The 46,939-nt window shown below is 63.8% G+C and carries 38 protein-coding genes and 2 tRNA genes; 15 read left to right on the forward strand and 25 right to left on the reverse strand.

Features of this window, described 5'->3' with window-relative positions; all coding sequences use genetic code 11:
• Window positions 1–170: 170 nt before the first annotated feature.
• The 3 genes from ENJ37_03425 to ENJ37_03435 all read left to right on the forward strand — a co-directional run bounded on the left by ENJ37_03425 (window position 171) and on the right by ENJ37_03435 (window position 1,793).
• Window positions 171–884 carry a GAF domain-containing protein gene (locus tag ENJ37_03425; GenBank protein HHL39538.1) on the forward strand — a complete coding sequence of 238 codons (714 nt, stop codon included), beginning with the start codon at window positions 171–173 and terminating at the stop codon, window positions 882–884.
• A gap of 91 nt (window positions 885–975) precedes the next feature.
• Complete coding sequence (locus ENJ37_03430; protein ID HHL39539.1) at window positions 976–1,590, forward strand: hypothetical protein; 615 nt, start codon at window positions 976–978, stop codon at window positions 1,588–1,590.
• Between the two features lie 112 nt (window positions 1,591–1,702).
• Window positions 1,703–1,793: transfer RNA gene (locus ENJ37_03435), tRNA-Ser, on the forward strand.
• Between the two features lie 159 nt (window positions 1,794–1,952).
• Here the strand turns inward: ENJ37_03435 and ENJ37_03440 are convergent.
• The 4 genes from ENJ37_03440 to ENJ37_03455 form a co-directional block, all read right to left on the reverse strand.
• Window positions 1,953–2,951: a metal-dependent hydrolase gene (locus tag ENJ37_03440; protein ID HHL39540.1), complete on the reverse strand. Its 999-nt coding sequence runs from the start codon at window positions 2,949–2,951 to the stop codon at window positions 1,953–1,955.
• A 67-nt stretch (window positions 2,952–3,018) separates the two neighbouring features.
• Window positions 3,019–5,655 carry a tetratricopeptide repeat protein gene (locus ENJ37_03445; GenBank protein ID HHL39541.1) on the reverse strand — a complete coding sequence of 879 codons (2,637 nt, stop codon included), beginning with the start codon at window positions 5,653–5,655 and terminating at the stop codon, window positions 3,019–3,021.
• A 99-nt stretch (window positions 5,656–5,754) separates the two neighbouring features.
• Window positions 5,755–6,378 carry a hypothetical protein gene (locus ENJ37_03450; protein HHL39542.1) on the reverse strand — a complete coding sequence of 208 codons (624 nt, stop codon included), beginning with the start codon at window positions 6,376–6,378 and terminating at the stop codon, window positions 5,755–5,757.
• A gap of 5 nt (window positions 6,379–6,383) precedes the next feature.
• Window positions 6,384–7,184, reverse strand: a complete 801-nt coding sequence (locus ENJ37_03455) for a glutamate racemase (protein HHL39543.1) — start codon at window positions 7,182–7,184, stop codon at window positions 6,384–6,386.
• A 63-nt stretch (window positions 7,185–7,247) separates the two neighbouring features.
• On the opposite strand from ENJ37_03455, the gene ENJ37_03460 reads away from it, so the two are divergent.
• The 5 genes from ENJ37_03460 (at window position 7,248) to ENJ37_03480 (ending at window position 13,611) form a co-directional block, all read left to right on the forward strand.
• On the forward strand, window positions 7,248–7,763 hold the full coding sequence (locus ENJ37_03460) for a hemerythrin domain-containing protein (GenBank protein ID HHL39544.1): 516 nt from the start codon (window positions 7,248–7,250) through the stop codon (window positions 7,761–7,763).
• A gap of 7 nt (window positions 7,764–7,770) precedes the next feature.
• Complete coding sequence (polX, locus tag ENJ37_03465; GenBank protein HHL39545.1) at window positions 7,771–9,504, forward strand: DNA polymerase/3'-5' exonuclease PolX; 1,734 nt, start codon at window positions 7,771–7,773, stop codon at window positions 9,502–9,504.
• 7 nt (window positions 9,505–9,511) lie between these two features.
• Window positions 9,512–11,242, forward strand: a complete 1,731-nt coding sequence (locus ENJ37_03470) for a putative manganese-dependent inorganic diphosphatase (protein HHL39546.1) — start codon at window positions 9,512–9,514, stop codon at window positions 11,240–11,242.
• A 492-nt stretch (window positions 11,243–11,734) separates the two neighbouring features.
• Complete coding sequence (locus tag ENJ37_03475; protein ID HHL39547.1) at window positions 11,735–13,102, forward strand: HD domain-containing protein; 1,368 nt, start codon at window positions 11,735–11,737, stop codon at window positions 13,100–13,102.
• Window positions 13,103–13,104: 2 nt separating this feature from the next.
• Window positions 13,105–13,611 (forward strand): hypothetical protein, encoded by a 507-nt coding sequence (locus ENJ37_03480; GenBank protein ID HHL39548.1) that lies wholly within the window; start codon window positions 13,105–13,107, stop codon window positions 13,609–13,611.
• A 530-nt stretch (window positions 13,612–14,141) separates the two neighbouring features.
• On the opposite strand, the gene ENJ37_03485 is transcribed toward ENJ37_03480, so the two are convergent.
• The 19 genes from ENJ37_03485 to ENJ37_03575 form a co-directional block, all read right to left on the reverse strand.
• Window positions 14,142–15,767 (reverse strand): diguanylate cyclase, encoded by a 1,626-nt coding sequence (locus tag ENJ37_03485; GenBank protein HHL39549.1) that lies wholly within the window; start codon window positions 15,765–15,767, stop codon window positions 14,142–14,144.
• 309 nt (window positions 15,768–16,076) lie between these two features.
• Window positions 16,077–17,408 (reverse strand): hypothetical protein, encoded by a 1,332-nt coding sequence (locus tag ENJ37_03490; GenBank protein HHL39550.1) that lies wholly within the window; start codon window positions 17,406–17,408, stop codon window positions 16,077–16,079.
• A 432-nt stretch (window positions 17,409–17,840) separates the two neighbouring features.
• A complete protein-coding gene (locus ENJ37_03495; GenBank protein ID HHL39551.1) occupies window positions 17,841–19,820 on the reverse strand; it encodes a hypothetical protein in 1,980 nt (659 codons plus the stop codon).
• 425 nt (window positions 19,821–20,245) lie between these two features.
• Window positions 20,246–21,874 carry a transglutaminase domain-containing protein gene (locus ENJ37_03500; protein HHL39552.1) on the reverse strand — a complete coding sequence of 543 codons (1,629 nt, stop codon included), beginning with the start codon at window positions 21,872–21,874 and terminating at the stop codon, window positions 20,246–20,248.
• A 387-nt stretch (window positions 21,875–22,261) separates the two neighbouring features.
• Entirely contained in the window at window positions 22,262–24,382 is a 2,121-nt protein-coding gene (locus tag ENJ37_03505; GenBank protein ID HHL39553.1) for an adenylate/guanylate cyclase domain-containing protein, read from the reverse strand.
• Window positions 24,379–25,437, reverse strand: coding sequence for a tetratricopeptide repeat protein (locus ENJ37_03510; protein HHL39554.1), 1,059 nt, complete (start codon window positions 25,435–25,437; stop codon window positions 24,379–24,381). Before ENJ37_03510 ends, ENJ37_03505 begins: the two co-directional genes overlap by 4 nt.
• On the reverse strand, window positions 25,434–26,084 hold the full coding sequence (locus ENJ37_03515; protein HHL39555.1) for a hypothetical protein: 651 nt from the start codon (window positions 26,082–26,084) through the stop codon (window positions 25,434–25,436). The genes ENJ37_03510 and ENJ37_03515 overlap by 4 nt, the downstream gene beginning before the upstream one ends.
• Before the next feature lie 63 nt (window positions 26,085–26,147).
• On the reverse strand, window positions 26,148–27,542 hold the full coding sequence (locus tag ENJ37_03520; protein ID HHL39556.1) for an amidophosphoribosyltransferase: 1,395 nt from the start codon (window positions 27,540–27,542) through the stop codon (window positions 26,148–26,150).
• 67 nt (window positions 27,543–27,609) lie between these two features.
• A complete protein-coding gene (gene purL / locus ENJ37_03525; protein ID HHL39557.1) occupies window positions 27,610–29,814 on the reverse strand; it encodes a phosphoribosylformylglycinamidine synthase subunit PurL in 2,205 nt (734 codons plus the stop codon).
• Between the two features lie 151 nt (window positions 29,815–29,965).
• Entirely contained in the window at window positions 29,966–30,424 is a 459-nt protein-coding gene (locus ENJ37_03530) for an NUDIX hydrolase (protein ID HHL39558.1), read from the reverse strand.
• Between the two features lie 401 nt (window positions 30,425–30,825).
• Window positions 30,826–31,749: a radical SAM protein gene (locus ENJ37_03535; protein HHL39559.1), complete on the reverse strand. Its 924-nt coding sequence runs from the start codon at window positions 31,747–31,749 to the stop codon at window positions 30,826–30,828.
• A 37-nt stretch (window positions 31,750–31,786) separates the two neighbouring features.
• A complete protein-coding gene (locus tag ENJ37_03540) occupies window positions 31,787–32,134 on the reverse strand; it encodes a TraR/DksA family transcriptional regulator (GenBank protein ID HHL39560.1) in 348 nt (115 codons plus the stop codon).
• An 84-nt stretch (window positions 32,135–32,218) separates the two neighbouring features.
• Window positions 32,219–32,788, reverse strand: a complete 570-nt coding sequence (locus ENJ37_03545) for an epoxyqueuosine reductase QueH (protein ID HHL39561.1) — start codon at window positions 32,786–32,788, stop codon at window positions 32,219–32,221.
• A gap of 43 nt (window positions 32,789–32,831) precedes the next feature.
• Window positions 32,832–33,857 carry a Holliday junction branch migration DNA helicase RuvB gene (gene ruvB / locus ENJ37_03550; protein ID HHL39562.1) on the reverse strand — a complete coding sequence of 342 codons (1,026 nt, stop codon included), beginning with the start codon at window positions 33,855–33,857 and terminating at the stop codon, window positions 32,832–32,834.
• Window positions 33,858–33,886: 29 nt separating this feature from the next.
• Window positions 33,887–34,480: a Holliday junction branch migration protein RuvA gene (gene ruvA, locus ENJ37_03555; protein HHL39563.1), complete on the reverse strand. Its 594-nt coding sequence runs from the start codon at window positions 34,478–34,480 to the stop codon at window positions 33,887–33,889.
• 18 nt (window positions 34,481–34,498) lie between these two features.
• On the reverse strand, window positions 34,499–35,026 hold the full coding sequence (gene ruvC, locus ENJ37_03560) for a crossover junction endodeoxyribonuclease RuvC (GenBank protein HHL39564.1): 528 nt from the start codon (window positions 35,024–35,026) through the stop codon (window positions 34,499–34,501).
• A 405-nt stretch (window positions 35,027–35,431) separates the two neighbouring features.
• The gene (locus ENJ37_03565; GenBank protein HHL39565.1) at window positions 35,432–36,184 is read right to left on the reverse strand and encodes a YebC/PmpR family DNA-binding transcriptional regulator; all 753 of its coding nucleotides are present in this window, start codon (window positions 36,182–36,184) and stop codon (window positions 35,432–35,434) included.
• Window positions 36,185–36,496: 312 nt separating this feature from the next.
• Entirely contained in the window at window positions 36,497–37,861 is a 1,365-nt protein-coding gene (locus ENJ37_03570; GenBank protein HHL39566.1) for a sigma-54-dependent Fis family transcriptional regulator, read from the reverse strand.
• A 420-nt stretch (window positions 37,862–38,281) separates the two neighbouring features.
• Window positions 38,282–38,355: transfer RNA gene (locus ENJ37_03575), tRNA-Gln, on the reverse strand.
• A 469-nt stretch (window positions 38,356–38,824) separates the two neighbouring features.
• Here ENJ37_03575 and lipA point away from each other — a divergent pair.
• From lipA to ENJ37_03600, 5 genes are all read left to right on the forward strand, one after another.
• Window positions 38,825–39,706 (forward strand): lipoyl synthase, encoded by an 882-nt coding sequence (gene lipA, locus ENJ37_03580; GenBank protein ID HHL39567.1) that lies wholly within the window; start codon window positions 38,825–38,827, stop codon window positions 39,704–39,706.
• A 53-nt stretch (window positions 39,707–39,759) separates the two neighbouring features.
• Entirely contained in the window at window positions 39,760–40,938 is a 1,179-nt protein-coding gene (locus ENJ37_03585; protein ID HHL39568.1) for an alanine transaminase, read from the forward strand.
• Window positions 40,939–41,028: 90 nt separating this feature from the next.
• Entirely contained in the window at window positions 41,029–42,348 is a 1,320-nt protein-coding gene (locus ENJ37_03590; GenBank protein ID HHL39569.1) for a homoserine dehydrogenase, read from the forward strand.
• Window positions 42,335–43,405, forward strand: coding sequence for a threonine synthase (locus ENJ37_03595; GenBank protein HHL39570.1), 1,071 nt, complete (start codon window positions 42,335–42,337; stop codon window positions 43,403–43,405). The genes ENJ37_03590 and ENJ37_03595 overlap by 14 nt, the downstream gene beginning before the upstream one ends.
• 223 nt (window positions 43,406–43,628) lie before the next feature.
• On the forward strand, window positions 43,629–44,837 hold the full coding sequence (locus ENJ37_03600; GenBank protein ID HHL39571.1) for a cofactor-independent phosphoglycerate mutase: 1,209 nt from the start codon (window positions 43,629–43,631) through the stop codon (window positions 44,835–44,837).
• Between the two features lie 86 nt (window positions 44,838–44,923).
• Here the strand turns inward: ENJ37_03600 and ENJ37_03605 are convergent, their stop codons facing one another.
• Window positions 44,924–45,442 (reverse strand): thermonuclease, encoded by a 519-nt coding sequence (locus ENJ37_03605; protein HHL39572.1) that lies wholly within the window; start codon window positions 45,440–45,442, stop codon window positions 44,924–44,926.
• Between the two features lie 4 nt (window positions 45,443–45,446).
• Window positions 45,447–46,100, reverse strand: a complete 654-nt coding sequence (locus ENJ37_03610; protein HHL39573.1) for a methyl-accepting chemotaxis protein — start codon at window positions 46,098–46,100, stop codon at window positions 45,447–45,449.
• A 117-nt stretch (window positions 46,101–46,217) separates the two neighbouring features.
• Between ENJ37_03610 and ENJ37_03615 the strand changes: the two genes are divergently transcribed.
• Window positions 46,218–46,418, forward strand: coding sequence for a hypothetical protein (locus tag ENJ37_03615; protein HHL39574.1), 201 nt, complete (start codon window positions 46,218–46,220; stop codon window positions 46,416–46,418).
• The gene (locus tag ENJ37_03620) at window positions 46,415–46,756 is read left to right on the forward strand and encodes a hypothetical protein (GenBank protein ID HHL39575.1); all 342 of its coding nucleotides are present in this window, start codon (window positions 46,415–46,417) and stop codon (window positions 46,754–46,756) included. Before ENJ37_03615 ends, ENJ37_03620 begins: the two co-directional genes overlap by 4 nt.
• The last annotated feature ends 183 nt before the right edge of the window (window positions 46,757–46,939 follow it).

The following is a 46,939-nucleotide window of genomic DNA, read 5'->3' on the forward strand; positions in this document are numbered from 1 at the left end:
ACCCCCTTCAAAGACTTTTAATTCCCTGCGGTTCATCCCGATTTTGCTTGCAAAATCGGGATGAACCGCAGGGCGTTAAAAGTTTTTGGAGGGAGTCTGAGGGAACCTTTTTACAAAAAGGTTCCCTCAGTGCAATAAATCAGAGTTTCCCTAACACGATGAGGTAACCGATGGATTCCATTATCAGGTGCAGACAGTGCGGCAGCCAGATGGAGCACGAGCGTATCGACGACTTCAAGGTCAAGTTCTACTGCAAGTGCGGCTTCTCCGAGTTCAGGCCCGCCCCGGGAACGAGCAAGGTCGTGAACCCCCACTACTCCAGGGACAGCCTCCTGCCGCTCAAGTTCGACCACATGGGCAGATTCGTCGTCGAGGTGGAGCGGGCCGACCGCGAACAGCTCGAGCTCATCACCATAGACGAGATAAGCATGCTCGCCTCGTCGGACTACGACCTCGACGAGGTGCTGAAGAAAGTGGCCGAGAAGACGGCCCGCAGGCTCGGCATGGACATCTGCTCCATATACCTCTGGGACGGCGAACACCTCGTGCTCCGCGGCACCTACGGCCTCGCCCAAGAGGCGGTGGGCAAGGCGAGGCTAAAACCGGGAGAGGGCATAACCGGCACGGCCGTGCTCGAAAAGAAACCCCAGCTCGTGGCCGACGTCTCCAGGGACCCCCGCTACCACTACTTCCCGGAGACCAGGGAGGAGCAGTACAGGATCAAGACCATGTACAGCTACCCCATATTCTCGGGCGACGAGCCCTACGGCGTGCTCAACGTCCAGACCGTCGAGACGAGAAGGCTCAAAGACGACGAGCTCGGCTTCGTGGCCATCGTGGCCAACCTCATCCTCGGCGCCGTCAAGATGAGAAAGAAGGGTTGAGGCGCGGCGACGCCTTTTCCCTTTTCTCCGCCGCCCCCGGATGGTATAATCACTGGAATTCGTATTCAACGAGGAGGAAAGGACCGCAGTCATGAGATTCAGATACCTTGTCGCAGCAGCAATCACCATCGCGCTCGCCGCCTCGGCCTGCACGAGCGAGAAGGCCAGGGAGGCCGCCGTCGAAGAGGAGACCGTCTCCGGCACGGCGTCCATGGAGGGCCTGCCCGAGGGGCATCCCTCCATAGACACGAGCGTCGACCCCGGCGCCGCTTCGTTCATGAAGCAGGCCGGAAAGGACGGCAGCGTCTCCCACTCGGGGCTGAGGACCCAGAAGCAAGTGCGGGTATCGGACGAGATAAAGGCCAAGTGGAAGGAAGTGACGCTCGAGGTCTTCGACACGAGCGACAGCACCAAGGCGGTGAGCAAGTTCCGCATCGGCTCGAAGACCAAGATCGACGGCGGCGAGCTCGTCGTCGAGGCCTTCGTCCCCGACTACTCCATCTACGACGACCACATAGGGTCCAAGTCGGCGGAGCTCGTAAACCCGGCCGTGCTCGTCGAGCTCTTCGAGGACGGAAAGAGCGTGGCCAAGGGGTGGGTCTTCAACAAGTACCCGGAATTCAACTCCTTCAAGCACGATAAACTGCGCATCTCGCTCGTAGCTCCCGGCGGCGAACGCCAGCAGCGGCAGGAAGCTTCCGAATAGTCGCCGGGGAGGGCGGGGCCTTGCGGTCCCCGCCCTCCTCCCCCTTCAGAAAGACACTCCCGCGGCAAAACTTCTATTGCCTTCCGGCGCCGAACGTGTTATGCTCTCCGGCGGAGAGATGCCCGAGTGGACGAAGGGGGCTGACTCGAAATCAGTTGTGCCGTTACGCGGCACCGGGGGTTCGAATCCCCCTCTCTCCGCCACCTCCGCAGATGGGGGCCGTCCGACTGTAAAAGGCCGGGCGGCCTTTTTTGTGGATACAGGTCGGATACCCCTCTCTCAGCCACTATCCCGTACATGGGGCCGTCCGGTTCAAAAGGCCGGGCGGCCTTTCTTGTCGATGCAAGGCGGCTACCCCTCTCTCAGTCTTCCCCTTCCGCTTTGAGGGTGTGGAAGGTGAGAACCACGTCCCGCAGTTCGCGCCGCCCGTCGAGCCGCAGTCGCAGCAGAAAGGGTCTGCGGCCCTCGACGAGGTTGAAGCGCAGGTCGTAGTACTCCACCTCGTAGCCCTCCCCCCTGCGGAAGGCGCGCACGATGGGATGGCGCGCGAAGCGGAGGTAGACCCCCGCCACGTCGAGAGAGCGGACCCCGGCCATGAGGCTGCGGAACTCCCCCTCGTCCATGCCGCTGAAACCCTCTTTTCCGAACCTCTCGACCGCCGCCGTCCCCCGCGCCTCGTCCACCTTGACCTGCAGGAACTCGTCGCCGCCGTCGAAGAAGACCGACCACCTGAAGGGGGAGAGCGGCATGGGCACGGCGTCGAGAAGCTCGGCCTCCACGCCCCGGTCGTCGAGTGCCGCCGCCGCTGCGGCCATGGCCGCCTCCTTCACCGAGTGGACAAAGACGAGGTAAGAGACGGCGAGCGCTACGAAGAGGGCGGCGGCGCGAGGGCCGGCCCGCCGGCCCGCCCAGATGCCCGCGACGATTACGGCCGTAAGGATGGGATCGATTATGAAGACCAGGTCGAGGGCGTAGCGCCGCCCGCTAAGGGGATAGAGCAGTTCGGTGCCGTAAGAGGTGATTACGTCGAGGGCCATGTGGGTGTAGTAGCCCGTGAAGGCGAGCGCCGTGACGGAGGCCAGCGAGGGGACGGCCGCGGAGCCGGGAGGGAGCCTTGCAAGGAGGAAGCGGGCGGTCAGGGCGTACAGCGGCACGACGACGAGGCTTCCGGCAAGGGAGTGGGTGAAGCCGCGGTGGTACTTGAGGTAGGCCAGCGGCCCGGCGAAACGCAACGTCAGGTAGTCGATGTCGGGAAGCTCGGCGGCCACGGCCGTTACGATGAGAGCCGCCCGTCCCGCCCGCGCGCCGAGGGCCGTCCTCGACCAGAGGACGCCCGAAAGGATATGGGTCACCGGATCCATGACTCAACCCGGCCGCCGGCGCAAGCGTTCCCCGGGGCCGCCGCGCCGCAGGGCCGCCCATACCGCTTCAAGGCTCGGCGCCCGACAGTCTCGCCGCCCGGTCGGAGAGAGAGGGGTCGCGCCCGCCCTCTATCACTATGCCGAGCAGCTTGCATCCTTCGTCGCCGCCCTCTTCGCAGTCGGTGATGATATCTTCCAGTATGGCAAGCAGTGTCTTGCACCGCCCCTCCTCTCCCGAGGCGCAGGCCGAGGCCATCTCTCCCATGACGATGCCGAAGTAGAGGCAGCCCCGCCCCTCGCCCATGACACAGGCCTTGATGTAGTCGTCGTTGGCCCTCTCCATGGCTCCCTGCCTGTAGTAGGCGTCGCCCCTGCCCAGGTAGGCCGCGGCGCTGGACGGATCGAGGGTGATGGCCTTGGTGAAGTCGCCGATGGCCATGTCGTAGCGGCCGCTGGCGTAGAAGGCGATGCCGCTGTTGAGGTAGGCGGCTGCGTAGCCCGGCACCAGGCCGATGGCCGTGTTGTAGTCGTCGATGGCGGCCTCGGTGCGTCCGCTCTTGAAGCGGGCGTAGCCGCGGTGGTTGTATGCGGCGGCCAGCCTCTCGGCCGCCGAGAGGGCCTCTTCGAGCGGCACGGAGCCGGCGTGCCCGGCGGAGGGCATGTCGAGACCGTCGTCGAGACGCCGCAGGTCGAAGCCGGCGGTGTCGTCGGGGGCCGAATATAGTGCTATGGCCCGGTCGAAATCGGCGACCGCCCGGTCGTAGAGGCCCTTGAGGCTCAGGGCAAGCCCCCTGCCGAAGTGGTAGTCCGGGTTGTCCGCGTCCAGTTCCAGGGCCGCCTCGAAGTCCGCCGCGGCGTCGTCGTAGCGGCCCAGGGCGGTGTGGACCTGGCCGAGCCTTGCAAGGGCCCTGGCGTTGCGCGGGTCGAGTTCGACGGCCCTGCGCAGGTCGTCCACGGCCTTCTCCATCTCCCCCTTTTTCTGGAGGAGCACGCCACGGTAGTAGTAGGCGTCGGCGGAGGCTGCGTCCAGTTCGATGGCCCGGTCGAAGTCGGCGAGGGCGTCGTCGTAGCGGCCCAGGCGGGTGTAGGCGTCGCCGCGCGAGCCGTAGGCCGGGGCGAAGCCGGGGTCGGCGGCGATGGCGCGGTCGAAATCCGAGACGGCCCGTTCGTACTGGCCCCTGAGGCTGAAGATGACGCCGCGGCCGTGGAAGGATAGGGCGTCTGTCCCGTCCAGCTCGATGGCCCTGTTGTAATCGAGCAGCGCCCGGTCGTAGAAACCGCCGGCCGCCAGGGCCGATCCCCGCAGCGCATAGCCCGATGCGTCGTCGGGCGCGATGAAGACCACGTCTGTAAAGTCCTCGACCGCGTCGTCGTAGCGGCCCATGCGCATATAGGCCACCCCCCGTGCGCGGAAGGCGCCGCCGTCAGCCCCCTCACCCAGCTCTATGGCGGTGGTCAGGTCCGCAACGGCCCGCTCGTACCGTTCGGTCTCGAGGAAGAGGAGCCCCCGGCCCAGGTAGCTTTCGGCCCTCCCGCCGTCGAGCTCCACGGCCCGGTCATAGCCCTCCAGCGCCCGCTCGTACTCCCCCGCGGCCCGAAGGGCGTCGGCCAGGCCCGCATGGGCCTCGGCCAGCGTCGGCGCGAGCTCCACGGCGCGCTCGAGGGCCTCGAGCGCCTCGTCCACGCGCCCCAGGCCGAGAAGCGCCCTGCCCCGGCCAGACCAGGCCGCCCCGGACCCGCCGTCGAGCTCTATGGCCCGGTCGAAGTCCTCGAGGGCGCGCGCGGCGTCGCCGAGGGCAAGGCGGACCCGCCCTCTCAGCTCGCGGCAGCGGCTGTCCCCGCCGTCGAGCTCCACGGCCCGGTCGAGGTCATCGAGGGCGTAGTCGGGCTCGCCCGCGCCCAGGTGCGCCGCGCCGCGCAGGACGAGGGCCGCCGCAAGGTCCCCGTCGAGCTCGATGGCCGCGGTGAGGTCGTCTGCGGCCTGGTAGTAGTCGGCGCCGTCGATGAGGGTGGCGGCCCGCCCCACGTATGGCCAGGCCCAGCGGGGGTCGAGCTCGATGGCCGTGCCGTAAGCCGCCATCGCCTCGTCGCCGCGGCCGGAGAGGGCCGCCACCAGGGCCTTCTCGAGCCAGAGCGCCGCCTGCAGGCGCCTTCTCGCCGTCTCGACGGCCTCTATCATCTCGCGCCGGCGCCCGGCGTCGTCCTCGGCCTCGAGCCGCCCGTCGAGCCCGTCGGCGGCCCTGTCGAGCTCTTCGAAGGCGGAGACCACGGCGCCGTACTCCTCGGCGCGGTAGCCCCGGGCCGCCGCCCTCGCCGCAGCGAGGAAGACGTCCCTGTGAAGACGGACCTTGAGGACGACGGTGAAGGCGAAGTTGTCGTCGATGATCTCGCGCCTCTTCTCGTCGACCCTGAAGTCGAGGGCCGCCAGGGCGGCGGCCTCGGCCTCGGCGTCGGTGAGCGCAATGCCGGACGCAGCGGCAAGACGCCCCAGTTCCGGGGCGGCGCGCCTTACGGCCTCGATGCGCGCCTTCCACATGGCCCGGCTCTCGGCCTCCGAGAGCGTCTCGCCGGCTCCGAGAAGGTGGGAGCTCGTGACGAGCCGCTCGAAGGCGGCGCTGCGCTGCGGCGTGAGAACGACGAGCAAAAAAGCCGCGGCGGCGGCCGCCACGGCCGCCGCCCCAGGTTTGTCGACCCCCAAGATCATCGTCTCTTCCTCCGGGACCGTCTCATACCACCCGCAGCCGCCCGCAACCGCCCGCGAGCAGGGCCACGGCCCCCGATGGCGCCACGGCACACCGGTCGCCTATCTCGCCTTGACCAGGGCCCTCGACGGACCGAGCGGCGAGCTTATCTCCACCCCTCCCCTGAGCGTGCCCATCACCTTGCCGTCCACCAGTATCTGCACGCGCCTTATGCGCGGGAAGTTGAGCGTCACGGTGTTCACTATGGAATAGACTGTCATCCTCTCGTCTGCGGCCCCTTCGCCGCGCTCACCCACGACATGGAAGCTCAGGTCCACGTAGGCCGTGCCGTCCTTTATCCTCAGCTCAAGCAGCCTCGTGCCCGGGGGCACCGTCCTCGCAAGGCCCGGTGTCCCCGGTCCCTCGAGCAGCAGGGAGAGGGCCTCTTCGACCTGGAAGAAGAGCGGTCCGTCCTCGATCTCCACCCTCTCGGGCGCAAGCATGGGCCCGTCGCGGCGGGCGAAGAAGAGATCGACCGTCTTTTTCCCGGCCCGGTCCGAAGGGGCGGGCCCAGGCCGCCTGCCCGCGGCCGCCCGCTCCGGCGCCGTGGCCCCACGCTCAGAGACCGGCCTTTCCGTCCGCGCCCCCTCCTCCATCTCGCCGACGGCGACGAAGATCGCAAGGCAGACGGCGAAGGCGGCGAACGCCGCCGCGACGGTCGTCCATGGAGACCCCCCTGCCGCCACGGCCCTCAGCCTCCGAGCCTTACGAGCTCGGCCCGATGGAGGCCGTCGCCGAAAAAGCGCCTGCCCACCGCAGCGAAGCGCCCCGGAGAGTCGGTGACGAAGAAGCGGCGCTCGGGCTCTCCCCCCCCGCACACAAGCCCCTTCTCCACGAGCAGGCGCTCCACCTCAAGGGCCGTCGCCTCGGCCGAATCGACGAGCCTCACTTCCGGTCCAGCAACCCGCCCTATGGTCTCCTTGAGGAGCGGATAGTGGGTACAGCCCAGCACGAGCGTGTCTATGCCGGCCTCCACGAGGGCGGAGAGGTAGAGCCGCGCCGTGAGCTCGGCCACCTCGTTGCACGTCCATCCCTCCTCGGCGAGAGGGACGAAGAGCGGGCAAGCCCTGCTCACCACCTCGGCGTCGGGCCTGCGGCGCTTTATGGCCGCCTCGTATGAACCGCTTCGCACGGTCCCCTCCGTGCCGATCACCCCTATGCGTCCCCTTCGCGTAAGCCCCACGGCGCGGGCCGCCCCGGGCTCTATGACCCCTATGACGGGCACGTCGAGCATCTCCGAGAGCTCGCCCAGGGCGTAGGCCGAGGCCGTGTTGCAGGCCGCCACCACCACCTTCACGTCGCAGCCGGCGAGAAAGCGGGCGTTCTCCAGCGAGTAGCGTATGATCGTCTCCGCCGACTTGGTGCCGTAGGGAACCCTCGCCGTATCGCCGAGATAGACGGTGCTCTCTCCGGGCAGCCTCCGGGCTATGGCCCTCAACACGGTGAGCCCCCCTATGCCCGAGTCGAAGATGCCTATGGGATCGGTTTTCATAAGTTATCAAACCAGTTTAGGTAATGGAACTTTTGTTGTCAACGAAAAATCTTTTGCTATAATATGGGTGAAACCTGTCCGGCGGAAGACTCTCCCAGCCGCTTGACAACGAGACAAAGACGGACGATTGACAAGGTAATGGACAAGGCTATGTTCCTGAAGGAACTGATGGAGGAACACACGGAGATAAGGCGGCTTCTGAGGGACCTGGAGACCGCCGTAACCGACTCCGACTCAATGGACTGCCGTCTCGTCTCGTCCATGCTCGCCGATCTCGAGGGGAAGCTTCTCGACCACGTGGCGCGCGAGGACAGGCGTTTTTATCCGGAGCTGCGCACCGGCGCCCTCGAGGCGGGCCAGACCGCACTTCTGCCGGCCCTCGATCTCTTCATCAATTCCATGGGGAAGCTTTCGGCCAGGGCCAGGGAGTTCTTCGATAACTACGGGTCGGCCGTCAGGATCGCAGCCGACCAGGAAGGCTTCAAAAAGGGGTTCATGGGACTCAAGCGCGACATGCTGGAGAGGATAAAGAGCGAGGAGGGGAGCATCTACGCCATCTACAGGTCCTACTACAGTTGAGAGTCCCATGGAGAACGCCGAGATCGCGGCCGTCCTGGCCGACATCGCAGACCTCCTCGAAATAAAGGGCGAGAACGCCTTCCGCGTCCGCTCCTACCGTAACGCCGCACTGGCCATCGACTCCCTGCCGGTCAAGGTCTCCACCATAGTCGCCGCCGGAGCGCGCCGTCTCGAAGAGATACCGGGCGTGGGCAGGGGCATAGCCGAGAAGATAGTGGAGCTCGTCACCACCGGCGGGCTCGCCTACCTCGATGCCCTCGAAAGGGAGATACCGAGGGGACTTATCGAGGTGCTGCGCGTCCAGGGCATGGGACCGAAGAAGACGGCCCTCGTCTTCCGGGAGCTGGGGGTGCGCGGACTGGACGACCTCGAGGCCGCGGCCAGGGCCGGCAAGCTCCGCGCACTGGCCGGCATGGGGGAGAAGACGGAGCAGAAGGTCCTGCGATCCATCGCCCAGCTGCGCCGCATGAGCGGGCGCCACAGGCTCGCTGTCGTAATGGCCGTGGCCTCCGAGCTCGTCGCCTACCTGCGCGGCTGCGAGGGCGTGGGGCGGGTCGAGGCGGCGGGAAGCCTGCGGCGCTTGCGCGACACGGTCGGCGACCTCGACGTGCTGGTCTCGGCGCGCCACGGCGAGCCCCTGATGGAGAGGTTCGTAGCGTGGGAGGCGGTGCGCGAGGTGCTCGCAAAGGGCGCCACCAGGACGTCGGTCATCCTCAGAAACGGACTGCAGGTGGACGTGAGGGTCGTGGACGACGGCTCCTTCGGCGCGGCGCTCCAGTACTTCACGGGCTCCAAGGCCCATAACGTGGCGCTCAGGGAGCGGGCCGTACGCATGGGGCTCAAGATCAGCGAGTACGGGGTCTTCGACGCCGGCGACGGACGCAGGATAGCCGGCGCCGACGAGGCGGGGGTCTACGGCGCCGTGGGCCTTCCGTGGATACCGCCGGAGCTGCGCGAGAACCTCGGCGAGATAGAGGCCGCAGAAAAGGGGGAGCTCCCGGCGCCGCTCGAGGTCGGCGACATCGCCGGCGATCTCCACTGCCACACGACGGCGAGCGACGGTTCGGCAACCATCGAGGAGATGGCCGGCGCGGCCATGGATCTCGGCTACGAGTACCTGGCCGTGACCGACCACTCGCAGGCCGTCTCCATAGCCCACGGCCTCGATGAAAAGAGGCTCGCAAGACACATGGAGGCCGTCGACGACGTCAACGCCGCCCTCTCCCGCCGCGGCTCTTCCTTCAAGCTCCTCAAGGGCGCCGAGGTCGATATCCGGGCCGACGGCTCGCTCGACTACGGCCCCGCGGCACTCAAGGGACTCGACTGCGTGGTGGCCGCCGTACATTCGGCCTTCAACATGCCGGGCCGCGAGATGACGGCGCGGATAGTAAGGGCCCTCTCAACGGGTCTCGTCCACATCCTCGCCCATCCGACGGGAAGGCTTCTCACAATGCGCGAACCCTACGATCTCGACATGGAAGAGATAACGGCGAGCTGCAGGAAGTACGACGTGGCCCTCGAACTCAACTGCTCGCCCGAAAGGCTCGACCTCTCGGACACGCACCTGCGGCTGGCGCGCTCCAGGGGCGTGCCGGTGGTCATCTCCACCGACGCCCACGCGCCGCAGCACCTCTCCAACATCACCCTGGGAGTCCGCTATGCGCGGCGGGGATGGATCGAGAAAAAACACGTGCTTAACTCAAGAAACCTCAAGCAGTTAATGAAGTTTCTCAGGCGGTGAACGCCTCATGGCGGCCGTCCGGCGCAGGCATGGCGACGGACGCCGGGGCGAAGCTCTTTCGCAGAGGAGGTATCTTTTTCAGTCTATGGAAGGCTCTGCAACCACCTACGTTATAGGTCACAAGAACCCGGACACCGATTCGATAGTCTCGGCCATTGCCCTGGCCGAGCTCAAGCGGGCCACGGGGATGGAGAACGTCCATGCCGCCAGGGCGGGCGACATAAATCCTCAGACGGCCTTCGTGCTCGAGTACTTCGGCGTCGAGCCGCCGCGCTACCTGACCGACGTCTACGTGAAGGCGGGCGATATAATGAACACCGACGTCGTGTCGGTCTGCGAAGGGGCGCCCGTGCTCAAGGTAATGGACCTGATGAGGAGCGAGGGTGTGAGGTTCGTTCCCGTGCTCGACGGGGCGCGAAGGCCGGTGGGCGCGCTGACGCTTCTGGAGCTTGCCCGCCACTACACATCGAAGTTCGAGGTCGAGGGCTCGCGCCTTGTGACGACGTCTCTCTCCAACGTGGTCGAGGCGCTGGGGGCAAGGCCGCTTCTCGACTTCCTGGGCCGCGACGAGGTGGTCTTCTCCGTCTACGTGGGCGCCATGTCGCGCCGCTCCTTCCGGCGGGTGCTCGAGGGCACGGAGCCGTCGAGGTGCATGATAATCGTCGGGGACCGTGAAGGCATACAGATGGAGTCCATCGAGCGCGGGGTGGGCGCCCTCATCGTCACCGGCGGGCTCGCCGTCGGCGAGCGGGTGGTCGAGGCGGCCGAGGCCGCCGGGGTGAGCCTGGTGGTCTCGCCCTACGACACGGCCACCACGGCTCTGCTTGTGCGGCTCAGCACGCCGGCCTCGAGGATATGCTCCTCGCCCATGGAGACGGCGAGACCGGACGAGCTCGCCCGTGATCTGCGCTTCAGGCTTGCCAGGAGAAGCGGCATAGTCGTGCTCGACGACGAAGGGGCCCTTGCCGGAGTCGTAACCAAGAGCTCTCTTCTGCGCCCATCGCCCACGAGGCTCATACTGGTGGATCACAACGAGCTCTCCCAGGCGGTGGACGGCGCGGACCCGTCGAACATCGTGGAGGTCGTCGACCATCACAGGATCGGAAACTTCAACACCTCCCAGGCCATAACCTTCATATGCGAGCCCGTGGGCTCGACCTCCACGCTGGTGGCCGAGCTGTACAGGCGCAAAGGCGTAGAGATAGGGAAGGAGACGGCGGGTCTTCTGCTCGGCGGGGTCATGAGCGACACGGTCATGCTCCGCTCGCCGACGACGACGGAGCGCGACCGCCGGATAACGGAGTGGCTCGAGGAAGAGTCCGGCCTCGCCCACGAGAAGTTCGGGGCCGAGATATTCGCCGCCACGTCGAGCATAAAGAAGCGGGGAACCCGGGCCGTGGTCAGGGGGGACCACAAGGTCTTCGAGGCCGCGGGGCGACGCTTCGGCATAGGACAGGTGGAGACCATAGGGTTCGGCGAGTTCCACGACGAGCGACAGAGACTGAGAGAAGAGCTCGAAAGGGTGCGAAAGGAGAAGGAGCTTTCCCTCTCGGCCCTGCTCGTAACCGACATCGTCCAGGGGACGTCGCTGCTGCTCGCCGTGGGCGACAAGGACGTGATCTACAACCTCGACTACCCGAGGCTCGACGACGACCTCTTCGAGCTCAAGGGCATCATCTCCCGCAAGAAGCAGGTGGTGCCCCACATCATAGGCGTATTCTCGGGCAACACGGCTTGAGGATAGGGATGAATCAAGGGAAGGAAACATGAGTGAATGAATCGGGAGAGAGGAGGCGGCCGCCCTTGACTATCAATTCCAATGACATGTGCTTACCCTCTTCCAGGCTCTGGGCTGGTGCGTGCCTAAACAGCCCGACAGAGCGAGTGTTCCCGTAGATACTTAGCGGAGAAGACATAAGGCTGTCGGTGAGAGAGTAGCTGACTGCTTCGAAGGTTTTTGCTTTGACATGCCAGAGTCGACGGTATATATTAACCCAGGTTTCTGTGTGGGAGCGGATGGAATGAGAAAGACCAAGCCGAAAGAGCGCAAAATATACGCGGTGCTACCTTATGACGTGCACCAAAAGCTACGAATGAAACGTGCCACTCAATGATGTCACTACCCAAGAATACGTGGCAAGATTGATCAAATTGATCAAGGCGGGTGTCGAAGACCTTGCATTGCCGGAAAAAACCTCGGCCAACAAAGTTGAAATAGAGCAGGCTAAGCATGAGTGATACAGGAAATCAAGCAACCAGCTTTTGGCCTAAAGTTATCCGCGACCCCATTCATAACGTGATAACTTTTGAAAATACAGAAACCGATCAATTGTTGTTTCGTCTTGTTAACTGTCGTGAATTTCAGCGCCTTCGCAGAATTAAACAATTGGGTCTGAGCGAACTGGTCTTCCCAGGGGCAAATCACAGTCGCTTTGCTCATTCGATTGGAGTGATGCACACAGCCAGACTATTCTTGAATCAAATTGGCAATGCCGGGTTTACTCTCACTAACGATCAGAAGACCGTTGTCTTAGTATCCGCACTTCTTCATGACATTGGACATGGACCATTCTCCCATGCGTTCGAGAAAATCACGAGAGACAAGCATGAGCGAAGAACCGAGGAAATCATCGAAGACGATTCCACAGAAATCAACAAAGTATTGAAAGAATTCGATGGCGATTTACCGACACGTGTTGCTGCGTTTTTTCAAGAGGATCCGACAGGCGAGAACGTCGGAGACATCCCTCCGTTTTTTGTTCACGTTGTAAGTAGCCAGTTCGATGCCGACCGGTGCGACTATCTTCTTCGTGATAGTCATGCTACTGGTGCAGATTATGGTAAACTCGATCTTAGATGGTTAGTTGACCATTTATATGTTGATGAGACTCATAATCGCATATACTTGGGAAGAAAAGCATTCTATGCCACAGAGCAATATATCTTTGCGCGGTACCACATGTACCAAGCAGTATACTTTCACAAAGCGACACGTTCAGCCGAGGTTATGCTTCGGCTTCTCTTTAGGCGTTACAAAGAGTTGCTTGACGCAGAGGATACACTGGACAAAAAATCCAAGATCGTCGAGGGAGCATCCCCAGCATTGATTAAGGCTTTTTCTGGAGGGTTGTCTTTATACGATTATTTGTTACTGGATGACCACACCATTACGGAGTTTCTTAAATGTTGCGAGGTCTGTAGGGATCCTATCATTAAGCGCCTATCAAGCGGTCTCCTTCACCGTCATCTCTATAAGTGCGTTGATGCCACTGGTATTAGCCGCGATAACCCGGATAAGGTTGCTGAATTCCGCGAGCAAGCTAAAGAGATAGTCCAAAAATACATTGATGCGGTGGACTATGGTCTTGCTTCAGATACTCCTGCGGATACTCCTTATAAAGTTTATGATCCGAGTGATGACAATCCTGCAACACAGATTTTTGTTGAAGATGCGCTCGGACAAATAAAATTGATTAACCATTTGTCAGATCAAGTCAATGCACTGCGAAAAAAGATAACCCAGCTTCGTTATTATTTTCCTGAAAAAGCGAGGACAGAAATACTTGAGCTAACGAAGTCCTGGAAAGGAGGTCACTAAACATGAACCCTGAACGGTTTAGGCTGCTGGCAGCCGTCATCGCTGCACATCCCGGGAGGCAGGTCATTGGTAGAACTCGTCTTCAAAAGACGATTAAGCTTTTGCAGAGGATAGGGCTCCCGACTGACTATGACTATATGCTGCATTTTTATGGCCCATATAGTGACGGCCTTCAGGCAGAAATAGGATTGCTTGAACATCTGGGGCTTGTGGAAGAGAAATCGTGTCTTTCGGCGGACGATAGACCTTACTATGTTATCAAGTCAAAGCCAGAGGCTGCTTTGAAAGAAGTAGAAGAGAAATTTGGAGACGCAATTAAGCTGATGGCCCAAGCTGACCCTGTAGTTTTAGAACTGGCCGCAACGTATGATGCTTTCCGTGAAGCTGGGATGACACACGAACAGGCATTAGCGAACATCCGCCGAAAGAAAGGCGCCAAATGCGAAAATAAGAACGAAGAAAAGGCTCTCGAATTGCTTGAAAAACTGTTACCGAAAAAAGCGGCTTAAGGCCCAAACCAGCCGAGGGGCTAACTGTCCGGTAGGTGCTTGACTTTTACACCCCTAACGGGGTATCCGCTTAGGCTGCATTCTCGGCCTCCCTCACCTCCCTTCTTGTTCTTCGGCAGCCCATCGACGAAGGCCTTGTGCGGCGTTATGCCGTTCATGTTCCCACCCTGTTGGGGAACACTCGTTGTTATGAAATCCGTCAGCAGTTCCTGAAAGAGCGTCCAAAACAAAGCGGCTTACCGGAACCCTCCCTCCCTCCCTCCCCGTGGCAAACAGGGGCTTCCCTGACACACCCCATTCCCGGAAAGAGGACGGGGCGGTGACGGGCCGCGACGCCGGTGGCCGCTTTGAAGACCGACGACTCCGCGCCGTCCAACAAGCTCATTGTTTCTTGCCTGCTTGTTCCCTCAAAAAGCAGCCACGGAAGACGGGGCCGCCGGCCGCTTCGTGCCGCTGCGACGCACACAGGCCCGACAAGATTTACAGTTTTTTCTTTGCTTACTTTCTTTTTTCCCAAAAAAGAAAGTAAGTCAGGAGCAGATGCGGTTGCGGCCGGCTTTCTTGGCGTCGTAAAGGCACATATCGGCCTGTTTTATGAGCTCCATGGGACTGCGGCCGTCGTCGGGGAAGGTGGCGACACCGCCGCTCACGGTTATGCGGCGGTTGGGCATGCGGTAGGAGGCGATCTCCTTGAGCAGGCGGTTGGCGAAGGCCACGGCGCCTTTCTTCTCCATGTCGTCGATTATGATGCAGAACTCCTCGCCTCCGAAGCGGCCTACCGTGTCGGTGCTGCGCACCGTCCTGTTGAGGAGACGGGCGAGGGCCTTGAGGACCTTGTTGCCCTCGAGGTGGCCGTAGGTGTCGTTGTAGGACTTGAAGTGGTCGATGTCGAGCATGATGATCGAAAAGGAGCGTTCGTTGCGGGAGCATTTCTTCGTCTCCTTGTTGATCTCGTCCATGATGTAGCGGTGATTGTAGAGCCCGGTGAGGCCGTCGGTTATGCTGAGGCGCCGCATCTCCTCGATGGACTTTACGCGCTCGATGGTGAGGGCCGCGTAGATGGTGAGGAGGGTGAAGAGCGAGATGACCTCGGCCTTGAAGTCGCGGACCACGAAGTCGTTGACGTAGATGATGCCCACTATGCGTCCCTCGATGGTGAGCGGAGCGGCAAGGAGCGAGCGCACCCCCTCCTCGAGGAGCACGGGGTTTAAAGCGGGGAACTCGCGCAGGTCTTTTATGATGGTGGGTGAGGTCTGGGTCAGTATCTTGTCGGTAAGCCCTCCGCGTCTTATGTCCCAGCGGTCGACCTTCTGGAACTCGGCGCTGAAGCCCTTGGACACGACCATCACCATGTTCTCGTTGCGCTCGTCGAAGAGGGCGAGCGAGCCGGCCGGGGTGGCCGTGAGGCGGGTGGCGTAGTCGATTATGGCGTAGCCCACGTCGTTAAGGCTGTCTATGTTCTCGATGACGAGGCCGAGATGGTACAGGCTCTCGTGGTCCTTGAGCATGCGCTGGCGCTCTTCCATCCTGCGCTGGCGCTCGTCGACGAGCTGCCAGAGGAGCCGGGCCGAGACACCGCCCATGAGCTCCGTGTCGGGCCGCTTCATCTTCTTGATGAACTCCCTCACGGAGCTCGAGCCCGTGACGTTCACGATTATGTCGACGTCGGTGGTGACGGCCTCGGCGAGGTCGTGATAGACGGGGATGCCCAGTTTCCTGGCGATGGGGATACCGCGTGCCATGGGGTTCTCGTCGACGACCCACGAAATCTTTATGGTCGAGTCTTCCTTGAAGATTTCGAGGATGGCGGACCCGCCCTTGCCGCAGCCGACGATGCCGAGCTTCACGGTGTCGGGCTTGCCGTCCTGCTGGACATCGCTGTCCCGGCCGTCGATGAGGCCGTAGTAGAGGCCCTTCTCGACGAGCCCGCTTCTGGTGGATGTTCCCATCTTCTCCTTGAGCCCCCTGATGAGCCTTGCGACCCGATAGGGCGTTTCACCCATGAGACGGGATATCTCGCGGTTGGTCACGCCCGCGTGTATGTACTTGAGTATCTCGTATTCCTGGAGCGAAAGGTGCGGCCTGTTATGTTCGTTCACCGATGAACTCCGAGAGGTAGTGAGGGACGGCCTGACTGCGATGACGGGACGTCCCATGCATATCAATGATCTTATCGGCAGAACCGGCAAGGGGCTTTAAGGAGCCCGGAGATCGAGGGATGGAGCGAGGGATGCGGGGCCTTGTCCGGCCGCTGTGGGAAAGGCGCGATGAGTTTGGTCGTGATGGGTCCCGGAACGGCCCTGGGGATCTCTTTCTGTTTCAGCTCGCTCCGGCCTGTGCGGCCCTGTTCCGGACGCACGGCGTTCGGACGCCCCCGGAGAGACCGTCGCATCGAAGAGGACAAGCGCAGGTACACAGCGGCCCTGTCCGCCTGAGGCGGGCAGGGCCTTCTGCTCGCTAACGCATCACCTGTTGTGGCAGAGCTGACAACCCTGGTTGGAGGCGATGGAATTGCCAGACTGGCCGGGCGTGCCGCCGGGCCATGGCTCGCTTATGTAGTCCCACCTGAGGTTGTCGTAGTAGGGTCCTCCGTGTGCGAAGTGGCACGAGAGGCAGAAGACCTTGTGTCCGTCCGTAAAGTCGTCCATGCCGGAGAATGCCGCGCCCGTCGTATCGGTCGGCAGATAGTAGGCATTGGCCGAGTAGTACTTGCTCGCCGTCACGGGCAGGGCCTTGCCGGCCTGGATGACGGCCTGGTTGTAGTTGCTCCTGTCGAGCATGGACACGTGGCAGCCGTTTGCGCAGTTTGCGGCCGCTCCGCGGGGGATCATGGAGTTGACGGCGTGACGCCTGAGGTCGACGTTGGTGCTCCTGTCGAGGTTGGTGGGGCTTATGGCCTCGTGCCAGTTGTCGTGGCACTGGGCGCACCACCTCGACATGGTGGCCGCCTCCAGGCCGCCGGTGCCGTTGCTGCTGTCGTCGCCGCCTCCGTAGACGTTGCTGTTGGCGCTGTCGGTTACGGGGTCGCCGGTGAGGGTGCCCCTGTAGACGGGCCATATGACCTGGTTGTCGTTATCCGTCTCGTTGCCGCCGAAGTAGGAGCCGTTGACGCCGCCCACGTAGCTTTTGTGCTTGTAGAACTCCTTGGAGGTGCCGTTGTAGAACTTGACCCCGCCCTTCTGACCAGCGCCGATGGCCGTCACCCTGAGGTTCCTGAAGAAGTTTATGGTGGAGGACTGGTCGTTGTCGACGCCGTGGGGGTCGTGGCAGTTGGTGCAGGAGAACTCGGCTATCGTCTGGTCGCCGCCCGGGGGCAGGACGTTGGTCATGCCCAGCGAGTGGCCGTACCCGAGGGCCTCCTGGTCGCCGGTACCGGGCGAAAGAGCCCAGGTGTTATCGAGTTCGGGATAGAAATTGCCTCCGGCGCCTATCTTGTTGAAGGGGTCGGTGTCCCACGCCCAGGTGGAGGCGCTTGAGAAGACCTTGGGGGCCACCACGTTGCGGGGGGCGTGCGCGTTCGACGCCTGGGCGCCGTTGTTGGCGTGACACTGGAGACAGAGCTTGTGTATGTCCTTGCGCGTGGTGACGGCGCCGCGCAGGAGTATGAGACTTCCGTCGGGGTTTCCGCCTATGGCCGAGTTGCCCTGACTGTTGTGCATGGTATGGCAGGTGCCGCAGGTGAGTCCGCCGGCACCCTTGTGCACCGCAAAGGACGGAACCGGAGATATGGCAATGAAAATAATGAGGAAGAAAAGAAAGTGGAACGCCGTCGTCTTTCGGGCCATACGCTTCTCCATGATTTCGTTATTTACAGCCCGCGGGCCCGTTTCGAGCCGCCCGGACCGCAAAGACCGCCACCCACGAATCACCACTGTCTCGGCTCTGTCCGGCCCCCCACAGATGTCAGTCCGCCGGGCCGCCACCCCTTGCGGCGCCCATGCAACGTTACCGCCGCCGTGAGGCCAAGTCCGCAACGGACCGAACCTTTCTCATCTCTTTCCCATCATAGCCGCCCATGCCGCCGTTCAGGCAACGGACAGGTTAATTTATTTTAATTTATTTGTCATCTCCTGTCAAGGGTGTTGTGTGAAATTCAGGTGAAAAATCTTCTTATGAAAGGCGGGAAAGGACGGCGGGCCGTTGTCCCGGCGGCCTCCGAGAAGACCGCCGGGACTTGTGGGAGGGGGCCGCAGCAGGGGGGATGATTCCCCCGACAAGTATAGAGGGGCTCACAGGAGGTCCATGATAGCGGCTATCCTCTCTTCTATGGGGGCGGTGTCGAGGCCCTTCTTCTCGTATACTATCTGGGCGTCGGAGAGCCTCTCGATGGCCTCCTTCAGGTCTCCGGCCTTCTCGTGGCGCTCCGCCTCGGCGAGGTAACGGACCTCGGGGCTTGCGAGAAGCTCCTTCAGCTCCATGCCGATACGGGCGATGGCCTTTTCCTGGACCTTGCGTATGAGCTCGGTGTCCGAAGGGAGTTCCGCCACCTTGAGCGGCACCTTGAAGTCTCCGACCTCGACGCCGTCGGTGGACTCCCCGGTGGCCTCCTCCTTCATCTCGACCACGCTGGTGTGGAGGAGCTTGCCCTTGGTGTCGACGACCCGGTAGCCGACGCTCACAAGCCCCACCTTCTTGAAGAAGACGACCTTGTAGGTGATGTCCTCGAATACCGGCTCTTCCAGGTACTTGGGGGGCTCGACGGCCTCGGCGTCGAGTTCGCCGGCCTTTTTCTTCTTCTCCCAGTCGAGGTGTTCGGGATTGCGGACCTTCTTCACGCCCGTCTTGACGCGGACCGTCTTGGTGGTCTCGTGGTGACCGCTCTCCACCTTGTAGTCGAGCACGTCGCCTATCACGAGGTAGTCGGCGCCTGATATCTGGAGGAAGCTCTCCCTGGCCTTTTCGTTCATCTGGCCGGCCAGCTTGACCTCGTACTCCTTGAGGAGCGACTCGATGGCCTCCCGCTCCACGACCCTCACGTCCGGGCTCAGGCGGCGGTAGAGATAGAGGGTTATGTTTGACGAGAATATCTTGCCCGCCTCGGGGCTGTAGCCGGGGCTGCGGAAGGGCATGACGGCGAGCCCCTTTATGGCCCGCTGTTCGAGCTTCTCCCTGAGCGCTTTCATACGGTCGCGCCCGCCCGCGTAGTTGGGGTCTATGTCGACGACGGTCCTCATGTACTGGTAAGCGAGCCCCACCCTGCCCTTCTCGCTCTCCCCGGCCGCCCTCAGGAACTGCTCGTCGAGGAACCTCGTTATGGCGGCGGCGTCGAACTCTATGGAGGTGCGCCGCGCAAGGGGGAGGTCCTTGAGGTAGGCGAAGCCCTCCTTGAACTTCAGGTAGGCCCTGTAGCTTCGGCCGAGGGAGATGAGCTCGAGGCCCTCGCCGATGAGTGTGCGCACGCCCTTCTCCTTTGCGGCGAGTACGAGCGCTCCCACGTCCTCGCTGCCGGGATAGGTCGCCGCGTAGGCGTAGAGCTTGAGGGCCCTGGCGAAGTCGTTTTTCCCGACCGCCTCGGCGGCGGCGTTTACGTAGTAGGCGAGGTTGTCGCGCTTTTCGGCGTCGGCGAGCTTCCCGGCAAGTCCCTCTCGGCCGGGCGCCACCTTCTCGACCTCCCTGTAGCGGGCAAGGGCCGTCCTCCAGTCCTCGTCGGCCGCCGCGCGGTCGCCTTCGGCCTCGAGCCCGGCCGCCGCCTCCGCGCGCAACTGCTCGAGGAAGGCGCCTGCCGCGGGGTCGATGCGCGCGGCCGTCGCCGCCTTCTCCACGGCCTCAACCCTCTTGCCCTCTGCAAGCAGCCTGCGGGCCTCGGCCTTCACGGCCGTCACACGCTCGATTGCGGCCTTGCGCTCGGCTGCGAGCTTCTCTGAGAGCCCGTCCGCCTCTTTTCCGAAACCCCACTCGGCAAGACGGGCCGCCTCCTTCTCAAGCCCTTCTATGACAGGAAGGGGCAGGACGCCGTCAACGCGCCCGCCCTTCATCGCCGACGCCACGCGCTCGTTCAGGCGGTCGCGAAGAAGTCCCTTCACCTCGTCGAGCCTCCGGCACGCCTTCTCGCCGGGCTTCTCGGCGCACAGTGGCTTGAGCCTCTCGTAGGCCTCTTCGAGCCCGCCTGCCGAGATCATGCGCTCTGCCTCTTCGAGCCCCTTGTCGTACGAGGTGGCGCAGGCCTGGAGCACGAAGAGAGCCGTCACGGGAAGGAGCAGTCTTTTCATCTGTAAAACCTCCGGGAGGTTCCGGCCGCAGACCCGCCGCCTCAGTGACGACGGCCCAGGGCGTGGATTTGAAACTGAGGGAACCTTTTCGTAAAAGGGTCACAGACCCCCTTCAAAGACTTTAAATACGAGTTGGTTTCCCCCTGTTTTGCCTGGCAAAACAGGGGGAAACCAACTCGCGTTAAAAGGTTTTGGAGGGAGTCTGAGGGAACCGGGGGCCTGTGACCCTTATTACGAAAAGGTTCCCTCGGTGCAATAAATCAGAGTTTCCTTAAGTATCCCCCTAACTCGAAGAATCCGTCAAGGCGGCGCGACTCAAAGAGGGGCCGGGAGGCTTCACGAGTTGAGCGGACCGGAACTTTCCAGAGAATCTTAGCAGAGAGGCGGAGCCTTTTCAAGTGCCGCCGCGGCGTGCGGCACGTCTTCTACGGCGCCGCCGTCACGCCGCTCACCCTGAAGTTGAAGTCGTAGTTGAGCACGTCGGACCAGTCGAGCCCCCTCGTGGTGGAGCGCGTATCGTCGGCCGTGCCGTAGGGGTTGCCCGGTATGTAGAACCAGTTCACGATGGCGTCCTCGCTGCGCCTCGGTATTATCCAGTACCTCCCCGGCCCGAGCAGCGGACGCTCCGAGGGGTCCTTGGCGAAGGTGAAGTCGAACCACTTGTAGCCGCCGTAGTATGAAACGGTGTCGAGGCTCAGCGGATAGCTTCGCACGCCCTGAAGTCCGGGCTTTCCGCCGTCGTCCTCGACTATGTCGATCCACAGGCTTCCGAGCCGGCCGCCGAACTTGTGGAGCGCAAGCGAGACCCTGTCGAGCAGGATGGGCTCTTCGATCTCGAAGGCCTGGGCCAGCGAGTGGTCCTTTGTGAGGTACTCGGCCGTCTCCTTGTCGAGCGTTCTGTATCCCGTCTCCGAGTCCTTGAGCTTCACGTAGAGGTCCAGGAGCGACGGAAAGTCCATGTTGCCGAACTCGACGGGCGTTCCCGCGGGCCGCTTTGGCCGCTTCACCGCAGGCGGCCTGCGGCGGGGCCGCGGCCTTTCGGCCGGACCGCCGGCGGCGGCCTCGAGCTCGGTGGTCACAATGTAGCTATCGGGAGAAGCGGTCCTCTTCTTTAGGCTTATCTCTATCGTGTCGCTCCTGTAGTCGGCCGAGACCTCCTCGCTGAAGGGAGGGAGCACGGGCGAGGCCCGCCAGGAGTCGTTTATGTCCATGGAGTCCAGTCCCACGGTCTGCTTTATGTGGCGCGGGCTCACGAAGAGGTGACTCTGCTGGGTGTCGTAGGCGAGCCAGCCGAGGTCCGGGTACCAGACCTCTATCCAGGCGTGGCCCCCCTGCCCTATGCTCTGAACGAGCGAGCCCTTTTCGAGCGGCACCTTCCATGTCTTTCCGAGGGAGAGCCCCCCCACCATGCGGGCGGGAACGCCCACGGAGCGCAGGAGCGCCATGGAGAGGTGCGAAAAGTTCTGGCAGTTGCCGTGGCCCTTGCGCAGCGTCCAGAGGGCGTCGTAGGCCGGTATGGGGGTCTTGTAGCGGATGTTGTCGACCACCCAGTTGAGAAGCGCCATGACGGCGGCCTCCTCGCTCCCGGCGCCGTCGGTGAGCCTTCGGGCGAGAGCGCCTATCTCTTCGGCATCGCTCTGTACGAGTTTCGTAGGCGCGAGAAAGGTCCTTACATCGGCGGGGATGCGGGCCGCGTCGAGCGGAAAGGGAGCCGAGCTCGATAGGGGGGCGAGCCCGATGCGAAGCTCCGTCATGAAACGACCGGTCACGCGCACCTCGCCCTTCACGTCGCGCCAGGTGGCGACGGTGAAGGAGTTGCCGAAACGGTCCGTCTCGGTCTCGACGCTCAGGGGCCTGGGACTGAAGTCGAGCCTGTAGTCCCCGGTGCGCTGCCTGACGGTGCGGCTGTCGAAGGACGCGGGGTTGGCGAAGCGGAAGACGAGCTTTCTTAGCCCGCCGCCGGGCACGGCGAAGGTGCGCTCCTGCGTGACCTCCACGGTCGTGCGCATCCCGCCCTCGAGCACGAGCGTGTCGGCCCGCACGGCGGCGGCCAAAAGAAGGACAGCCGCCGCGGCCTCGGCGAGCCGCCGCGCCGGGGAAACTTTTTGAAAAAAGTTTCCCCGGACCCCTTCAAAAACTTTCAATGCCTCCACCTTCGACCTCCAGAGGAAAAAAACACCCTTCAACTGCCTGCTCTCTTCTTTCCCTCAAGAAAGCAGCCACGGGAGACGGGGACAGCGGCCGCTTCGCGCCACTGCGACGCTCACAAGCCCAACAATATCTACACTTTTTTCCTTTGCCTGCTTTCTTCTTTCCCTCAAGAAAGCAGCCACGGGAGACAGGGCCAGCGGCCGCTTCGTGTCACCACGACGCTCACAAGCCCAACAAGATATACGGTTTTTTCTTTGCTTACTTTCTTTTTTTCCAAAAAAGAAAGTAAGTTATTTGGTGGTTGCCGTGAAGACGCCGTCCCAGTCGGCGGGAGGCGGTTTTTTCCGGTACTGATCGCAGCGGTCCATGTACAGGAGCGAGGGACCGTCGCCGGGGAAGCGCTCGACGACGGCGGCGAAGGCCTCGCGGGCGTCGTCGAAGCAGCGGGCGCGGTAGAGCTCGAGGGCCTCGGCGAAGAGGCGGGCGAGCGCCCGCTTGTGCTCGGCTCCGCCGCCGCGGTCCATTAGTTCATATACGGTACAGGGCCGCGCCTTGCCCTTGACCCGCACGAGGTCGATCTCCCGCGCGAGGAAGCGGTCGTTCACGGCGGCGTGGACGGAGTCGCTTATGAGTATGCGGGTGCCGTAGAGCTTGTTCATGCCTTCGAGACGGGAGGCGAGGTTGACGGCATCGCCTATGGCCGTGTAGTCGAACTTGAGCTCGGCGCCCATGTTTCCGACGACAGCCTCGCCGCAGTTGACGCCGATGCCGATGTCGAGCTCCGGCAGGCCCTGGCGCTTCCACGCGGCGTTGAGTTCGGCGAGTTTCTCCACCATGGAGACGGCCGCGTTGCAGGCGCGCAGCTGGTGGTCCTTTACGGGAACGGGGGCGTTGAAGATGGCCATGACGGCGTCACCTATGTACTTGTCGAGCATGCCTTCCTCGTCGAGTACGATGCGCGTCATGGGGCTGAGGTAGGCGTTGAGCAGGGCGACGAGCTCGTCGGGTTTGAGGCGCTCGGAGAGGGAGGTGAAGCCCCTGATGTCGGAGAAGAGTACGGTGACGTCGCGCTTTTCTCCGCCGAGCTTGAGTTTTTCCGGGTCCCTGAGTATCTCGCTCAGCAGTTGCGGCGAGACGTAGGTGGAGAAGGCCCTGCGGATGAAACGGCTCTTGCGCTCGACGACCAGGTTGCGGTACGCCTCGGTGGCGAGGTAGCAGGCGATGAGCGGGAGCGCCTGGAAGACCATGCTCGTGCGAAGGGAGTAGGTCGAGAAGAGGTGGAAGTTGACGGCCACGACCGCCGCGAAGGCGACGACGAAGAGCGCGAGGCTTACGGTCGTGTTGGGGGCCCTCGACAGGAGAAGGGCGAAGAGGACCGGCAGGAGCACTATGACGAGGAGGTCGATGAGCACCACGCCGGAGTCGCGCACTATGTAGCGGCCCTGGAGGACGTTTCCGGCCACGGTGGCGTGGATCTCGACCCCCGGAAAGACGGGGTCCACGGGCGTGTTCCTTATGTCGTAGACCGCTTTTTCGGTGACGCCGACGAAGACGAGCCTGTCGGCCAGTTCTTCGGCGCCGACGCGGCCCTCTATGACGTCGACGGCCGAGTAGGTGGTGAAGGCGCCGCCGGGGCCGTAGAAGTTGAGAGTGAGTGCCCCTTCCTCGTCGAGGGGGGCGACGCGGTCGCCTATGGAGATGGAGTCTATGCCGTAGGGGGCCGTGTGGACCACGAGGTCTCCGCCGAGATAGAGGCGCAGGGCCTCGACGGCGAGGGAGGGGTAGACGGCGTCCCTGTAGCGATAGAGGAGGTGTGCCGAGCGGTAGTAGCCGTCGGCCTGCGCAAGGATGTTGAAGGTTCCGAATCCGGCCGCTCCGGCGGCGACGGCCGGTATGTTGAGCTCGGCGCCGGGGAATCCGATCCACGGCACGGCGTCCGTGCCGCCGTCGATGGTCCTTATGTGCCTGACGGCCGAACGGGAAATGAGCTCGAGGGCCTCGGGGGAGGGCTCTTCGGTCGAGTCCTCGCGGAAGAAGAAGCCCAGCACCACGTTGCCCGCTCCTTCGACGGCCGCGCCGAGTTCGGCGTCGTCTTCCGGGTCGGTGGGCTCGGAAAAGACCATGTCGAAGGCCGCCACGCGGGCCGGGACGAGCGCCCTGACGAGCTCGGCCGTGACGGTACGGGGCCAGGGCCAGCGCCCGAGTTCGTTTATGCTCCTCTCGTCGACGGCCACGATGACGACCCGTGCCGGCGGCTCGCTCTCGCCCCGCAGCTTGAAGAAGGCGTCGGCCGCCTCCATGTCGACGGCCGCTATGAAGACGGGCTTGTACCAGTAGAAGAAGAGTCCGAAGACGGCTGCCGCGGCGCCTATGGCGGCGAAGGCGGCGGTCTGGGACCCGGCGGCCCTCACCGCTTCTCGAGCTCCCTGATGAAGAGTTTTATGGTCTCGCCGTGGCGGCCATCTGGATAGTCCCTCAGGTAGCGCCGGAAGAGTTCGAGCGCCTCGGCGTCGTTGCCTGCATCCATCTCGATGAGGCCCGCCGAGTAGAGGGCCGTCTCAACGTGGGGAAGCTCGGGGTAGTCGTTGACGACCGTCATGTATTCGGCCATGGCCTTGTCCCTGTCGCCGAGGTAGCGGGAGTAGACGGTTCCGCGCGCAAGGTGGGCCTCGGCCTTTATGGCGGGCTCGGACGCCATGTCCACGGCTATGCGGAAGACCCGCAGCCCCCCGTCGTAGCGGCCGCTGTCGGCGAGGTAGTGGCCGTAGTTTATGTTCCACCGGGCCATGATGTCGGCGAGCCTTCCGGCCTGCTCCCACTCAACGGGCGCGTCCACGTCGGTCACGGCCAGAAGCGTCTCTCTCACCTCGTCGAGGGCCGTGCCGCGCTCCACCTCCACCGGAGTTATGGGGGCGATCCCCCTGGTGTTCTCCGTCATGGCGCCCCCGGTGAGAACGACGGAGCCGCCGTCGTCGCCGGAGACCTCGACTTCGCCCTCGGTTCCGAAGAGGACGTTGGCGTCGCCTTCGTTCATGACGACGAAGTCCGTGCCCTTCACGCCGGCCGTGCTCGTTCGGGTGCGCACCCGCACGTCGGAGGTGCCGAAGTAGCCGGCCACGACGGCGCGTAGCTTGCCCGTGAGGAGCGAAAAGAGCCCGGTGCGCTCCTTCTTCCTCCTGTCCACGACAAAGCGGGTCACCTCGATCTCGCTCGAGTTGCCGACCATGAGTGTGGAGCCGTCGCCGAACTGCAGCATGACGCGGCCGCGCTCGCCGGTCCTCACCCTGTCGCCCTCGGCCACCGGCGCGCCGCGCTGCGCGGGCCGCCAGCGCTCGGCGCCGCGTGAAAGAAGCGATACCTCGCCGCTCATGGCCCTAATCTTGCCGACCTCCGCGGCGGCGTGGGCCGCCGCGAGTGTCAACGCCGCCAAAAGCGGCACAAACACCATCGAGAGCCCCGTCTTCATTCTCCCTCCTTGAGCGTCCACAGCAGTTCGCCGCCCCCCTTGGCCCCGGCGACGATGAGTTTGAGCGCCGCCGCCCCCTTGCCCGGGATCGGCCCCTCGCCGGCGGGACCGTACCTCGGAAAGCGCACGAGGTAGACAACGCTCCAGGGGTCTATGTAAGGGAAGAGCTCGGTGAGAAGGGGGTTGCCTCCGTCAAGGCGCCTTATCTCTATCGGCTCCACCCTGGCCGAGCCGTCGTCGAGGTAGAGCCGCCAGATGGAGTCGCGGCGGTCGAAGTCGTTCCACCTCTCATCGGGCGTGAAGGCCGAGACGAGGAACTCGTTGCTCCTCTCGGCCGCCTCCAGCTCGCGCTGAACCATGACGGCCTTGAGGTCGTCGTCGAGGAGGAAGCGCCGGGCGTACTCGTCCACGTAGGCCCGCCTGAAGGCCGGGCTCTTGTAGGTGGCGTATATGTAGAGACGCGACTCGAGCTCCTCGTATATCTTGCGCCCCTTGGTCCAGGCCGAGAGCGTCTCGAAGTAGGTCGGCTCCCCGCCGCCGCCGAGCGCGGCGCAGCCCGCAAGCACCGCGGCAAGCAGCGCGGCGGCCGAGCGCCTGCGCAGCGCCGCCGCGGCCGCCTCAGACGACGGGCGGAAAAAAGTTCGCATTGTCATCCCCGTTTCCCCCTGCGCAAGAAGGGTGTTGCCGGAGCTCTGCCGCCGCAGGGACGCCTACTTGAAGAGCGTTAGTTGCGGCGGTCCCGGCTCCATGCATTCGACCGGGTAGTCACCGGTGAAACATGCGTCGCAAAAACTCGATCCCGCCCCGGCCACGGCGGCGTACATGCCCTCGACACTGAGGTAGCCGAGGGTGTCGGAGGTGATGAAGGCGTTGATCTCGTCGATGCTCTTGCGGGCCGCTATGAGCTCGTCGCGCGTGGGCGTGTCTATGCCGTAGTGGCATGAGCAGATGGTGGGAGGCGAGCTTATGCGCATGTGTATCTCCCTTGCGCCCGCCTCGCGTATCATCTTTATGATCTTGCGGCTCGTCGTCCCGCGCACGATGGAGTCGTCGACGACCACCACGCGCTTGCCCCTTATGATGTCGCCTATGGCGTTGAGCTTTATCTTTACGCCGAAGTGGCGTATCGAGTCCTTGGGCTCGATGAAGGTCCTGCCCACGTAGTGGTTGCGCGTAAGCCCCTTTTCGAAGGGCAGCCCGCTCTGCTCGGCGTAGCCGATGGCGGCGGCCACACCGGAGTCCGGGACGGGCACCACGATGTCGGCCTCTACCGGGTGTTCGCGGGCCAGCATCCGGCCGAACCGTTTTCTCACGGCGTAGACGTTGGCGCCGAATATGGTGCTGTCGGGCCTTGCGAAGTAGATGAACTCGAAGACGCAGGGCGTGTAGCCGGCCCCGGCGAAGGGCTTGAAGGACTTAAGTCCGCTCTCGTTTATGAGCAGCACCTCGCCGGGCTCGATATCCCTTACGTAGCGGGCCTCGATGAGGTCGAAGGCGCAGGTCTCGGAGGCGACGACCCAGGCGTCCCTGAGCCTGCCCAGCGCAAGGGGTCGGAAGCCGTTGGGGTCGCGCACGGCGACCAGGTTCTTCTCGGTGAGCACCAGGAGCGAGTACGCCCCCCTCACCTGCTCGAGCGCCGCCGCGAGCCTCTCCACAAGGGTGTTTTCGCGGCGGGCGGCTATGAGGTGGACTATGACCTCCGTGTCCATGTTGGACTGGAAGATGGAGCCGTAGGCCTCGAGCTCGGCCCTCACGCGCATGGCGTTCACGAGGTTGCCGTTGTGGGCGATGGCGAGCCCTCCCCTCGAGTACTCGACGACGAAGGGCTGGGCGTTCCTTATGTGCGAATCGCCGGAGGTCGAATACCTCACGTGGCCTATGGCCATGGACCCCTTGAGCTCCGAGAGGACGTCGGCCGTGAAGGTGTCGGCCACGAGCCCCATGCCCTTGTGGGAGTGGAGCTTCTCACCGTCGGAGGAGGCTATGCCGGAGCTCTCCTGCCCCCTGTGCTGGAGGGCGTAGAGCCCCAGGTAGGCGAGGTTGGCCGCCTCCGGGTGTCCGTAGACGCCGAAGACGCCGCACTCGTCGTGAAACCTGTCGTCCATCAACCGGAAACCTCCCATACCCGCCGTCCCGGCAAAGGCCGGTCCGAAGAGAGTGCCTTGGGCCGCCCTATCTTCCGGCAAAGGCTTCGACGGCTCCGCTCCAGGCCTTCTCCACATCCTTCACCGCGACGTCGACGAGGTCGTTTATCCTGAGCCTGTCGCCGCCCACGCGGCCTATCACCGTGAACGGCACGCCCGCGCGGGCGCAGAGCCCGCGCAGCGACTCCACGTCGCCGGGAGCCGCGCTCGCCACGACGCGGCCGTGGCCCTCGCCGAAGAGGAGGGCGTCGGGACGCATGGAGCCGCCGTCGATCTCGACGACGGCGCCCAGGGGGCCGCCGGGACTCATGCAGGCCTCGGCGAGGGCCACGGCGAGCCCTCCGTCCGAGAGGTCGTGGGCCGAGCGCAGAAGGCGCAGTGCCGCGGCCTCGACGCAGAGGGCGTGGAGCGAACGCTCGCCCTCGAGGTCGGGCCCGGGCGGCATCCCGGCGTCGACGCCGTGGACGACCTTCAGGTACTCGCTTGCGCCGAGCGTCGGCTCGGCGTCGCCGAGAAGGACGATGACGTCGCCCTCGCGGGAGAACCACTGGACGGTGCGGCTCTCCACGTCGTCGAGAAGGCCCACCATGCCCACAGTCGGCGTCGGATAGACCGAGCGGCCCGAAGTCTCGTTGTAGAAACTCACGTTTCCGCTCACCACCGGCACGCCGAGGGCCCTGCAGGCGTCGCTCATGCCCCGTATGGACTCCCTGAACTGCCACATCACCTCCGGGCGCTCGGGGTTGCCGAAGTTGAGACAGTCGGTCACGGCCAGCGCCCTTGCGCCGCTGACGGCGAGGTTCCTCGCGGCCTCGACGACGGCGGCGGCCCCGCCCCTGTAGGGGTCGAGGTAGCAGTAGCGCGAGTTGCAGTCCACGGTGAGGGCCAGGCCCTTCTTCGTGCCCTTTATCCTCAGCACGGCTGCGTCCGAGCCCGGAGAGACGACCGTGTCGGTGCGGACCGTGTGATCGTACTGGCGGTAGACCCAGCGCTTGCTCGCAATGTTGAGCGAGCCCATGAGCGTGACGAGCGCGGCGCCGAGGTCGTCGGGAACCGGCAGCCCCGCCGTATCGAGCCTGGCGGCCCCGTCGTGCGAGGGGGGCCGCGCGGCGGGCCTGTCGTAGACCGGCGCCGCATCGGTGAGGGCGTCGACCGGGATGTCGGCCTCCACGTTCCCGCCGTCGCGCACCACGACGCGGCCCGTATCGGTCACCTCGCCTATGACGGCCGCCTCGAGGTCCCACTTCCTGAATATCTCCATGAGAGGGCCTTCGCAGCCCCGGCGCGCAACGATGAGCATCCGCTCCTGGCTCTCCGAGAGCATGACCTCGTAGGCGTTCATCCCCTCCTCGCGCCTCGGCACGCGCGAGACGTCGATCTCGATGCCCGCGCCTCCGCGCGAGGCCATCTCAACGCTCGACGACGTGAGCCCCGCGGCCCCCATGTCCTGGATGCCGACGATGTAATCGGTCCTGAAGGCCTCGAGGCACGCCTCGAGCAGGAGCTTTTCCGTGAAGGGGTCGCCCACCTGGACCGTGGGACGGCGCTCCTCGCCCCCCTCGCCGAAGACGTCGCTCGCCATGACGGCGCCGTGGATGCCGTCGCGGCCCGTCTTGGAGCCCACGTATATGACGGGATTGCCCGGACCCGCGGCCCTGCCGAGGAATATGGCGTCCCTCTTCGCAACGCCGACCGTCATGGCGTTGACCAGGCAGTTGCCGTCGTAGCTCTCGTGGAAAGAGACCTCGCCGCCCACGGTGGGCACGCCCATGCAGTTGCCGTAGCCCGCTATGCCGGCCACCACCCCCTCGAAGAGGTACCTGGTCCTCGGGTTCTCCGTCGAGCCGAAACGCAGCGAGTTGAGCGAGGCCACGGGCCTTGCGCCCATGGTGAATATGTCGCGCAGTATGCCGCCCACGCCGGTGGCGGCGCCCTGGTAGGGCTCTATGAAGGACGGATGGTTATGGCTCTCCATCTTGAAGACCACGGCCAGGCCCCCGCCTATGTCCACCACCCCGGCGTTCTCGCCGGGACCCTGGATTACATGGGGAGCCTCGGTCGGAAAGTTCCGCAGGTGCACCCTCGACGACTTGTACGAGCAGTGCTCGCTCCACATGACCGAGAATATGCCCAGCTCCACGAGGTTGGGCTCGCGGCCCAGGACCTCGACTATCTTCCCGTACTCCCCGGCCGTGAGCCCGTGGTCACGGACCGTCTCTTCGCTGATCTTCACCGACTCAAAACCCCCGTGCGCCTTCCTCTCCGGTTCTTGCCCCGGCCCTCCTAAAATACATCAAAAAGGCCCGGAGTACAAGAGTCAAGGAGGCCCGGAGCCGCCCCATCCGGCGAGATTTCCGGCGCAAGGGCATGGTTCCCCCGGAAGATCAGAGCACGCCCCGCTCGGCGAGCATGCGCCGGGCCTTTCTCAGGACCTCGCGCTCGTCGTCGTAGGAGAGCGCCTCCTCTGCCTCGTCGACGGGGAACCACCGGCACTCGACCACTTCCTCGTCATGGTCGGCCACGTCGCCCCCCGTATACTCCATGAGGAAGAAGTAGACGATCTTGAGGAAGCGTCTCGTCCCCTCCTCGTCCCTCGCCGAGTAGAAGTAGTGTATGGGAGCGATCCTGGCCACTATGCGCCCCTCCAGTCCCGCCTCCTCCCTCACCTCCCGGTGGGCCGTGCGGGCGATGTTCTCCCCCTCCTCCACAAGCCCCTTGGGCAGCGTCCACACCCGGCCGCCCTTGACCGAGACGAGCGCCACCTCCACCCCCCCGCCGGCGCGCCTGAAGACAACGCCTCCGGCCGAAAGCTGCCGCGTCGTCTTTATCTCCGTCCTCTTCATTCCTGCGGAAGCCTCGGCGTATTTAAGGAAGCTCCGATTAATTACCCTGGGGGAAACTTTCTGTAGAAGGGCCATAGGGCCACGTTTCCCCCAGACCCATCGTATGTTATTCGGATCTTCGGCTGTACCGGGGGGTTCGGGCCGCAAAGGCGTAAAAACCCCGCCTGGCGCGGGCCGAACCCCCGGTACAGCCTCCCCGAGGCAACCGGCGCGGGCAGGACGCCCCCTTCAATTACGCTGGGGGAACCGTGGGCCATAGCCCCACGGTTCCCTCAGTGCAACAAATCAGAGTTTCCTTAACATCGCCCCTTTACGGACAAGGCGCCGGCCGGGTCGCCCGGTCCGCGCCAGGCGGGGTTCTTTTACGCCTTTGCGGACCGGGCGACCCGGCCGGCGCCTGTCTACAGGGGTTCCCCGGTGGCGAGCCTGACGATACCCGCCTCCCGTGCCGCCTCGAGCGCGGCCCCGTACTCGTCGTCCCTTACCGGGCGGTCGAGCGGCGGCCTTTCTTCGGCCATGTAGCACGGTCTGTACTGGTCCATTATGTTGACGTAGCTTCGGGGAGAGACTCTCGAGGCGACGAACTCCATGACCGCCCTCGTGCCGGCCAACCCTCCGGGCAGGACGAGATGACGGATTATTAGTCCCCGGCGAGCCACGCCGTCGCCGCCGACCTCGAGGTCGCCGACCTGGCGGTGCATCTCCGCCACCGCCTCCCGTGAACGCTCCACATAGTCCGCCGCACCGGAGAGGCTCAGGGCCGCGGCGTTGTCGCCGTACTTCAGGTCCGGCATGTATATATCGAATATCCCTTCGAGAAGGCGCAGCGTCTCCACGGACTCGTAGCCGCCGCAGTTGTAGACGAGCGGTATTTCAAGGCCCAGCTCTACGGCCCTGGGCAGGCTCTCCACTATCCGGTACGTCTGGTGGGTCGGCGTGACGAAGTTTATGTTGTGGCAGCCCCGGCGCTGGAGCGCGAGCATCATGGAGACGAGGCCCTCGCTCTCGACCTCGTCGCCGTCGCACATATGGCTTATGTCGTAGTTCTGGCAGAAGACACAGCGCAGGTTGCAGCCCGTCATGAAGATCGCGCCGCTTCCGTAGCGGCCCACGAGGGGCGCTTCCTCGCCGAAGTGGGGGGTGAAGGACGAGACCACGGCCCCCGGGCCCGTGCGGCAGAGGCCCTTCTCGCCCTCGAGCCTTGCCGCGCCGCAGCGGTGCGGACAGATGCGGCAGCGCCTCACGAGGTCGCGGAGCGCCCGGATGCGCTCGTGGAGCTCGCCGCTCTCGTAGAGCCCGATATAGGAAGGACGCCGTGCGATCACCGGGCGGCCGCTCCTCCTCCCGGCCCGCCGCCGCCCCTCACGCCCCCTTCTCCCGCTTGTCCAGGCACTTTACGCAGAGCGTAGCGTAGGGCACGGCCTTGAGCCTCTCCTCCGGTATCTCCTCGCCGCACTCCTCGCATATCCCGTAGGCCCCCTCGTCGAGCCTCGTTATGGCCGCGTCGAGCTGCTCGAGCTCGCGCCGGCGCGCATCGGCGATGATGAGCCCCGTATCCTCCACAAGGTCCATGAGGGCCAGCTCCTCGAAGTCATGGGGGTTGTCGAACTGGGCGTTGTACTCCTTGCCCAGCTTCCTGAAGACGTCGTCGCGCAGGTCGTTCCACATGCGGCGCTTGCGATCCATCAACATCCTTCTGAGCCTGTGCATACGCTTGTCGGCCATGACACCCTCCCTGAGGCATGGAAGCTCTTCCCGGCGCGGTGGTCACAGTCCCGGCCGCGGCCCGCGCCCTCACTGCGAGCCGGTGATGCCGTATCTCTCGAACCTGCTGTATATGCAGCCGCAGTACTTCTGCCGGTACAGGCCGTACTCCTTCGACTTCTCCACCCCCTCCCGCCAGCCCTCCCTGAAGTCGCGGTAGAGGAACTCCACGCCGTGGACACGAGCCGCCCTCTCCCCCTCGGCCCTCACGGCCTCGTGGTCCTGGTAGCGGCTGTAGAGCAGCGAGCTCGTGAAGGCGTCGAAGCCGCGGCTCGAGGCCAGCCGGGCCGTGGCCTCGAGCCGCAGTGCGTAGCAGCGGCGGCACCTCTCGCCGAAGGGCGGATGGCGGGAGTCGCGGGCATGCGGCCCGACCACCTCGGCCACGAACTCCTCGGGCCTGTACTCCTCGTCGCAGAGGATGTCGAGCCTCATGAGCATGGCGAGTCTCTTCACCGCGTCGAGCCTGCGGCGGAACTCGCTCTCCGGATGGATGTTGGGATTGTGGAAGTAGCCCGTCACCTCGGCCTCGCCCTCGAGCATCTTCTTGACGGGGTAGATTGAGCAGGGGCCGCAGCACATATGTACGAGCACGCGTTTCATGGCGCTTACAGCCTCTATGGAAAAAAACGGCCTCTCCGGCGCGTCAGAAGAGTCTGCCCTGGCCGGGCCCCTGCTCGGGCAGGACCCTCCCGAGGTGGCCGTAGGCGGCCGGCGTGGCCACCCTGCCCCTGGGCGTGCGCTTTATGAAGCCCTGCTGAAGCAGAAAAGGCTCGTAGAGGTCCTCGATGGCGTCCTTCTCCTCGTGGAGCGAGGCGGCCAGGCTCTCGACACCGACGGGGCCGCCGCCGAACTTGTCTATTATGGCCAGCATTATGCGCCGGTCCATCTTGTCCAGGCCGAGCGTGTCTATCTCGAGCATGTTGAGGGCCAGGTCGGCCACCTCGGCCGTTATTACGCCGTCGGCCTTCACCTCGGCGAAATCGCGCACCCGGCGCAGCAGCCTGTTGGCTATCCTCGGCGTTCCCCGCGAGCGGCGGGCCACCTCGAGCGCTCCGTCGCGGCTCACCTCGAGACCCAGTATGGAGGCCGACCGCTCCACAATCGTACGAAGCTCCTCGGCCGAATAGAACTCGAAACGCTGGATGACGCCGAAACGGTCGCGGAGGGGCGAGGAGAGAAGACCCGCCCTCGTCGTGGCGCCTATGAGGGTGAAACGGGGGAGATCGAGCTTCACCGTCCGGGCCGAGGGACCCTGGCCGATGATTATGTCTATCTGGAAGTCCTCCATCGCCGGGTAGAGTATCTCCTCCACCACCGTCGGCAGACGGTGTATCTCGTCGATGAAGAGGACGTCGCCTTCCTCGAGATTCGTCAGTATGGCCGCCAGGTCCCCCGACTTCTCCAGCGCCGGTCCCGACGTGGCCCGCATCTGCGCCCCCATCTCGTTGGCCGTGATCGACGCAAGCGTCGTCTTGCCAAGCCCTGGAGGACCGTAAAAGAGCACGTGGTCCAGCGACTCGCCGCGGCCGCGGGCCGCCTCTATGAAGACGCGCAGGTTCTCCTTTATCCGCTCCTGGCCTATGTACTCGTCGAGAAGCCGCGGCCTCAGGGTGGCGTCGATCTTCTCCTCGCCCTCGAGCCTTGCCGGGTCGGTGTGGCGCTCCCTCATGGTATCCGCCTTTCGCGCTCCGCCGCGCTTCACGAGGCCAGAAGCCTCAACGCCTCCTTGAAGAGTCCTTCAAAATCCGCTCCGGGCGCGGCATCCGACGCCTTCTTAACCGCCTTCTCGGCCTGGGCCGCCTTGTAGCCGAGGTTTACGAGCGCCGAGACCGCATCCACCTCGACCCCCTCGGCCGGAGCCTCCCCGCCCCCGGCGGACTCGGCCCTCAACTCGGCCGCCTTGTCCTTCAGCTCGAGCACGAGCCTCTCGGCCGTCTTGGCCCCCACCCCAGGTATCCGCCGGAGCCTCTCGGCGTTCCGCGAGGCCAGCGAATCGAGAAAGGCCTCCGTCGATATGCCGGAGAGTATGTTTCGCGCAAGCCGCGGCCCCACCCCGCTCACACCGAGAAGCAACTGGAATATGCGCTTCTCCTCGGCGCTCAGGAAACCGTAGAGCTCTATGCGCTCATCCTTCATGTACGCCTGGGTCTTGAGCGTCACCGTCCCCTCGGGGTCGGGCAGCTCGTAGTAGGTCGAAAGAGGAATGATGACCTCGTAGCCCACCCCTCCCACGTCGATGACCACCGACTGGGGAGACTTTTCGAGGACCTTTCCGGTAAGAAGGGCGATCATGGACGGCCGCTTCCCGCTTCAGCCCCGCACGGCCGGAGACGCCGCCCTGCGGCGTCTCTCCGTGCCGGCATGATGGATATGACATATGGCGACGGCCAGCGCGTCGGCCGCGTCGGCCCCCCGCTTCTCCGCGCACCCCAGCAGCCTCGTCACCATCTTCTGAACCTGACGTTTCGACGCCCCGCCGTAGCCGACCACCGACTGCTTCACAACGCTGGGGCTGTACTCGAAGACCGGCAGACCGCGCTGGGCGGCGCAAAGGAGAACAACACCCCTTGCGTGCCCGAGCACGAGCGCGCTCCTTACGTTCATCCCGTAAAAGAGCCCCTCGACCGATACGGCGTCGGGCCGGTGCTCGTCCATCACCACGCCGAGCGACCCCCATATGGAAAAGAGCCGCGCCGGAAGCCCCCCTCCCGGCTCCGCCGCCCCCGACACGGCGGCCACCGAACCGCTCGCCACGTGAACAAGCACGCCTCCGGGACCGCTCTCGACCACCCCGTAGCCCGTAGACCTGCTCCCCGGATCCACCCCCAGTACCCTCACATACAGCCCTTACTTTCTTCTTGGAAAAGCTCCGATCAATTACCCTGGGGGAAACTTTCTGTAGAAGGGCCTCAGGCCCACGTTTCCCCCGGACCCATCGTATGTTATTCGGGTCTTCGGCTGTACCGGGGGTTCGGCCCGCGCCAGGCGGGATTTTTTACGCCTTTGCGGACCGAACCCCCGGCACAGCCTCCCCAGAGGCAACCGCCGCGGGCAGGACGCCCCCTTCAATTACGCTAGGGGAAACTTTCTGTAGAAAGTTTCCCCCAGACCCCCTTCAAAGACTTTTAATTCCCTGCGGTTTATCCCGATTTTGCAAGCAAAATCGGGATAAACCGCAGGGCGTTAAAAGTTTTTGGAGGGAGTCTGAGGGAACCTTTTTACAAAAAGGTTCCCTCAGTACGCTCACACGGCCCTGTCCAGCGCCTCCGGCGGTATGTCGAAGTTGGCGTACACGTTCTGTACGTCGTCGAGGTCTTCGAGGTCGTCGAGCAGGCGCAGCACCTGGTCGGCCGTCTTCCCTTCCACGCGCACCGTGTTCTTCGGTATCATCGAGAGCTCGGCCATCGTATACTCCAGCCCCATCTCGTCGAAGGCCTTCTTCACGTCGTGGAAGTCCGACGGCGAGGTGTAGACCTCGAACACACCGTCCTCGTCGTTTCTCACCACGTCGTCGGCCCCGGCCTCGAGGGCCGCCTCCATGAGACGCTCTTCGGAGACGCTCTCGATATCGAAGGTTATGAGTCCCCTGTGGTCGAACATCCAGGCCACCGAACCGCTCTCGCCGAGACGTCCGCCGGCCTTGGAGAAGACGTGGCGCACCTCCGAGGCCGTGCGGTTACGGTTGTCAGTCATGAAGGCCACCAGGACGGCGACACCGCCGGGAGCGTACCCCTCGTAGACGCCTTCCTCGTAGTTCACGTCGCCGAGCTCGCCGGCCCCCTTCTTTATGGCCCGCTCTATGTTCTCGCCCGGCAGGTTCTCCGACTTCGCCCGGTCTATGGCCGCGCGCAGCCTCGGATTGGACGCGGGATCGGACCCTCCCATCTTGGCGGCCACCATGATCTCCTTTACGAGCTTGGAGAATATCTTGCCCTTTTTCGCATCGCTGCGGGCCTTCTTGTGCTTTATGTTGGCCCACTTGGAATGTCCGGCCATTCGGCTCTCTCCCCCCTGAAAAGGAAACTCTGATTTATTGTACTGAGGGAACCTTTTTGTAAAAGGGTCATAGACCCACGGTTCCCTCGGACTCCCTCCAAAAACTTTTAACGCGAGTTGGTTTCCCCCTGTTTTGCTTGGCAAAACAGGGGGAAACCAACTCGTATTGAAAGTCTTTGAAGGGGGTCTGGGGGAAACTTTCTACAGAAAGTTTCCCCCAGGGTAATGAGTCGGGGTTTCACGGGATTATATAACACAGGGAGGCGGGATTTGTAAACACGCTTATCGAGGAAGGGACGGAAGGAAGGGCTCTCAGCGGCCGCCTTCGAAGCGTTTTATGTCGAGCTCCTTCATCTTCATGAGAAGCGTGTTCCTGTGTATCTTCAGCTCCCTTGCCGCCTCGCTGCGGTTCCAGTTGGTCTTCTTCAGCACGCCCACGATGTAGCGGCGTTCGAAGGCGCGGCAGGCCCCCTTGAAGTCCAGCGGCTCGCTCCCCCCTGCATCTTCGACATCCTTGAAGAATATCTCCACCGGCAGATCGTCGGTCGTTATCTCCGAGCCCTCCCTGGCGAGCACCACTATGCGCTCCATGAGGTTCTCGAGCTCGCGCACGTTGCCGGGCCAGCCGTACTCGCTCAGCACGTCCAGGGCGTCGGGCGATATCCTGCGGATGGACTTGTTGTAGCGCTTGCTGAAACGGTCGAGAAAGTGGCTTGCAAGCAGCGGGATGTCCTCGCGCCTCTCGCGCAGCGGCGGCAGCACGATGGGTATGACCCTGAGCCTGTAGTAGAGGTCGTCGCGGAACTCGCCCTGCTTCACGGCCTGCTCGAGATCGGTGTTGGTCGCCGCGATGACCCTGATATCGACCTTTATGGGCACCAGGCTGCCCACGCGCTCGAAACTCTTCTCCTGAAGCACGCGCAGGAGCTTGGCCTGGAGCTTTAGCGGCATGCTCGATATCTCGTCGAGGAATACCGTGCCGCCGTCGGCGTACTCGAGCTTGCCTATCTTGCGCTTGTAGGCGCCGGTGAAGGCGCCCTTCTCGTGGCCGAAGAGCTCGCTCTCCATGAGCTCGCCCGGTATGGCCCCGCAGTTGACGGCGACAAAAGGCTTCTCCCGCCTGTCGCCGAGGCTGTGGATCGCCCTGGCCACGAGCTCCTTTCCCGTGCCGCTCTCGCCGGTGATGAGGACGTTGGACGAGCTCTTGCCCACCTTCTCGACCATGTCCATCACCCGCCTCATGGCCGGAGAACGGCAGATGAAGTGCTTGTCGCCCAGCTTGTTGTGGAGTTCCTCGCGCAGAAGCGCTATCTCGCGGCGAAGCGTCTGGCCGTCGGTGTAGCGCTGAAGGGTGGCCAGCAGGTCGGCCTCCTCGAAGGGCTTGGTGATGTAGTCGTATGCGCCCATACGCAGCGCCTGCACCGCCTTCTGGGCGCTGTCGGTCGCCGAGAGCATGACCACGCCTACGTCGGGGTCCACGTCCTTTATCATGTCCAGCGCCTTCAGGCCGTCGACCTTCGGCAGATTGATGTCCATCAGGACCACGTTGACCGGAAGGTTCTTCACCACCTCCACGGCCTCAAGACCGTTGTCGACCGAGACCGTCTCGTAGTGATCCCCCAAAAGAAGCTCCAGCGCCTCCCTGAGATGCCTGTCGTCGTCTACTATGAGAACTATGGGCTTTTTCACCGTACTTCGCCCCGCCGACGCCACATCCGTGAACCCGCGGCCCCGCGCCGCGACTGCTTCACCCCCTCGTGCGCACCATCCCGCGCGCCGGAGCCGCAGGCCGGAAAACAGCAACAATGCGCACTGAGGCAAGTATAATTATGATAACTATTTATAATTCATGGCAAGACGTTTGTCAATGCCGTTGTTGAGACATTGAGACCGCCCGCTATCGTCTTTGTGATGGGGGAACCGCTGCCGGTCATGTAAAGAGGGTTTCACCTCCCCCTGCGGCGCAGCGGGGCAGGGAGACGACGGCGGTGGCGCATCGAAACGAAGGACGACGGTAAAAAGGGGGAGACGGTCCGGCTGCCGCGCCCGACGGGACGGGGAGGACGGGGACGGCGGCGCCGATGCCCGGGGGGAGTTTGGCTGGGGGACCAGGATTCGAACCTGGGTTGACGGGTTCAGAGCCCGTAGTCCTGCCGCTAGACGATCCCCCAGCGGTCAGAGTCGGCGTGTTGCGTGAGCGCACTATAGCTTAATTGGAACGGCCCGGATAGTCAAGTCTTTTTTCCCGCGGCCCGCTCTGCGGCGCGGCGGCCGGCGAAAGTCTATTGTTGTGGAAGCTCTGATTAATTACCCTGAGGGAACCTTTTTGTAAGAAGGTTCCCTCAGACTCCCTCCAAAAACTTTTAACGCGAGTTGGTTTCCCCCTGTTTTGCCTGGCAAAACAGGGGGAAACCAACTCGTATTAAAAGTCTTTGAAGGGGGTCTGGGGGAAACTTTCTACAGAAAGTTTCCCCCAGCGTAATGAAGGGGGTCCGGGGGAAACGTGGGTCTATGGCCCTTCTACAGAAAGTTTCCCCCGGTGCAATGAATCAGAGTTTCCTTGTAATTTGCCCTCCGTGATGTTAAGATCACATCTATTTCAATTCAACGGCTCAAGGTTCAGCTTGCCGGCACGGCCCCATGACGCGCTCCAGCAATACCGACAGGAAAAGACTCGCCCCCTGGCTCAGGAAGCCGCTGGGGCGCCGCAGCGGCCTTCACCGCATGAAGGCCATGCTCAGAAGCCGCAACCTCCACACGGTATGTGAGGAGGCGAGGTGCCCCAACATCGGCGAGTGCTTCTCCAAGCCCACGGCCACGTTCATGATCCTCGGAGACCGCTGCACGAGGAACTGCTCGTTCTGCAGCGTCGAGGGAAGCGGCCGGCCCGCCCCGCCCGACCCCGGCGAGCCGCGGAACATAGCCGAGGCCGCCCGCGAACTGGGACTCCGGCACGTGGTGGTGACGTCCGTCACGCGCGACGACCTGCCGCTCGGCGGCGCAGAGCAATTCGCCTTGACAATAAGGGCCTTAAGAGATACGATTCCCGGCATTTTGGTGGAGGTGCTCACCCCCGACTTCGGCGGCGACAGGGCCGCCCTCGACGTGGTGCTCGACGAGGGACCCGACATCTTCAACCACAACCTCGAGACGGTCCGCTCCCTCTATCCGCTCGTGAGGCCCCAGGCCGACTACGAAAGATCGCTCCAGGTCCTCGGCCGGGCCGCGGCGCGCGGGCTCACCGTCAAGTCGGGCATAATGGTGGGCTTCGGCGAGTCGGTCCGGGAGGTCCTGGGCCTCCTCGACGACCTGAAGGCCGCGGGATGCTCCATGGTGACCATCGGCCAGTACCTGCGCCCCGCGAGGGACAACATCGAGGTGGCACGCTACGTGGAGCCCCGGCTCTTCGAGGAATACGGCCGCTACGCCCGGGAGATAGGCATCCATCGCGTCTACTCCGGTCCCTTCGTTCGCAGCTCCTACAACGCCGAAGAGGTGTACGCCGGCGGAGCGCCGTCGTGAGGCGCAAGAGGTTTTCCGGGAATAGAACACTTACGAGGTCACCCCGCACATAAATGGAAGAATTTCATCGCATAAAGAGGCTTCCGCCCTATGTCTTCAACATCGTAAACGAGCTGAAGATACAAGCGCGCAGAAGAGGTGAGGACATAATCGATCTCGGCATGGGCAACCCCGACCAGCCCACGCCGCCCCACATAGTCGACAAGCTCGTCGAGGCGGCGCGCAACCCGCGAAACCACCGCTACTCGGCCTCGCGCGGCATCTACAAGCTGAGGCTCGCCATAACGGACTGGTACAGGCGCCGCTACGACGTGGACCTCGATCCCGAGACCGAGGCGGTCGCCACCATAGGCTCCAAGGACGGGCTCGCCCACCTGGCCCTCGCCGTCATAGGTCCCGGCGACGTGGTCTTCGTGCCCAACCCGACCTACCCCATACACGCATACTCGGTCGTCATAGCCGGCGGGGACCTGCGCAGCATCCCGCTGTTTCCGGGCTCGGACTTCTTCGACGAGCTCCAGCGGGCGACGATGGAGATGTGGCCCAGGCCAAAGCTCCTGGTGCTGAACTTCCCCCACAACCCGACGACCGAGGTCGTCGAGATCGACTTCTTCAGGAAGGTCGTGGACTTCGCAAAGGAACACGAGATGATGGTGATCCACGACCTCGCCTACGCGGACATCGTCTTCGACGGCTACAGGGCGCCGAGCTTCCTCCAGGTGCCGGGCGCGAAGGACGTGGGCGTGGAGTTCTTCACCCTCTCCAAGAGCTACAACATGCCGGGCTGGCGCGTCGGGTTCGCCGTGGGAAACCGCAGGATGATAGCGGCCCTCACGAGGATCAAGAGCTACCTCGACTACGGCATGTTCCAGCCCATCCAGATAGCGGCCATCATCGCCCTCAACGGCCCCCAGGAGTGTGTGAGCGGCATATGCGAGACCTACAGGTCCCGGCGCGACGCGCTCATCGACAGCTTCGGAAAGGCCGGCTGGGAGATCGAGAAACCGAGGGCCACCATGTTCGTCTGGGCGAGGATACCGGAGCCGCTGCGCGGCATGGGCTCGCTCGAGTTCTCGAAGCTGCTGCTGGCAAAGGGGAAGGTGGCCGTCTCGCCGGGCGTGGGCTTCGGAGACCAGGGCGACGAGTTCGTAAGGCTTGCGCTGGTGGAGAACGAGCAGCGCATCAGGCAGGCCGCCAAGGGAGTGAAGAAGACGCTCGACGGCGTCGGCTGAGGCGGCGCTTCCCGCTCCGCCTCCACGAGGGCCGAAGCGGGAAGCGCCGCCCGGGAAAGAAAATACCGGAGGTATCGACGGAAGGCGCTCATGGAGACGATAAACGCGGGTCTCATAGGGTTCGGCACGGTCGGGACCGGGGTCTACAGGGTCCTGACCGAGAACGCCGACGTTATCGAGAAGAAGCTTGGCTGCAGGCTGAGGCTAAAGAAGATAGCCGACAGGGACGTAGAGAGGGACAGGGGCGTCAAGGTGGACCCGGCGCTGCTCACCGCCGACCCCTCCGAGGTGATAAACGACCCCGGCATCTCCATCGTCATAGAGCTCATCGGCGGCACCGGCGCGGCGCGGGAGTTCATCGTCGAGGCGCTGGCCAAGGGCAAGCACGTGGTGACGGCCAACAAGGCGCTGCTCTCCACCCACGGCCGCGAGATATTCGAGACGGCCCGCTCCATGGGGCTCGACATCGGCTTCGAGGCGAGCGTGGGCGGCGGCATACCGGTCATAAAGGCGCTTCGCGAGGGGCTTGCCGCCAATCACGTAGAGAGCATCTGCGGCATCATAAACGGTACGGCCAATTACATACTGAGCCGCATGACGAGCGACGGCGGCCGCTTCGAGGACGTGCTCGCCGAGGCCCAGGCCAGGGGATACGCCGAGGCCGACCCCACCTACGACGTGGAGGGGATCGACACGGCCCACAAGCTCGCAATCCTCATCAACATCGCCTACGGCACCTACGTGGAGCTCGACTCCATATACACCGAGGGCATATCGCGCATAACGCCGCTGGACATAGCGTTCGCCGCCGAGTTCGGCTACAGGGTCAAGCTCCTGGCCATAGCGAAGAGCGAGGACGGGGAGATCGAGGCGAGGGTCCATCCCACGATGATACCGGCGACCCATCCGCTCGCCTCGGTGGACGGCGCCTTCAACGCCGTCCACATAGAGGGCGACGCCGTGGGCCCGGTCATGCTCTACGGCCTCGGCGCGGGCATGATGCCCACGGCGAGCGCCGTCGTCGCCGACGTGGTGGACATCGCAAGGAACATGAGAAACGGCGTCGGCCGGCGCCTCGAGCCGCTGTCGTACATGCACGGAGCCGTGAGGGAGGCGGCCGTAAGGCCCATGGACGAGCTCGACATACCGTGGTATCTGCGCTTCTCGGCGCTGGACCGCCCCGGCGTGCTCTCCCGCATAGCGGGCGTGCTCGGCGCGCACAACATAAGCATCTCCTCGGTCATACAGAAGGGCCGCCAGGCTGGAGAGGCCGTGCCGCTCGTCATACTGACCCACCACGCAAAGGAACGGCAGATGCGGGCCGCCCTCGCCGAGATAGAGACGCTCGACGTGGTGCGCGACAGGCCGGCATATATCAGGATAGAGGAGAACCTCGGTGCATCTCGATAGGAAAGGCGTCTGGGAAGGCGTAATCAGGGAGTTCAGGGGCTTTCTGCCCGACATATCGGACGAGGCGGTGGTGACGCTGCGCGAGGGCAACACGCCGCTTGTGGAGTCCCACAACCTGGGGGACATGGTCGGCGACATAAGGCTGCTCTTCAAGTACGAGGGCCTCAACCCCACGGGCTCGTTCAAGGACCGGGGCATGACCCTGGCCGTCTCCATGGCGAGGCAGGCGGGCTCGGAGGCCGTCATCTGCGCCTCCACGGGCAACACCTCGGCCTCGGCCGCCGCCTACGCCGCCAAGGCGGGCATGAGGGCCTACGTGCTCGTCCCAGAGGGGAGGATCGCCGTGGGAAAGCTCTCGCAGGCCATGATCCACGGGGCCGTGGTAATGGAGGTGAGCGGGAGCTTCGACGACGCCCTCGACATCGTGAAGGAGATAACGCGCAGCCACCCGGTCACCATGGTCAACTCGCTCAACCCCTACAGGATAGAAGGGCAGAAGACGGCGGCCTTCGAGGTCTGCGAGCACCTGGGACACCCCCCCACCTTCCACTTCCTCCCCGTGGGCAACGCCGGCAACATAACGGCCTACTGGAAGGGCTACAGGGAGTACAGGGACAAGGACATCACATCGAGCCTGCCCAAGATGATGGGCTTCCAGGCCGAGGGCGCGGCCCCCATAGTGCTGGGGCACGTGGTCGAGGACCCGCAGACCATCGCCACGGCCATACGCATAGGCAATCCGGCGAGCTGGAAAGAGGCCGAGGCGGCGAGGGACGAGTCGGGAGGGATCATCGACATGGTGAGCGACGAACAGATCATCGAGGCCTACAGGCTGCTCGCATCGCGCGAGGGCATCTTCTGCGAGCCCGCCTCGGCGGCGAGCCTTGCGGGACTAATCAAGCTCAAGAAGGAAGGCGTGGTGAGCGACGGCGACACCGTGGTCTGCACCCTCACGGGCCACGGCCTCAAGGACCCGGCCACGGCCATCGACTCGGCGGTGAAGCCGGTAAAGGTCTCGCCCAGCGCCGACGAGGTCCTCAGGGTCATGGGGTTCTGAGGGAACCTTTTTGTAAAAAGGTTCCCTCAGACTCCCTCCAAAAACTTTTAACGCGAGTTGGTTTCCCCCTGTTTTGCCTGGCAAAACAGGGGGAAACCAACTCGTATTAAAAGTCTTTGAAGGGGGTCTGGGGGAAGCGTGGGCCTATGGCCCTTCTACAGAAAGTTTCCCCCAGGTAAGTAATGAATCAGAGCTTCCTTATAAGGATGGAAAATACAGAGAGATGAAGTACGTGATACTGATAGGCGACGGCATGGCCGACGAGCCGCTCGAAGCGCTGGGCGGCAGGACGGTCCTCGAATACGCCGAGACGCCCAACATGGACGCCGTGGCCTCGTCCGGGAGACTGGGGCTCTTCAGATCCGTGCCCGGGGGCTTTCCGCCGGGTAGCGACGTGGCCAACATGAGTATCCTCGGCTACAGTCCGGCCCGCTACTACACGGGCCGGGCCCCGCTCGAGGCGGCGAGCATCGGGGTAAGGCTCGGCCCCTCGGACACGGCCCTGCGCTGCAACCTCGTGAGTCTCGGGGAAGGTCCCGGCGGGACGGTCATGAAGGACTACAGCGCGGGCCACATAACGACCGACGAGGCCGATTCACTCATAAAGAGCCTCGACCGCGCCCTCGGCGCCGGCGCCGCGGGACCGTTCCGCTTCCACAGGGGCAAGTCCTACCGCCACCTCGTCGTCTGGCTCGACGGCCCCGTCGACTTCGAGACCACCCCGCCCCACGACATAACGGGCCGTCCCGTGGAGGGGCACCTGCCCGGCGGCGAGGGGGCGGACGAGCTCCGCTCGCTCATGGAGCGGTCCCGCGAGGTGCTGCGCGACCACCCGGTCAACAGGGAACGCCGCGCAAGGGGCCTCGCTACGGCCGACTCCATCTGGCTCTGGGGCCAGGGCCGGGCCCCGAGGTTTCCCACGATGAAGGAGCTCTTCGGCGTCGACGGCTCGATCATCTCGGCCGTGGACCTCATGAACGGTCTCGGCGTCTACGCCGGACTCGAGGTCATAGACGTGCCCGGCGCCACGGGCTACATAGACACCGACTACTCGGCCAAGGCCCGCTACGCCCTCGAAAGCCTCGAGGAGCGCGACTTCGTGTGCGTCCACGTGGAGGCCCCCGACGAGGCGGGCCACAACGGCTCTCTCGACGACAAGCTGCGCGCCGTCGAGGACTTCGACGGCCTCGTCGTCGGAGCGGTGCGCGAGGGCCTTCGCCGGTTCGGCGCCTTCAGGCTGCTCGTCATAACCGACCACCCCACACCGGTGAGGCTGCGCACCCACACCTCCGATCCCGTGCCCTTCGCCCTGTGCGGGGACGGCTCGCCGGCCGGCTCGGCGGCGCGCCGCTTCTGCGAAAGGGACGCCGCCGCCACGGGTGTCGTCGAAACGGACTGCGAGGACTTCGCGCGGCGGTTCTTCGGGGGCTGACGGCCCTGCGGGCTGGCGGCCCTGCGGGGCTTGCGCCCCCTCCTCCCCTCTCCGCCTCCATCGCGGTGAGCGCGGACTTCCGCCTCTCAGCGGCCCGATGAGGCCCACAGTCCCAGCCCCGCGCTGCGCGCCCCGCTCTCGACGGCGGCGTAGCGGCCGGCCCGTTCGAGCCCGCAGGGCGGTATGACGAGCGTGCGCGCAAGGCCGCGGCCGAGCAGCTCGGCGCCCACGTCGAGACCGTCGACAGAGACCCAGCCCAGAAGCCTTCCGTACTTGTCCCGCGGCTCGTCGCGGCAGACTTGGACGAGCACCTCGCCGCGCCCCACGAGCTCGATGTTGGCGCGTCTTGCCGCGTTGCAGAAGGGCTCGTCCCGCTCCGGCGTGTCTATGCCCACGTAGCGGAGCCTGCGGCCGTCATCGAGCTCCACCGTGTCGCCGTCGATGACCCATGCCACCCTGGCCGTGAAGACGTAAGGCGGCGGTTCCGTCCCGCCCCCCGGCCCGCCGCCCCTCCAAAACCCGGCGAAGACGGCCAGGGCGGCGACCGAGACCGTAAGAAGCGACCTCAGAGCGCGCCGTCGCGCCGGCAAAACCGGACCGGCCACGGCCCTACCACTTCTCCCTGAAGCGGTGGATCATCTCCTGTATCTCGCTCACCTCTCTTTTCAGGCACTCCATATCGCAGTCCTTCCTGGCGAGCTCCCTTTGCAGCATGGCAAGCCTCGCGGCCAGCGCGCCGTGCAGCTCGTTGAAGGAGCGGCTCATCTCTTCGGCCTGCTCGATGAAGGCATTGAGATTGCTCACGAAGTTGCGCACATGGATGTCGTCCCTGCCGCGCACATGAAGCCGCCTCGTAAGTTCTCCCGAGCTTATGAGCCTCATCTCGTACTCGAGCCGCTTGAAGGGCCCTATGAGCCTGTGGGAGAAGAAGACGGCCAGGAAGACGACGATGGCCATGTAGCCGAGGATGAGGAATATCCCCAGGGCCGGAGTCTGGACCCCGTAGTAGGCGGCCAGGGCGCGGGAGAGCGACTGGAGGAAGATGGCCCCCAGCATGGCCATTATGACGAGCAGCGCGATGGTGAGCTGCAGTTCCCTGGAGACGAAGAAACGCTGCCGTACGCTCTTTTTCCTCTTTTCCGGTCCCTTTTCAGCGCTCATGACCACCCGTCCCGCAACATCCCCCCTCCTTCGACTATAAAGCCTCGACGGCCTCTTGTCAAGGCGCCCTGCGCCGAGGCGAAACACCTTGACTCTCGCCATCGATGCATCTATCATACAAGAGGCAGGGACCGGGAGAGAGGCTTAACAGGGGCCGCCGAGGCTCCATTCCATCGTGCCGCACGACCGGGGGCGGCATCCCAGAGGAGCTTCCGTCTCATGAAAGAGAAGATCGTGAGGATAGGGGATAAGAAGGAAGGCGTGGCGCTGCCCGAGGACTACCTGCGCTTCCTCGAGCTCATCCCCGGCGCCGAGGTGGAGATAAGGCTCGACAAGAAGAGGCGCGTCATCGAGATAAGCCCCACGGGGACCGAGGACTTCCTCGAGCACTTCAAGGACTCCATGGAATCTATGGCATGAAGATCTACAAGCTGCCCCAGCTCACCGAGGCATCGAGTGACGACATCTGCCGCCTGGCCGCCGACAAACTGGGGGCCTCGGCCCTCTACCTGCTCTACGGCAGGCTCCACCCTGGAGGCCCGCCGCATACCCTGGCCCCGGGCAAGGGCCGCGAAGAGATATTCTACCTCGTGAAAGGGACGATAAGCCTCCAGACCGGCAAGGGCTCCTTCCCCATAAACGCCGGCGAATGCTTCCACATGGGCGAAGACGACTCGATGAGCATAGACAACCGCAGCGACGAAGAAGCCGTCTTCATCATATGCGGCGCCGCCACCGATGCCGGAAGTCCTGATTAATTACACTGAGGGAACCTTTTTGTAAAAAGGTTCCCTCAGACTCCCTCCAAAAACTTTTAACGCCCTGCGGATTATCCCGATTTTGCAAGCAAAATCGGGATAATCCGCAGGGAATTAAAAGTCTTTGAAGGGGGTCTGGGGGAAACGTGGGCCTATGGCCCTTCTACAGAAAGTTTCCCCCAG

The sequence above is a fragment of the Deltaproteobacteria bacterium genome (genome assembly GCA_011375175.1).
In the GTDB taxonomy this organism is placed as follows: domain Bacteria; phylum Desulfobacterota; class GWC2-55-46; order GWC2-55-46; family DRME01; genus DRME01.

Excerpts from the sequence above, each read along its gene's own strand:
- ENJ37_03425 (HHL39538.1), top strand. The coding sequence starts at position 171 with ATGGATTCCATTATCAGGTGCAGACAGTGCGGCAGCCAGATGGAGCAC.
- ENJ37_03430 (HHL39539.1), top strand. The coding sequence starts at position 976 with ATGAGATTCAGATACCTTGTCGCAGCAGCAATCACCATCGCGCTCGCC.
- ENJ37_03440 (HHL39540.1), bottom strand. The coding sequence starts at position 2,951 with ATGGATCCGGTGACCCATATCCTTTCGGGCGTCCTCTGGTCGAGGACG.
- ENJ37_03445 (HHL39541.1), bottom strand. The coding sequence starts at position 5,655 with ATGATCTTGGGGGTCGACAAACCTGGGGCGGCGGCCGTGGCGGCCGCC.
- ENJ37_03455 (HHL39543.1), bottom strand. The coding sequence starts at position 7,184 with ATGAAAACCGATCCCATAGGCATCTTCGACTCGGGCATAGGGGGGCTC.
- ENJ37_03460 (HHL39544.1), top strand. The coding sequence starts at position 7,248 with ATGGGTGAAACCTGTCCGGCGGAAGACTCTCCCAGCCGCTTGACAACG.
- polX (HHL39545.1), top strand. The coding sequence starts at position 7,771 with ATGGAGAACGCCGAGATCGCGGCCGTCCTGGCCGACATCGCAGACCTC.
- ENJ37_03470 (HHL39546.1), top strand. The coding sequence starts at position 9,512 with ATGGCGGCCGTCCGGCGCAGGCATGGCGACGGACGCCGGGGCGAAGCT.
- ENJ37_03475 (HHL39547.1), top strand. The coding sequence starts at position 11,735 with ATGAGTGATACAGGAAATCAAGCAACCAGCTTTTGGCCTAAAGTTATC.
- ENJ37_03480 (HHL39548.1), top strand. The coding sequence starts at position 13,105 with ATGAACCCTGAACGGTTTAGGCTGCTGGCAGCCGTCATCGCTGCACAT.
- ENJ37_03485 (HHL39549.1), bottom strand. The coding sequence starts at position 15,767 with ATGGGACGTCCCGTCATCGCAGTCAGGCCGTCCCTCACTACCTCTCGG.
- ENJ37_03490 (HHL39550.1), bottom strand. The coding sequence starts at position 17,408 with ATGGAGAAGCGTATGGCCCGAAAGACGACGGCGTTCCACTTTCTTTTC.
- ENJ37_03495 (HHL39551.1), bottom strand. The coding sequence starts at position 19,820 with ATGAAAAGACTGCTCCTTCCCGTGACGGCTCTCTTCGTGCTCCAGGCC.
- ENJ37_03510 (HHL39554.1), bottom strand. The coding sequence starts at position 25,437 with ATGAAGACGGGGCTCTCGATGGTGTTTGTGCCGCTTTTGGCGGCGTTG.
- ENJ37_03515 (HHL39555.1), bottom strand. The coding sequence starts at position 26,084 with ATGCGAACTTTTTTCCGCCCGTCGTCTGAGGCGGCCGCGGCGGCGCTG.
- ENJ37_03520 (HHL39556.1), bottom strand. The coding sequence starts at position 27,542 with ATGGACGACAGGTTTCACGACGAGTGCGGCGTCTTCGGCGTCTACGGA.
- ENJ37_03530 (HHL39558.1), bottom strand. The coding sequence starts at position 30,424 with ATGAAGAGGACGGAGATAAAGACGACGCGGCAGCTTTCGGCCGGAGGC.
- ENJ37_03540 (HHL39560.1), bottom strand. The coding sequence starts at position 32,134 with ATGCACAGGCTCAGAAGGATGTTGATGGATCGCAAGCGCCGCATGTGG.
- ENJ37_03545 (HHL39561.1), bottom strand. The coding sequence starts at position 32,788 with ATGAAACGCGTGCTCGTACATATGTGCTGCGGCCCCTGCTCAATCTAC.
- ruvB (HHL39562.1), bottom strand. The coding sequence starts at position 33,857 with ATGAGGGAGCGCCACACCGACCCGGCAAGGCTCGAGGGCGAGGAGAAG.
- ruvA (HHL39563.1), bottom strand. The coding sequence starts at position 34,480 with ATGATCGCCCTTCTTACCGGAAAGGTCCTCGAAAAGTCTCCCCAGTCG.
- ENJ37_03565 (HHL39565.1), bottom strand. The coding sequence starts at position 36,184 with ATGGCCGGACATTCCAAGTGGGCCAACATAAAGCACAAGAAGGCCCGC.
- lipA (HHL39567.1), top strand. The coding sequence starts at position 38,825 with ATGACGCGCTCCAGCAATACCGACAGGAAAAGACTCGCCCCCTGGCTC.
- ENJ37_03585 (HHL39568.1), top strand. The coding sequence starts at position 39,760 with ATGGAAGAATTTCATCGCATAAAGAGGCTTCCGCCCTATGTCTTCAAC.
- ENJ37_03590 (HHL39569.1), top strand. The coding sequence starts at position 41,029 with ATGGAGACGATAAACGCGGGTCTCATAGGGTTCGGCACGGTCGGGACC.
- ENJ37_03600 (HHL39571.1), top strand. The coding sequence starts at position 43,629 with ATGAAGTACGTGATACTGATAGGCGACGGCATGGCCGACGAGCCGCTC.
- ENJ37_03610 (HHL39573.1), bottom strand. The coding sequence starts at position 46,100 with ATGGCGAGAGTCAAGGTGTTTCGCCTCGGCGCAGGGCGCCTTGACAAG.
- ENJ37_03615 (HHL39574.1), top strand. The coding sequence starts at position 46,218 with ATGAAAGAGAAGATCGTGAGGATAGGGGATAAGAAGGAAGGCGTGGCG.
- ENJ37_03620 (HHL39575.1), top strand. The coding sequence starts at position 46,415 with ATGAAGATCTACAAGCTGCCCCAGCTCACCGAGGCATCGAGTGACGAC.